The sequence below is a fragment of the Bacillus salitolerans genome, from assembly GCF_042680805.1.
Classification (GTDB): domain Bacteria; phylum Bacillota; class Bacilli; order Bacillales; family SA4; genus Bacillus_CJ; species Bacillus_CJ salitolerans.
Map to the genome: position 1 here is coordinate 90,100 of NZ_JBHUEM010000020.1, position 57,671 is coordinate 147,770.

Below are 57,671 nucleotides of genomic sequence, written 5' to 3' on the forward strand. Positions count from 1 at the left end.
GGATTACGCACGTGCAACACGCGTGTCGAAACAAATCCAAGCTGGTATTGTCATGGTAAACTGCCCATTCTCAGCCTTCCCTGGCACGCCATTTGGTGGTTACAAACAATCAGGATTTGGACGCGAGCTGTGTGTTGAAACACTTGATCTTTACACTGAAACGAAAAGTGTCATATCCTATTTTGGAAGTCGCCCATTAAATCCGTTTGGAGTATAACAGTTATTTGTCAATTGAAGAAGTGAGCACTTAAAACAAAGTGCTCTTCTTTTCATTTCATGAATTGAACTTTACATGTAGAAAGGAAGAGAAACATGATCAAAAATATCGTTGTTATTGGTTCAGGTGTTATGGGCCGTGGTATCGCATATGTTAGTGCCACTGGTGGTTTTGAAACAACACTAGTTGATATAAAAGATGAACAACTTCAAAGCGCAGAGCGTGAAATTCACGCCATTTTTGACAAGGGTCTATCTTATGGAAAGATTTCCTCAGATGAGGTAGAAGCAGCAAAGAGTCGTCTTAAATGGTCAACTAAGCTTGAGGAAGCTGCAAAAACAGCTGACCTTATAATTGAGGCTGTTCCTGAAAAAATCGAGATAAAGAAACATGTATTTGAAACAATTGATCAACATGCACCTGTAAGCTGCTTTTTCGCTACTAATACATCAACAATGAGTCCGACAGAAATTGCTTCATTTACAAAACGACCAGAAAAGGTAATGGCCATGCATTTCTTTAATCCAGTCCATAAAATGAAACTTGTTGAAATGGTTCGTGGATTAGAAACAGCCGATGAGACTGCAGAAGGTATTCGTGCTGTTGCTGAAAAAATGGGGAAAGAAACGGTTGTTGTAAATGAATTCCCTGGATTTGTTACAAGTCGTATATCTGCATTAGTTGGTAATGAAGCTTTCTATATGCTTCAAGAGGGGCTTGGCTCTCCAGAGGAAATTGATAAGGCCATTAAATTAGGTTTGAATTATCCAATGGGTCCATTTGAATTAGGTGATTTAGTTGGATTAGATGCTCGTTTAAACAACTTAAAATACCTCCATGAAAAGCTTGGTGAAAAATATCGTCCAGCACCTCTTTTAGAGCAGTATGTTAAAGCTGGAAGACTAGGACGCAAAACTGGAAAAGGCGTATACGATTATAGTAAGTAAAATTAAGTGTGAGGTGTTAGAGAATGAAAGAAGTAGTAATTGTAGATGCAGTTCGTACACCAATTGGCCGATATAAAGGGGCGTTAAAGGATATTCGTCCTGACGATTTAGGTGCTATTGTCATTAAAGCGCTACTTTCGAGAAATCCACAACTAAATCCAGCTCAAATAGAGGAAGTTGTATTTGGTAATGCCAATCAAGCAGGAGAAGATAATCGAAATGTTGCGAGAATGTCAGCACTTCTTGCAGGTTTACCAGTAGAGGTAGGAGGTACAACTGTTAACCGCTTATGTGGATCGGGATTGGATGCTGTTAACTATGCAGCTAGAGCGATTATTAGTGGTGAGGGTGATGTCTTTATTGCTGGTGGTACGGAAAGTATGACGAGAGCACCGTTTGTAATGGCAAAGCCTTCAAGTGACTATCCGCGTGGAAATATGGAAATGTTTGATACTACGATTGGTTGGAGATTCACGAATCCTAAGTTAAAAGAAATGCATGGTGTTGACACGATGCCTGAAACAGCTGAAAATGTTGCGAAAAGATATGGAATTACACGTGAAGAACAAGATCAATTTGCTTATGAAAGTCAATTACGAGCAAAGAAAGCTATGGAAGAAAATCGCTTTTCTGATGAAATTGTACCAGTTGTCTATTATGACAGAAAAGGAAATGAGTACGTTGTCAATGAGGATGAGCACCCAAGACCCGATACAACACTAGAAAAGCTTGCGAAACTAAAACCATTATTTAAAGATGGGACTGTCACAGCGGGTAATGCATCAGGGGTAAACGACGGGGCTTCTGCTTTATTAATGATGAGCGCTGAGAATGCGAAAGAACTTGGTTTAAAGCCATTAGTAAGGTATAAAGCATCAGCAGTTGCTGGTTTAGAACCGTCGGTAATGGGGCTTGGACCAATTTATGCTTCAAGAAAAGCATTATCCCGTGCAGATTTAGATGTATCAGATATTGGTCTTATTGAATTAAACGAGGCGTTTGCCTCACAATCTATTCAATGTGTGAAAGAATTGGGCTTGGATCAAAATAAGGTTAATGTAAATGGTGGGGCTATTGCCTTTGGTCACCCATTAGGAGCTAGTGGTGCTCGTATATTGACTACTTTAATTTATGAGATGAAAAAGCAAAAAGTTCAGTACGGTCTTGCAACGATGTGTATAGGCGTTGGTCAAGGAATTGCCACGGTTGTTGAGAGAGTAGAAGATTAATAACCTTAAAAGTATGACATAATTACATGTGTTCATTTATTTTTTGTTATATATAGTAAAGGGTGAAGAAGGGGTACAAACTAAGCATTCCTATACGTTGGCCGGTTACATTAATGAACAATGGTTACTAGTTGAATAAATAGTATAATCCCTACTTAACACCTTTTACTTTTTTATTTAGTAAAAATTCAGAATATTATTGACAAACGTGTTATGGAAGCGTTATCATTCCTGTATAAACCTATTTTTATTTAACGTAATATAAACGTCATATTAATTATCATACATAGAGGAGTGAGGGAATGGGAGATTCATTACAATTCCTAATTACAGGTTTAACGATTGGGAGTATATATGCAATTGTAGCCCTTGGCTTTGTCACAATATATAGCGTAACGAAGGTCATTAATCTAGCACAAGGTGAGTTCGTTATGCTTGGTGGAATGACGATGTTTACTCTTTTGAAAACGGGAATGTCCTATTTCATTGCATTCTTATTGACTGTTGTCATTGTAGTTGCTATTGGGTGGTTACTAGAGCTAACAATCATAAGAAAGGCAAAAGGTGCTGATGCCTTAAGTCTTATTATTCTAACAATTGGATGCGCAATTTTTATAAGAGGAATTGCTGGAATGGTTTGGGGTAAAGACTCTGTAAAAGTGGCATCTTTCACTAAAGATGAACCTCTACAGTTTTTAGGAGCATCCATAACTCCTCAAAGTATCTGGGTAATGATCTTCATGCTATTAATCGTGGTCGGCTTATACGTCTTAATGGAAAAAACAATGCTCGGCAAAGCTTTCCGTGCCTGTTCAGTGAATCCATTAGCAGCTAGGCTGATGTCAATTAGTCCTAAAAAGATGTCTTCTTTTTCCTTTGCGTTAAGTGCTGGACTTGGAGCACTTGCAGGTCTTGTTATTGCACCGATTATGTTTCCTTCATACGATATGGGAATTATGCTTGGTATAAAAGGATTTTCAGCCAGTATTCTAGGTGGATTGGGGAGTGCGCCTGGTGCAGTTTTTGGTGGTCTCCTATTAGGTGTTATAGAATCACTAGGTGCCGGCTATATTAGCTCAGGGATGAAGGATGCTATTGCCTTTGGTTTTGTTCTAATGATCTTACTCATTAGACCATATGGATTACTTGGAGAAAAAAATGTAGGGAAAGGGGGACTTTAATTGTTAAAAAAAGGTATCATGCAATTTAGCTGGAAAGGAGTCCTAGCCTTTACCTTATTAATTGCCATTCTTCCATACTTATTTTCAACATCGTTCTTTTTAACGAAGGCCACATTTGCAGGAATTTATACAATAGTGGCTGTAGGATTGGGACTTTTAATGGGATTTGCTGGGCAAATATCTCTTGGTCAATCGGCATTTTATGGAATAGGTGCCTATGCAACAGCAGTCTTAACAACAACCTTTGGTTGGAATCCTTGGTTAACTCTACTAATCTCACTTGCAGCTCCAGCCCTAATAGCATATATATTAGGACATACAATGGCTAGATTACATGGATATTATTTAGCGATGGCAACATTAGCCTTTGGAATTGTCATCCATGTTTTACTAGTAGAGTGGAAAACCGTTACAAAGGGTGCATCAGGTCTCTTTGGGATACCGAAAATAGAGTTATTTGGATTTACCTTTAAACAGGGGTTGTCCTACTATTATCTTGTATGGGCTTTTGCAATTCTAGTGATCATTATTTCACTTAATATTATTCATTCTAGAATCGGTCGGGCACTTAGGTCTATCCACGATAGCGAAGTAGCATCAAGTTCTATGGGAGTTGATACTGGCCATTATAAGATGCAAGTCTTTATTTTAAGTGCAATGTTTGCTGGATTAGCTGGCTGGTTATTTGCTCACATGACATTTAGTATCTCTCCCGGTTCATTTGGATTAGATAACTCCATTTTATTTTTAACGATGGTAGTATTAGGCGGATCAACTAGTGTATGGGGAGCTGTGGTGGGGGCACTTCTAATTACAGGAATCAATATACTTGTTCATACTCTTGGGTCTCATATTTCATTTGTTACTAGTGATTTCGAACATGTTTTATATGGATTAATTATGATGTTAGTTGTCATTTTTCTACCACAGGGGCTTTTCCCCTTTATATCTGGTAGAGTACTGAACGTTTATAAGAAACTATCATCAAAGGGAAAAGCAGAGAAAATGACCGCCGTAAAGGGGGATCACAATGTCTAATTTTTTAGAAGTGAAAAATGTCACCAAACAATTTGGGGGCGTTGTTGCAAACCGTAATGTATCCTTTACCATTGAACCTGGAAAGATTACAGGTTTAATAGGCCCTAATGGTGCCGGGAAAAGTACAATGTTCAATATGGTGTCAGCTGTATTTCCACCTACAGAAGGTGAAATATGGTTTGAGGGTAAACGAATTGATAAATTACCAACCTATAAAATGGCTACTCTTGGTATATCAAGGACGTTTCAAAATTTACAAGTATTTAAGAAAATGACGGTTTTAGAAAATGTAATGGTAGGGCTTCATACTAGAACGACTACTGGGTTATTGGCGGCTGCTCTAAAGCTTCCAAAATCAAAGCAGGAAGAGGCTTTCATCTATGAAAAGGCAATGGAAGAGTTAAGATTCGTAGAAATCGAGGACATTCGGGATGTTGTAGCCGGAAATCTTTCACTTGGTAAATTGCGATTATTAGAGTTAGCAAGAGCGTTAGCAACCGAGCCTAAATTACTATTATTGGATGAAATTGCGGCTGGGTTAAATCATCAAGAAACGTTCGAAATGAGTAAGTTGATTCGAAGAATACAAAATCGTAATATTTCAATCTTTGTAGTAGAACACGATATGGATTTAGTCATGAATATTTGTGACAAAATTATCGTTTTAGATCAAGGGGAAAAAATTGCAGAAGGTACAGCAAAAGAAGTTCAAAGTAACGAACGTGTAATAGAAGCCTACCTCGGTGCTGATGATGAAGAGGAGGTAATAGTGTGAATGAAAGAATACTAGAAGTCAAAAATGTTTCATTTAGCTATGGTCCTATCCAAGCACTAGATCATGTTAACTTCCATGTGGAAAGGGGTGAAATTGTTGCATTGCTTGGTGCAAATGGTGCTGGAAAGACGACCATTTTGAAAAATATATCAGGTTTATTACGTCCCTCTAAGGGAGAGATTTTTTACAAAAATGAAGATATTTCAAAGGTTGACGCAGAGAAAATTGTAGAAAAACAATTGATTCAAGTGCCCGAGCATCGTCAGGTTTTCAGCACGATGACGGTGCAAGATAATTTATATTTAGGTGCGTATCATCATCATAAAAAAACGGGAAAGAAAGAGATAACTCGTGATATTGAAAGAGTATTTGAGTTATTTCCTATATTAGAAGAAAGAAAAGAACAATTAGGAGGAACGTTGTCAGGCGGTCAGCAGCAAATGCTTGCTATAGCACGTGCTGTCATGGCCAAACCAGAGCTATTACTTCTAGATGAACCGTCATTAGGGCTAGCACCGTTAATAGTAAAGGAAGTTCTTCAATACGTAAAAAAATTAAATGAAGACTTTGGTGTAACTGTTCTTCTTATCGAGCAAAACGTTGCAGCTTCATTAAAGATTGCTGATCGAGGCTATGTAATGTCACATGGGTCCATTGTTAAAGAAGGTACATCTATCGATTTATTAAATGATAAAGAAGTAAAGGAAGCCTTCCTTGGACACACCATTACATAGAAATTTGAATTAAACGCAATTGCGTTTAAGGATAGAAATCAAAATTATAGGGGGAACGAAACATGAAAAAGGTTTTTTCTAGTATTTTAATTATGCTCCTTGCCATAGGGATGGTTGCCTGTAGCAGTTCATCAGGTGGAGATGGTCAACCAGAGGTTTATAAGATAGGGGCGGTCTATTCAAAAACTGGACCTGCAAGTCCACTAGGTGAACCTGAGTGGAATGCAGCAGAACTTCTAGAGAAACAAATTAATGATAATGGTGGAATAAACGGTGTGCCAATTGAGATTATCTTAGCAGATGATGAATCAAAGCCTGAAAAAGCAATTGAAGAAACGAACCGACTCATTAATGATGAGAATGTACTCGCGATTATTGGAACAACAACAAGTGGTGCATCATTAGCGATGAAAGGAATTGCAATGGATTTAGAAGTCCCAATGATCTCAGCTGGTGCTGCAGTCGGAATCATTTCTCCTGTTGAGGAATCAAATTGGGTATTCAAAACTCCACACTCTGACGCTCATGCCGCTGAACGTATTTACATGTACTTAAATGGTGAAGGGATATCGAAGGTTGCTATTTTAGCGGATTCAAATGCATTTGGAGCAAGTGGAGTAGAACAATTAGAGCTTTTAAAAGCAGACTACGGAATTGAAATTGTAACAAAAGAATCTTATAACACTGATGATGCTGATATGAAAACACAATTAACAAAAATTAATAGTTCAGCTGCTGAAGCAATCATTGTATGGGGAACAAACCCTGGACCTGCAATCATTGCAAAGAATATGAAGGAGCTTGGGATGAGCATGCCTCATATTGAAAGTCATGGAGTTGCCAATCAAGCGTTTATTGATCTAGCAGGGGAAGCAGCTGAAGGAGTAGTGATTCCAACAGGAAAACTATTATTCCCAACGCAAATACCTGAAAGTGACCCGCAATACGCGGTAATTTCAAGCTTCTACGATAGTTACAAAGAAGCTTATGGAAGTGAACCAACGAACTTCGGTTCTTATGGATATGATAATGTCATGCTAATTGTTGAAGCGTTAAAGTCTGGTGCTACCGATCGCGAGGGAATTCGTAACTACCTTGAAACAGAAGTGAAGGATTATGTAGGAGCAACAGGAATTTTCACATTCAGTCCAGAAGACCATAATGGCTTAAAGGCTGATAGTATGGTTTTAGCTGAAGTAAAAGACGGTAAATGGACTTTCAAAAAATAATAAGAGAGTAAGGCATTTGTCATATTTATTGATAAATGCCTTTTCTCTCAAGTGGGGGAGTAAATGGTGAAAGAGACTGTTTTGGAACACATATCATCAGACCCTTTCGCTAAAATGCTAGGTGTCCAAATTCATGAAGTAGCATTGGGCAGGGCGAAGGTAAGTATGAATATTAAAGAAAGCATGCTAAATTTTCATGGTGCGGCAAATGGTGGGGTTATTTTTTCTCTTGCAGATATTGCATTTGCAATTGCTAGTAATTCTTACGGTCAGACTGCAGTAGGTATAAACGTTAGTATTAATTATATGAAAGCAGGGTTAGGTGGAGATACGATTACTGCGTTAGCTGAGGAAGTTTCCATAAACCCAAAACTAGGTTTATATCGTATGACAATTACGAATCAAGAGGGTGAGCTATTGGCCACTGCCGATGGGATGGTATATCGAAAAAAAGAATTTTTTGCTCAATAAAAAATGTAAGATCCTTAAACGATGATTTAAGGATCTTTTTATAAGGTAAGAAAGTATTAGTTTCTGGTGTTTAGTTTATACAATGTTACGGTTAAATCCAGCTCCAGCGCCCAGCCAAGATGAAATGGCGACATCTTTGCCATTTCATCCTACTCGAGGACAAATAACCTGTCATGAATAAAAGAGAATACCACCCTTTCTTTCATGACAGAACAATTGCTCTGCCTTAGGCAAAACGGGGCGCCCTGAGCCTTTTGTTTTCTTTACTTATCAGTAGTATATTATTCAATCCACTCTAAAGACCATTTTTCTACTTCTTTCATTAATGGTCCAAGTGCCAATCCCTTTTCAGTTAGGGAATACTCGATTCTTACAGGTGTTTCGGGAAAGACCTCCCTCGTTACAATCCCTTCATATTCTAAATCTTTTAGTCTTTCTGAAAGAAGCCTTCCACTTATACCAATCGCAGTTTCAATATGACAAAAGCGATGTGAGCCAGAGAGTAGTTGATAAATAATAAGACTAGTCCAACGTTTGCTTAGAATCTTCATTGCTTTTTCTAATTTAGGACAAAGTAGAGATTCATTCATATTTCTTCACTCCTATTAAGGATATTATAGCTCATTTTAAAAAAAGATAATAATTATTTGCAGATGATTGACTAAAACTAATTACAAATATATAATTACTTACATAAAGTAACTCGTGTATATAATATAAGTGAATTATAGTATATTATTATCTCGAATTCAATATATATGAATGTAGGATATTCGTCCCATAATGGAGGCAAAATAATGAACTTTCATGAAAAGCCAAACACTTTTGTCAATTTAGTTGAACTAAAAGTTTCAAATCTAGCACGTTCACTTGATTTTTATCAAACTATCATTGGCTTAAAAGTACTACAGAAAACAGATAGTTCAGCTGTTTTAACAGTAAATGGGGTAAGCCCTTTGTTAACAATTATCGAGCCTGTCGACATTATAGCAAAACAGCCTCGCACTTCAGGATTATATCATTTTGCATTGTTGCTCCCAAATCGAAAAGAATTAGCAAAGGTATTTAAACACTTAATTGAATTGAATGTATTATTAGGATCAGCTGACCATCTTGTTAGTGAGGCACTTTACTTAACAGATCCAGATGGAAATGGTATTGAAATGTATGCAGACCGCCCAGCAAACACTTGGAGTTGGGAAAATAATTTAGTTAAGATGGCTTCTGTACAATTAGACTCTAGGGGCATTCTAAGTGAGCTTGAGGATAAAGAGTGGGATTATCTTCCAGATTCGACCATATTAGGGCATATTCACCTTCATGTATCTAATTTAGAGGAAGCTGCAGAATTTTATACTAATGGTCTAGGTTTTCATATTGTAAGCCATTATCCACAAGCCCTCTTTATGTCATCTGGAGGGTATCATCATCACATTGCAATAAACACTTGGAATGGAGAGGGCGCCGCGTCACCGAAGGATAATAGTGTTGGTTTACAATCATATAGAATTGTGTATCCAAGTGAGATAGAAAGACTACATGTTTTAGAACAACTTCATAAATTGGGTGCGACTGTAACTCAAAAAAATAATAGTTATTTAACAATTGACCCATCAGGAAATAAAATACAATTAGCAATATATGGAGAGGAAGGATGTTATGATTACACTATACGTTAGTCCAAGCTGCACGTCATGTAGAAAGGCGAAGGCATGGTTAGAGAAGAATGGGTTAAACTTTATAGAGAAGAATATATTAAACGAACCTCTAACAATAAACGAAATTAAATCGATTATTAGGATGACCGAAGAAGGAACACACGAGATTATTTCTACTCGATCCAAGACGTTTCATGAACTAAACATAAATCTAGATGAATTAAAATTAAATGAACTATATGAAGTTATTATTAAACATCCAAGCATTCTAAAAAGACCAATTCTAATGGATGAAAAAAGATTACTTGTTGGTTATAATGATGAAGAAATTCGCAGCTTCTTACCTCGAAAAGTTAGAGAATATCAAGCGAAACAATTATTACAAAAAGCAAACTAAAAAATCTGAACCTAGCCAAATTGACTTTGATTATTCTACTTTTTAACTTTTAGGCGGTGTTAAAGTAAGTATTACTTGTTGAAAGTGGAAGGGGAGAGGCTCTTATTGGAGAACAGGTGTGGACCTATGCAGGGGATTTTTGCTAGGATGATAGAGGTCATCAAATCCTGTTTAAGCTGGGAAATACGCTCATGAAACGGGTATCTTTACCCATATTTACAGAGTGAATTTTTTGTTAAAAACACCTCCTGATTATCGTTAAGTATCAATACGACTCAGGGGGTGTTTTTTCTTGTCCTTCATTATTTGCTTCTGCTACCTTTTTTATTATGAACGATTTGGTTCGTGGTTTAAGTCCTTAAATAGAATATTCAATTCTTGTTCAGATAGATTTCTCCATTTACCAATGGGAAGTTTTCCAAGATGAATGTTCATAATTCGGATTCGTTGTAGCCTTTTAACTTGAAAACCAAGTGCTGTACACATCCTCCGTATTTGCCTATTTAATCCTTGAGTTAGGATTATACGAAACACGTAATTGGATTCCTTGTAAATTTTACAAGGAAGTGTTTTTGTATCAAGGATTTCAACGCCATTAGACATTTTTTCTAAAAAGTGATTTGTAATGGGTTTATCAACCGTCACGATGTATTCCTTATCATGTCTGCCTTCCGCACGCAAAATTTTATTGACGATATCGCCATCATTCGTCATAAGAATAAGGCCGTCCGAATCTTTGTCTAGGCGTCCGATAGGGAAAATCCTCTGTGCGTGGTTCACAAAATCTACGATGTTGCCTCTAATATGTCTTTCTGTTGTCGATGTAATACCGACCGGTTTATTTAAAGCAATATAAACGAGTTTTGGTTTTGATTTTATAGGTTTATGATCTACACGAACATCATCACCATCATTAACCTGACTTCCTGGTTCGGCTAGCTTTCCGTTGATGGTTACCCGTTTATCTGACACCCATTTATCTGCCTCACGTCTTGAACAAATCCCAGTCTCACTTATAAATTTATTGATTCTCAAAAAAAACCCACCTTGTTCGTTCGAATTCTGTATTTATTATACCTTATCTATATCTTGAACACACATGTAGAGAAAAAAGAAGAATATTATAAGAGAAACTTATTGTGAATAATAAATTATTTCTATTTAACAAATATACCAGATTCAGGTAAGCTTTGGTATGTAATTGACCCAAAGGAGGCATGAATATATATGAAATTAGTTATATTAGATGATTGGGAAAATTTTTTTTACAATAATGATAAGATTGAGGAGTTAAGAAACCATTTTGACGTGGAGATATTTCATGACAAACCAACAAGTGAAGTTTTAATTGAACGAATTAAACATGCCGATGTTATTATCCCTATTAGAGAAAGAACGATATTCAGTAAAGAAGTGCTAAGAGAGATGAGGTGTATTAAACTAATTGCTCAAACAGGAACTGGCTTAGCACATATTGATTTGGAAGAAGCAACACGTCTTGGAATCCCTGTCGCGACAACACCTGGTGGATCATCAGCAGTTGTGGAGTTAATTTTTGGATTTATAATTGCACACTCAAGGAATTTAATTCCACTTGATCAGAATATGAAAAATGGATTATGGGATGAACCTATCGGAATCGGCCTAGAAAATAAAACGATTGGAATTATTGGATTGGGTAAAATAGGAACAGGGGTAGCGAAGGTTGCCAAGGCATTTAATATGAACGTAATAGCTTGGGGACCAAGATTAACAAAGGAGAGAGCACTTGAACAAAATGTCGTCTATAGCGATTTTGAACAACTATTGCAGAAATCCCATTTCGTAGTCATTGCAGTAAGACTAGTTCCACAAACGAAACATTTACTCACAGAATCACACTTTAATATGATGAGAAGAGATGCATTCTTAATTAATACATCTAGAGGTGAAGTGGTAGATGAAGAGGCTTTACTTATAGCATTAAAGGAAAATAAAATTGGAGGCGCAGGTTTAGATGTATTTTCAGTAGAACCTCTATTCTCTGATCACCCTATCCTAAAATTAACAAATGTTATTTTGTCGCCTCATATCGGATGGAAAACAGACAAGATGTTTCACAATTTTTTAAGTGTGTCTATTGAAAATATTATTTCGTATATTTTCCACAAGCAACCTATCAGGATTGCTAATCTAGAAGTACTTAATACAAATTCGTAATTCTTGTTTATAACATTGAAAGGGGTAGCTACATACAAACTACCCCTTTCAATATTATGATTGATGATTATTGTTGTTGTTAGGTATGCGATTGTTTTGACTACCATTTCCTCTAAAAAATTCTTTTTGCTCGACATCCTTACCTTTTTCAATCGCTCTTTTTTCGGATCTAGAACGAATTTGTCGTCCATCTGTTTGGTTTCCCACATCACATTCTCCTTTAACAAAGTAATCACTTATATCTTTTGATACTTTTATCGAAAATATTACATTACTGTATGTAGGAAAGTTAATAATCAAGGAGGAGAGTCTTAATTACTGCAATATATTCCCTTGTCCATAGCTTGAACTGAACAATTTGGGGTGTTTTGGCAGGAAGTGTTGATACATTTTGATATTCTAAACGGTTTGCGATAATATTTGCACGAAAGAGATGAAAATCATTACTCACAATCAAAACTTTATCATGTTGATTTATCCATTTTTTTGAAAAAGATAAATTTTCATAAGTTGAAGTTGATTGATCTTCTAAAATAATTTTCTCTTTTGAAACACCTTTGTTAATGAGATAGTTTGCCATCGCTCTTGCTTCCGTAATGGATTCGCCTTTTCCTTGGCCCCCAGAAACAATCACCTTTTCAAACGGATGATTGCTTACATAATTCAGTGCAGCCTCCATCCGATATAACAGTGACAAGGACATCTCTTCTCCATTAAGTTTAGCCCCTAAAATTAAGACTATGTCAGCTTGATCAGTCGGTACTTCATTTGCCTTTTGGAGAATTAAGAAGTGTACCGTGACTGTATATAAAAAAGCAAGGAAGAGAAGTAACAATAAAAATAGAACGATGCGCCTTTTAATACTCTTTTGAATGTTCATACGGATTCCTTTCTATGAAACTTTTTCTATATTGTACTAGAGTTTTAGTTAAAATGGATAATTTTACATTGACAAAATCGAAAGTGGAACCTATTATATCGTTATACGATATATCACCGTTCGTAATACCGACGACCGATATAGTGAATGGAGGATAAGATGAAACATAATGAAGTGTCAAAATACCTTCCCCTTACTCATACCACCTATTATATATTAATATCACTGATCTCGCCGTTACATGGATATGGAATCATGCAAAAGGTTGAAGAAATAAGTGGTGGTGAAATCAAACTAGGGCCAGGTACCTTATATGGAGCATTGAGTAAACTTGAAAAACAAGGAATAATCACAAAAATAGACGAAGTTGACGAAGAAAGACGAAAATCATATGTATTGACAACACTAGGAACTGAATTAGTTAAGCTTGAATTTTTAAGAATAAAAAAACTAATCGAAGTAAGTACATCTATTGTAAATAAATTAGAGGTGGACCAGAATGACAAAATATAAAAAAGTGTTTAAGGTTTTTTGGGCTTGGCAGGATAATAAAGAGGAAAAATGGTTAAATGAGATGGCCAATTCAGGTTGGAAATTGAAAAACTACAATTTGACAGGATATACGTTTGAAAAATGTGAACCTAATAACTATGTATATAAACTAGATTACAAGTCAACAAGTAATTGTGATTTACACGAGTATATCTCTATCTTTCATGATGCTGGTTGGGAGCATGTAACACAGTTCACAGGCTGGCATTACTTCAGAACAGAATCTAATGGTACTGATTTCCCAGACATCTTCTCAGATGTTGAATCAAAGATTCAAAAATATCGTAGTCTAAGCCAAAATTTAGTCATCTCGCTACTTGTATTAATAGTAGTATCTTTTAATGTGTTATTCAGTAAGAATATTTCATTTGCAATATTTATTAAAAGTGTATATGTTGGATTAATTGGGCTGTTGATAATGGCTATTTGGAAGGTCAAGCAGAAGATAAATTCACTACATAATGAATAAAAGCGAAAGCGACCGGAAATCTGTAAAGGATAATCGGTCGCTTTTTGTGTTATTAACGTACATATACCTTGTTAAAATCAACCCATCCTAGTGAAGTTAGGGAAAGACCTGATAGTCTAGATATAATGTTCACGCTTTGTTTGTAATGATATAAGTAAAGAATGATATATTCGTCTCTAAAAAATTCCAAAATCGATTCAATCATGGTCATTTTTTTCCTACTGTCGCGTTCATGTTGGATGGTGTTTAAGTGTTCTTCAACCCAAGTTTTTAGGTCGGGGCTAAGAAACTGATAGATAACAGATTGTTCATCTCGAAGGAGTTGAATAATATTGTATTGGGCATGCTCATCAAAGGTTTCCGGATATAGTATGAGATCTGCAGTTTCTATAATTTCCTTTGAAAAGAGTGTTTCCAGGGATACAACATGTGTTGATATATTGATACCTGCTAATTCACATTTGTCTTTTATAACAAGTAGGTCTTGATTGTTGTAGGGCTTATCATATGTATAAATTGAAATTGTTTCGTTATTGTACGAAGCTTGTCTTAACAAATTCTTCGCTTTCGTGATAGAGTAACTATTTTCATAATCTTCAAGATGATAGGTAGGAAAGAAGCTACTCGATGGAGTATATCGTTTTCCTCCCATATTGCATAACTCATTTCGGTCTATAATATGATGAATTGCTTTCCTAAAGGCGTGATTTTGAAGGATTCCACCCTTGTTCAGATTAAATGTAAGGTGCATCCCACCATATTCAGTTCGTGACAATTCTGCTTGGCTGCTTTTACTAGGGGTATTATATGTAACACTAAATTGATATTGTTCAAATAATCGAACTTGATCATTACTTAATTTATGTAGTTCAACTTGGTCTAAGAAAGGTCGTCCAAAAAAGTAGTCGTGATAGGCAGTTAACGTGACGATTTCAGAAGTAGCATGTTCTATTTTAAAAGGTCCTGTCCCAATAATGTTTGTAGTTGGAAAATGGGAACTGGATTTTTTATGAACGATTGAAAAAAGATGTCTACTTAAAAGATCGAGAAATAAATAGTTAGGTGAACTAAGCAAAACTTGTAATGTATACCTCTTTAGAACTTTTACTTCTAACACATCTCTAAATAAGGATTTAAATGCTGATCCTTCGCTCATGATTCTTTCGAAATTATTCTTAACATCCTCTGCCGTTAATTCATCACCATTATGGAAAAGGACTCCCTTTCGAATATAGAACTTCCAAAGAGTTCCACTTTCATCTATATCCCAACTATGAGCAAGATGAGGTTCAATTGCACCAGTTGATTCATTATACATTACTAATGTTTCAAATACATGTTTTATTATATGCATTTCAGCTCTTGTCCTTGCATGCATCGGATCTAACGTGAGAATTGGGCGGTCATGTGGGAATCTAAATATATCAATATTATTTTCATCCAACTGCTCATGCTGATAGCCTAGATGTTGAGTAAGCCATGATAAAAATTCATCTTTAATAGAGGGACAATTTTCTAACACAAATGTTAATGCTCCAGAAATATCATTGTTTATGGATAATTCCTTTGCCGTTATAAAGCCAACTGCTCCATTAGTCTCGATAAATGTAATGGTTGATAAATTCCCTCTACCTCTTCCAGAGGTCCAACGAATCCATCCTAGCTGGATTAAGTTCTTCACAATCTTTTTTACATAGCGGTCAGAACAATAGAAGATGTTTGCTAGTTCTTGAATTGAAACATGAAAGGATTCTCCTTCCTGTATTTGAGGGAAGTGGTTTCGTAACATGAAGTAGTTTGTGGTATGCATGATCATAAACAACTCACCTTTCTAAAAGGGGAACACTTTTGTATAAAAGTGTATCTCTTTTTTTCGTTCATGACTATATATAATTTCACTAGATTGTCAATTTGAATTGAAAGGGGAGACGCTTTGAATGATTAATGGTCAATTGTTAAAGGTACAGAGAGCAAAGATGGTTGGAGATCCAACCATTTTATATGTGATTTTTATACAACCTTTTATCTTTGCTTTGTTATTTGGATTTTTACATCAAACATCAGGATCGGATGGGGAAAGAATGTTTACGGTCTTTATAGGTGTAGGTCAAATGACGATGTGGCAAGTGCTTTTATATGCAGGGGGGATTATTGTAAGGCATGAATTTAATCGTGAAAGAACAATATTTTATAGTTTGTTATCCAAAACAAATGTGTATTGGATTTGGGCAAAAAGACTATTTTTTTGCCTCTTGTTAGCTTCTCCAGGACTCATTATTTCTATATTAGTTGGGGTTTTACTATTTGGAGCATCCATTCCAATGAGGGAAGTTACATTTATTTTCATTGGCGTGCTGCTTTTTTTATTAACGTTGTATAGTATTGGTTTACCAATTATTCTATTACTCTTTTTAACGACTCAAGGTGGGAAAATAATACAAACAATCACTTATCCTATATTTCTATTGTCTGGGATGATAGTATCTGTTGATTATTTTCCTGCAATTATTCGAGGAATTGCCTACCTTTTTCCCATTACGTGGAGTATTCACTGGTTGCAAAATGTCATTCTTTTTAATGAGGTGAACTGGTTTGCATTTATACAGACCATCGTCATTTCAATATTCTATTTAGTGATGTCCCGTTTCCTGTATGTTTTTATTATGGGGAAAATTAAACTGAGAGGGGAGATAAATTTATGAACACCTTTCAATTTTTTATGTATAACTGTTCTCTTACTTGGAAAATGCAACGTAATGAACTCCCCCTTAAGGTATTTATTAGTACTTTTGCAATTAGAATCATTTTCCAAGCATTGTTCTTCGTTTGGGTTGTAGGTGTGATTGGCGGAGATCGGATGAAGGAGTTTGCTTTATATGGAAATATGTTAATTCCTGCTGTTCATATTCTATTAATTGATATTTATAACATATTAAAGGATGAAATTGATGAACAAAGATTAGACTTACTAACTATTACAAAATCATCTTTACTGTCAATTTTAATAGGAAGATCGATTGTTTATTTTCTTAAAAGTGTTTTGATTATTATATTTACCTATATCGTTATTAGTTCCCTATTAATAGATGGGTTTGGTCATTGGTACTATTTTCTAACGGCCCTGCCGTTAATTATTATCTTTGCATTATCAGCCTATGCTTTAGGTATCTTTATCGCTTCCATCAACGTAAATCAAAAAATTAGTGAAATGCTTCCTAATATTATGCTGTCACTTTTAATATTAATGGGAAACTTTACGATTCCTATTGAAAACCTTCCAACATTTTTGCAAGTTGTTTCACATTTCCTTCCTTTAGGTCATATAGTCAGTGCTTTTAGGTCTTATATGGTAGAAGGTATTCCTTATTGGACAAATCCAACCTTTTATTTAGAGATTCCTATCATGCTAATCTATTTACTATTTGGCTATGGATTATATTTGTATTCGGTAAAAAGGATGAGAAAAGCTCAATAAAATAAAGCTGATAGGAGGGATTAGTATATGTACACTATTCAAGTAAAAAATATCTCAAGAGAGTTTGTTGTGAAAGGTGTTGTAAAAAAAGCAGTTCAAAGTCTTTCGTTTAATGTAAAAGGAGGCACGATATTTGGGTTACTTGGTCCAAATGGTGCTGGGAAATCTACTACCATAAAGATGATGAACACACTCTTACTTCCAACATCTGGTGAATTAACAGTGTTGGATCACGATATTTATACGAAAGAAAAACAAATACGATCAGAAATTGGATTTTTATATGGTGGGGAAACAGGCTTATATTGGCAACTAAGTGGGCGAGATAACTTAAAGTACTTTGGTTCATTGTTTAAAATTGAGCCATCCCTATTAGAAGAACGGATCAATTATTGGCTCCAGCGTTTAGGGCTAGAAAAAGATCAACATGTATTGACGATGAGATACTCTAAAGGAATGAAGCAGCGCCTACATATTGCAAGAACCCTTCTTCATGATCCACAAATATTGTTTATGGATGAGCCTACACTTGGCTTAGATCCAGAAGGAACAAAGGATCTTCGAAACATCATGATGGAATTAAAGGCTAAGGGGAAAACAATCATATTAACTACACATGATATGGAAGAAGCGGAGGAGCTTTGTGACGAAATTGCTTTCATTATGGATGGGAAGATTGTCTCAATTGGAACTGTTCAAGAGCTACAAGAAAAATACGAAGAGGGAAATGAGTATCATATAGAAATTGGAAGAGAATTACCTGTTTGGATTGAGAGTGAATTAAAGAGTCTGAACTATTTAATGAAGGATCCCATATTTCAAATAAATGGAACGATTCTGTTACATGTTCAGTTACCTAATTCAGCAAATGGAGAAAAAGAACTAGGAGAGTTGGTATCCATCCTTGCACCCTATAATATAAAACAGATTGTAAAAAAACAAATGGACCTTCGAGAAATCTATTTGAAAATAGTCAGTGGCTATTCAGATAAAGAACAGGGAGTAGAATTGCTAGTTTAATGTTAACAAGTTCAATTGTAAAAGCATCATACAGCAAAGAAACAACCATATCGGATATGGGTGTTTCTTTGCTTGTTGAAAAACCATCTCAAAAGATTTTTTAGTATGTCCAGCTCTGTTAATGAACATTTCATACGTTAATCCACGTTAAAATGTCGAATAACTCGTGTTAATGAACATTTCCCACGTCAAACCACATTAAAATGTCGAATAACTCCTGTTAATAAACATTTCCCACGTCAAACCACATTAAAATGTCGAATAACTCCTGTTAATGGAGACATTCTGTTCAAGAGTCCTTAGAAAAAAATGAGATAAAAGACTGTGGAGAACTTTCTCCACTGCCTGAGAAACAACCATATCGTATATGGTTGTTTCTCTTCAAAATAGTATTATTTAAGTACTATAGTCCCAATCTAATGCGTATGAAGTGAAAACTGATTTCAATAAAATGAGTAGTGTTTACTATAAAAAATCCGAACCATAATGGCTAAGCTTAATCTTCTAATATGGATCGGATGGATGTCCCATTTTTTCAGCTTGGCTAACGGCTTCGTCCATCATACTACTTTCTTCCCCTTTATTTTTCAGACCTTCAGCAACACGCTTTCCATATTCCTCGTCACATTTTGTGAAAATTTCAACCATACGGTTCTGGATTTCCTTACGACATCCAGATAATGCATTAACAAGGTTAGAAATTAATTCGTCTCTTTCCCAATCATTAAACCTTCGATACGTTTCTCCAGCTTGACCAAAATTATTTTCACGTGAAATTTTTTCCCTTATTACATTTCCTTCAACATATGGTTCATGTTCTTTTCCAGGATTTTTTGCTTCCTTTAATCCACCGATTATTGAAGGCTCATAGTTAACATGGGGATTTTGATCCCTGCCGTAATCAGTTCGATAATCCATTTGTCCACCCGATTGGTTGGTTGCAACATGTTTCTTTGGTTTATTTATAGGTAATTGCAGATAGTTTGAGCCTACACGATAACGTTGTGTATCAGAGTAAGAGAACGTTCTACCTTGAAGTAATTTATCATCAGAAAAATCTAATCCATCAACGAGAACACCAGTCCCAAACGCCGCTTGCTCTACCTCAGCAAAGTAGTTTTCTGGATTTTTATTGAGTACCATTTTTCCAACTTTATGCCAAGGGAACTTATCCTTATACCAAAGTTTCGTTGGGTCGAGTGGATCAAAGTCTAATTCAGGATGTTCACCATCCTCCATGATTTGTACATATAACTCCCACTCAGGGTAATTCCCTTTTTCAATGGCTTGAAATAAATCAAGAGTTGCATGATTAAAATTCATTGCCTGGATTTTGTCAGCTTCCTTTTGTGAAAGATTCTTAATTCCTTGAACAGGTTCCCAGTGATATTTGACAAGAACCGCTTTTCCTTCCTCGTTTACCCACTTGTAAGCATGAACACCGGAACCTTGCATTTCTCGATAATTAGCTGGAATTCCCCAAGGTGAGAATAAGAAGGTAACCATATGTGCAGATTCAGGGGTTTGACATAGGAAGTCAAACATTCTTTCCACATCTTGAACATTTGTTACTGGATCTGGTCTAAAGGAATGGACCATATCAGGAAATTTTAAAGGATCACGAATGAAAAAGATTTTTAAGTTGTTACCGACGAGATCCCAATTCCCATCTTCTGTATAAAATTTAACAGCAAATCCCCTAGGGTCGCGAAGTGTTTCAGGAGAATGACCACCGTGGACAACAGTTGAAAAGCGAACAAACACTGGTGTTTGCTTTTCGGTATTCGTAAAAACTTTTGCGCGAGTATAGTTCGAAATCGGTTCACCATTTAATGTACCGTAAGACTCAAAATATCCATGTGCTCCAGCTCCTCTTGCGTGTACAATGCGTTCTGGTATTTTCTCACGGTCAAAATGACTGATCTTTTCAAGGAAATCATAATTTTCTAGAGTGGTTGGTCCTCTGTTTCCGACGGTTCGGATATTCTGGTTGTCAGTGACAGGATGACCTTGTCTGTTTGTTAACGTATCATCAGAATAATTTTTTTCATTTTGTTCGTTTGACAATGGACTTGACCTCCTTTATGTATACATGGTCATCTTTTCCAATTTCTTTTAAAAAAAAACATCAATTATTGATTCCATATAAACTATGGATATTTATAGACAATTTTGAAAATGGTATGATGATAAAAAGTAGGTGAAAAAATGTTCAGAGGTATCGATTTTGAATAAAACAGTGATCTTTGATCGGTAACTCTATTATCAGATGCATTAGGTTCACTTCTACATAATGGTTATGTTGTTACGACAGTATGAGGACCTTTGGTGAAACACAACAGGATTCGTATGGGGAGGGGTCGGTGCTGTAACAGTTAGCGCACCCTTGATTGGTATCGCACTTGCAATTATTCTATTCTCTTCTTTAGGTCTCAGAATTTCATAGTTAAATAGAAAGGAAGGTTGGTACTTATGGTAGAAAATAAAGTTGTATTTGTTACAGGTGCTGCAAGTGGAATCGGATTAGAAATTGGTAAAACTTTTGCAAAGAACGGAGCAAAGGTTGCTTTATCTGATTTAGATGAGGATGGAGTATTAGACGCTGCAAAATCTCTTCAAGAACATGGTTTTGACTGTATAGGTATCAAATGTAACGTTACAGACGAAAACGAAATAAAATCAGCTCTTGATCAAACTTTTTCACACTTTGGAAGTATAGATTGTTTGATAAACAATGCAGGTCTCCAGCACGTATCAAGAATCGAGGACTTTCCAACTGAAAAGTTCGAGCAGTTAGTCTCAATTATGCTCACAGCTCCATTTAAAGCAATAAAGCATGTCTTTCCAATTATGAAGGAGCAACAATTTGGCCGTATTATTAATATGGCTTCTATTAATGGGGTAGTTGGCTTTGCGGGAAAAGCTGCCTATAATAGTGCCAAGCACGGTGTGATTGGATTGACAAGAGTAGCAGCTCTGGAGGGGGCAGAGCATGGTATTACTGTTAATGCCATATGTCCGGGTTATGTAGATACTCCGCTTGTTCGCAATCAACTAAGCGATTTAGCAAAGACAAGAAATATACCATTGGAAAGTGTCTTGGAAGAAGTGATTTATCCATTAGTACCGCAAAAAAGATTATTATCCGTTGAAGAAATTGCGAATTACGTCTTGTTTTTAGCCAGTGATTTATCAAAAGGTATTACAGGTCAAGCGTGCGTAATCGATGGTGGATATACTGCGCAATAAATAAAGTAACCTGTAAGAAGAATATCTTACAGGTTTTTTTGTTATGTGATACGATATAAAATAATAGTGAGTAAAAATTCAAACAATTAAAGGATACGACCATGATACATACTAATAAAAAATATTTACCATATATTCAATTTAACAAAGAAGAATGGGCGAGTCTTCGCTTTAATACACCCTTAACTCTTACTCAATCTGATTTAGAAGAATTAGTTGGATTGAATGAGAAAATTTCGATAAAAGAAGTTTCTGAGATTTACTTACCTCTAACGCGCCTTATCAATTTGAACGTGATTGCTTCCCAACAATTACATTCTGTCACCGATACATTTTTAGGTGCCAATACAAGAAAAGTACCGTATATTATTGGAATTGCCGGAAGTGTGGCAGTAGGGAAAAGTACGACAGCGAGGATTATTCAAGCACTATTATCGAGATGGCCCAATCACCCTAAAGTTGATTTAGTGACGACAGATGGTTTTCTTTTTCCTAACTTGGTGCTAAAAGAGAAAGGCTTGATGGAAAGAAAGGGGTTTCCAGAGAGCTATAATATTAAAAGACTCATCAATTTTTTAGCCAAAATAAAATCTGGTGAAATGAAGGTTACTGCTCCAATCTACTCACATCTCATTTATGACATCGTTCCTGATGAATTTTTGGAAATAAATCAGCCAGATATCGTCATCGTTGAAGGCATAAATGTTTTACAAACCCCTCAAAATACAAATGTTTTCGTTTCTGATTTCTTTGATTTATCTATATATGTTGATGCAAGCGAAAGCAATATAACGAACTGGTATGTTGAGAGGTTTAAGCTTTTAAGAAATACTGCTTTTAGTAATCCTGAATCTTTCTTTAAAAGGTATGCTAGCTTATCTGATCAGGAAGCGGAAAAAACGGCACTTCATATATGGAGAAAAATAAATAAAGTTAATCTCGATCAAAATATAAAACCAACTATGAATCGGGCAGATATTATCTTACAGAAAGATGTGAACCATTCGATTTCTTCCATTAGATTAAAAAGAAAATAACTGTAGATAGAGGAGACATCATTGCTATTAACAATTATGCCAATTCATGTATAATAATAGAGGAAATAAATTTATCAAAATGTGATTTAAACTTGAAAGAGAGTGGAAATTATGGGGCGTAAATGGAACAACATTAAAGAAAAAAAAGCACAAAAAGATAAAAATACAAGTCGTATATATGCCAAATTTGGACGCGTTATTTATGTTGCTGCAAAACAAGGTGAACCCGATCCTGAATTAAATGTAAACTTAAAAGTTGTCCTTGAAAGAGCAAAAACTTATAACGTACCGAGAACAATTATTGACCGTGCCATTGAAAAAGCAAAAGGTAGCGCAGAAGAAAATTATGACGAGCTTCGATACGAGGGCTTTGGTCCTAACGGATCAATGATTATCGTGGATGCTTTAACAAACAACGTAAACCGTACGGCAGCTGAAGTTCGATCTGCTTTTAATAAAAATGGTGGGAATATGGGTGTTAGTGGATCTGTCGCGTATATGTTTGACGCTACCGCCGTTATTGGTATGGAAGGAAAAACAGCTGACGAAGTACTTGAAATATTAATGGAAGCAGATGTGGATGTACGAGACATTATGGAGGAAGAGGATTCAGTAATCGTATATGCAGAGCCAGATCAGTTCCACGCAGTCCAACATGCACTTAAGGAAGCGGGAATAACTGAATTTACGGTTGCTGAGCTTACGATGCTAGCACAAAGCGACGTTACTCTACCTGAAGAAGGACAAGCACAATTTGAAAAATTAATGGATGCACTTGAAGATTTAGAAGACGTTCAGCAAGTATATCATAATGTTGATGAAGGCGAATAAATAGAAAATAGGATCTTTGTTTGAGACAAAGGTCTTATTTTCTATTTACTTTTACAATTACCGAAAAAAGTGTCATTTCTAAATGACAAATTGATCAGGGGAGCTGGTAGCATGGCTGAAAAAAATTCTTTACTAGAAGTGTATAAGCAAACAAAAGGCCAACTAGTCGGTCATGGACCTCGAAATATTCAAATTTTGCAGGATGCTTTTCTTAACGTTGACTCAGGATTAGAAAGTGATATGTACGGAACTGGAAAGGTAATTGAAAACTTTCAAGCTAAGATGGCTCAGTATTTAGGTAAAGAGGATGCAGTGTTTTTTCCAAGTGGAACAATGGCTCAACAAATTGCTCTTAGAGTATGGTGTGATGATAGGGAGCTCCAAAGTGTTGCTTATCATCCATTAAGTCATCTTGAAATTCATGAAGAAGACGGACTCAAAAAACTTCATCATATTAAAACGATATTACTTGCAGACAAAAATAGGGTCATAGAATTAGATGATGTTAAAAGTTTACAAGAGGATATTGCATGTCTACTACTAGAACTACCACAACGTGAAATAGGTGGTCAATTACCAACATTCGAAACACTAAAAGCGATTTCTGAATATTGTCGTGAGAGAGGAATAAAACTGCATTTAGATGGAGCAAGGCTCTATGAAATTTTACCTTATTATAAGAAAACAGCAATAGAGGTTTGCGAGCTCTTTGATAGTGTTTACGTCTCTTTCTATAAAGGTATAGGTGGGATAGCTGGAGCTATTCTTGCAGGCGAACATTCTTTTGTTAAAAACTCTAAGATTTGGAAAAGGCGATACGGTGGAGATTTAATTAGTCTATATCCTTACATTATTAGTGCGAATTATTATTTTGACGATAGAGTAAACAAAATGGAACGTTATTATGAAGATGCAAAGGAACTTGCAAGTTATTATAATAAATGCTACGGAATCACAACAGTACCGGATATTCCAATGTCAAACATGTTCCATGTTTATCTCAACTTTCCAAAAGAAAAAGTAGAAAAAGTTCTAATTAACATATATGAAGCAACAAATATTGGGTTAACTGGTCGAATAAATGAACTTGATGAGCAGTCATGTTATTTTGAAGTAAGTATTGGGGATCAGTATTCTACAATAAACAAAACTGAAATTGATACGGTATTTAGTCTTCTCAATAAACAATTAAAGGAAATTATTTAATTATTTGTAAGGGGCTGTTTAATACAGTTCCTTCTTTTCATTTCAAATTAAATTAAACCTCTTTGTTTGAAAATCGTCTCATGACCACATTTAGAGCAATAGTGAGCATCTCTTTTATTATTTGCCCCACAGTGATGCTTACTCTTTCCTCTTTTAGTATCAGCACAATAATTCATTAATGGAGCGCCACATTTAATGCAATATTTATCTTTATCATCTGCAACATGTGAGCATCGAACACATTTTATTTTTTCTTTTTCGTCTACCATATTTATCACCTAATTGTTAAATATTCGTTACATCCCATTGATCGTAACTTTACGATTATGAACAGGAGCGTCCACTAGATCATCATCATAAATGATTCCATTATTTTGGGGAGCAATGGATTCACCAACAAATATACTATTGCCGATATTCTCTTTTTCTTTTGATGACCACCCTGGTTGGTTATTTTCGCCAACAGAAATTGTAGCGTTTGTATTCACTGCAGTAGCCTTTATTCCAGCAAAGGCAATATCTGATTCCGTTTGGCTTGAAACAGATTTATTAACTAACACACTGTTATCTTCCATTGGAGAATCAATAATATCATCATCAGAGACGAAAGAAAAAGTATTTTTTACTTCTGCTTGGTCACCTATTCTACCAAGTCCTAGATTATTCTTCAATTGTGAACTCCATCCATTTGCGATATTTAGCTGAGAAATAAAAATACCTGATGACGTATCAATGTTTTTTACATTGATATCACCAAATTGAATATGAGCTTTCATTATACATCCCCCTTACAGCTGTTGATTTTGTGTGGACGGAGTAAAATCGTTATCACTTACAGGCATATCAACCACATCATTGTCATTAATGTTTGCGACATTAAATGGCGATAAGGAATTTCCATAGTATTGACCATTTCCGTTATTGCTTTTAGTTTGTGTGTCCCAGCCGGGCTGTGAATTTTCACCAACAGAAATTGTTGTATTTTGATTTTGAGAATTTACGATAATCGAGACAAAGTTAATCGATATAGCCATATTAAAACCACCCTGAAATTGATAGTACTATATTATGATTAAGACCGTAAAAATGACATGGATAATGGCCAAATTATGTCCATTATTTTGATTGCGTCAGTAATGAATCAGATATTTAGATCAATCTCAGTCAGTTGTAGATCATTCGCTTTTTGTAATTTGATTTGTAATATCCCATCTCTGTATTGCAACTTCGCACCTTTTTGTTTTACAACTGCTGGAAGTAAGACTTGATGCTGATCCCCGACTTCAGGTACATTCTTTAATGTTAATTGATTCGAGTTGTATATAATTTTTCCACCCAGTAAGTCTTCTTTTTCGTCTATATAAAAATGAACATATATTTCTTCATGTGCTTCAAATATTTTGGTTAGAATCTCTTTATTATTTGATGAAGTTGTTTTATTTTCTTTTTGGGGGGGCTGGTGTTTATAATTAGTTGGACGATCAGTTGAAAATGGAAAATGATCAGCCATCACATTATTGACGAATCCCTCTATATCTTGTGGCTTCATGTTTACAAGCTGTTTAATATAGTCCTTATAATTTTCTTGATTACCCCAAGGGAACATAGTTAAGAACTCCCTTCAAATGAATTACAATTACGATTAGGTTTTTGCATAGTAGTATATGTAAATGTTTAGGGATTGTTGATTTCCTCCGAATTGTTATGTCGTTTAAGTAATGCAAAGGTAAATGTTTAGTACAGTACCAAAAGCTAACGTGAAGAAAAAAATGTATACAACTTAAAAGCATTACAAATGAATTAATGTTTAATGGGTGTAATCAGTCGAGATTTGTATTGAGAGTATGTTCGTCCTTTTTATGGAACTACATCACTCAAGTCTGCTTTTGAAGTAAAAACATCCTTTCCAATTGCAAGAAGGAATCTGTTATTGTCAATCTTTCTTTTTAGTATGGTGTCAATTGGGATCAAGTATATCTTGTAGTAGTTAGGATATTGTCTTATTGTTAGAAAATACCGATTCGATGGTGAATTTTTTAAAATGTCATGTTTAACTTTCCATAATAAAAAATATAGTAGCATTGGAATTACGACTTTCTATAAAATGAGAGGAGAGTTTTTTTAAGATAATTAGAGCTAAAAGCGAAGAGCATGTTATTACGTGAAGAAAAACTCTTTATCCGAAAAGCGATTAGTAAGCATAATAGTATAAATGATGTTTGTACATATATGTTTTGAAATAAATTATAAAAGAGTTAGCGGGGATAAGAATTGAGAGAATTTATTAAAGAAATATCTGATCATAGATTTCATGGGTATGAATATGGAACAAATCTACGACCAACAGTCGTGTTGTTACATGGAATGACTAGTGATACAAACTCTTTTCATGGTTTAATAGAGTTTCTTAAGGACGATTTTCACATTCTTACGCTTGACCTACCAGGTCATGGTGAAACTCCACCGCTTCTAACGGAAAAGGATTATCATTTTTCTTCCTTAGCCGAAAAAATATACAGTGTAGTACAAGAATTTACTAGGTTACCTTTTTTTCTATTAGGTCATTCATGGGGAGCCGACCTGTCCTTACACTTAGCTGCATTATACCCGGATAAAATTAAAGGAATGATTCTATTGGATGGAGGATATGTATTCCCTGAACATACCGATTTATCTTTGAAGCAGGCTTTAATAGGCTGGGATGAATATTATCATTCTACTGTCTTTGAATCTTGGGATCTTGTTAAAAAGTCATATCAGGAATATACAACCAAAATCTGGGATGAACGACTCGATCAAACTGTATCCTCCAATTTTATTAAAGCCGATGGTAAGTATCAATTAAGAGCAAACAAAGAAAGCTTGCTATCAACAATTAAAGCATTTTATTTTCAACCATGTTCAAGTACTTTTCACCTAATTCATTGTCCAGTCTTACTTATACATGCTACCCTTCCTAAAAAGGATCCGTCAAGGGAAAGAGGGATTGAGGCAATTAGGAAAGGCATTGGGCACATAAGAGTGGTGGGGATACCAAATACAAAACATAATCCTCATTGGGATGTACCTGAGCTTATAGCATCTGAAGTTATGAAGTGGAAATCAAGTCTATTTATATAGTAAATGAATGATGTGGGTTAAACCATATAATAGTATGTCTAAATAACACCCTTCAATGGAGCATGAATATATTACATTATATGCCTACGAAGAAGGGGGAAGTTGTAGATGATCATTCGACTTGCAACTCCAAATGAAATTCCTATCATTAAAAGCTATGGAAAAAAAGTACAAGAGGAGGCGACAGTAGGATATTTAACACAGAACGATGAAATCCCAACTAAGGAAACATACTTTTGGGGGGAAAGTTATTATTTTGTTCTTGTCAATCATGATCACATTTGTGGTTGGGTTTTAGTGGGGGATACGTATCACCCATTTAAACAAGAGCCAACAGGCATGATCATTGAGTTATATGTCCTTCCAAACTATCGAAATTATGGCTTTGGACAACAATTAATGGCTGCAGCTCTTAAGCATTTTAAATATAAGGGGTATAAAACGGTACAATTAAATGTATTTGCAGGTAATCCTGCTAAGAAAATGTATGAGAAATTAGGGTTTAGAGATGTATCAACAGCAATGGAAATTCACTTTTAAAGGCAGGAATATATATTTCCTGCCTTTTATTAATTCAATCTAATGAACAACCATTACAACTCTAAGACGAAAAGAAAAGACAAAATCTACTAATAGTAGTAAGTATCTAACTTACATAGTTAACAAAATCTACATCGACAAAGTCATCATAAAAGTTGGGAAAATTATAGTGTTTTGGATAATGGAGCGATATTATGTACTGAAATTTTCCCAATACAAAGTACATTTTCTCCGTGCTACGATGAGAATGAAAATTCTGATTATCATATTTATCAGATTTTCAATCTACGTTAAATAGTAGATTACTAAAATTTAAAGAGGAGAGGATAATCTATGAAATGTTTAAAAGGAGTAGGGTGTATTATGATGGCAATGATGCTACTTATACCGATGTACTCAATGGATGTAGGAGCATCCGCTGAAAAATCAGAAAAGTTAAGAGTACTAGTTCAGTCTGTTCATAAAAATGAATTAAAACAAGCAAAAAATAATTATGGCGTTAGATGGGAATTCGAAAAAGAAAGTTTTACGACTGACGTTACGGAAGCACAATTTAATGCATTACAAAAAAATAAAAATCTTACAGTTGAATTAGTTGAAGAAGTTACGTTAGATTCCAAACCAGGTTCTTCTACATCTAGTAGAGCAGTACCTAATGATCAGACACCATGGGGTATGGAAGCAATCTATAGCGATACTACGATTACTTCAACCACAGGTGGTAGTGGCATAAAGGTAGCAGTTCTAGATACTGGAGCGCATACAAGCCATGCAGATTTAGCCAATAATGTCGAGCAATGCCATGATTTTAGTCAAAGAAAATCGAATTTAGTTAAGAATACGTGCAGTGATAAAAATGGACACGGAACACATGTTGCTGGAACAGTTTTAGCAGACGGTGGCTCAGATGGTTTTGGGATTTATGGAGTAGCACCAGAGTCAAAATTATGGGCATACAAAGTATTGAATGACCGAGGTTCAGGATATTCGGATGATATTGCGGCAGCAATTCGCTTTGCTGCAGATGAATCAACTCGTTTAGGGGTGAATGTTGTGATATCCATGTCCCTCGGTTCAAGTGCTAAGTCATCTCTAATTGCAGATGCTGTAAGTTATGCTTATAGTAAAGGAGTACTGGTCGTAGCAGCGGCTGGAAATAGCGGTCCTAATGCAGACACAATCGGCTATCCAGGTGCTCTAACAGATGCTGTTGCAGTTGCTGCATTAGAGAATGTTCAAGAAAATGGTTCATATCGAATTGCTGATTTCTCATCTCGTGGAAATCCAGATACGGATGGAGATTACCTAGTTGTAGAGAGAGATGTTGAAGTTTCAGCTCCTGGTCGAGCTATAGAATCAACTTGGTATGATGGAACGTATAATACGATCAGTGGAACATCAATGGCAACGCCTCATATATCTGGATTAGCTGCAAAGATTTGGGCAGAGAATCCAAGTTTAACAGCAGCACAATTGCGTACTGAACTTCAAAACCGAGCTAAACATAATGATATTTTAGGTGGATCAGGAGCAGGTCTGGGAGACGATTATGCCTCAGGTTTTGGTTTCCCAACAGTGAGATAAATAGATGGAAACAAAAACCTACTGGATTATTCCGGTAGGTTTTTGTTTTCAAGCAACTTATCAGGAAACGAAATGAAGAAACACAGGTCTCTACATCTTTTGCTCTCATACAAAAATGAAGATCTTAGAAGATTAAAACGAGGTTGAACCTACTGGTGGATGAATCGGATCCACTGATTCCACTTGATTAATTCCCTGTTCATCATAAGATAAGTTCGTGATATTCCCAAGTGTGATTAAACAAACAATAACTAATGCGAATTTAATTTTTTTCATACTGCATGATCCCTCACTTTTTTTTATATTTATATAGAGCTAAATTAGCGTACTCCAGATATTTAATTTTTTTTTGTAAATCCTGTTTTTCCTGATAAAAATGAATAAGTTTCGTACAGTACAAAACCATATCTTCAAATAAATGATGGGCTTCTAATGGAGTAAAGCCTCTTTTTTCAATAAAATTTGCAAAATGATTTATGGATAAGCTAAGGTGCTGTTGTTTATATAAATATTTGATTTCGATCCTAAGATTACCTTCCTCTTTAGCTTTTATTATTATTTGCTTTATTAGTTCAACCGAGGTTTCTGTTTCATTTTGAGATTCATAGATTTCGGCTAACTCACATAAGGAAGGTAAGTAAGAAACTCTAGCTTCTTTTGCAGCTTGAATACTTTTTTGTAGAAGAAAGACCGCTTTCGAAAATTGTTTTTGCGCTTTTTTTAAGATGGATAAGTTATGTGAGTTGTACGCTATATTTTTTAAATCGTTTATACGAGTGGAGTTGGTTAGTAGTAGTTCATAGTAATGCTCAGCTTCTAATAAAGCACCTATTCGTTGATAGTTAATAGCAAGGATCATTTGGGTATGAATTTTCCGGGTAAAGTTATTATAAATGTCATACTGTTCAAGTGCTTTATTACTATATAAAATAGCAGCACCAGGATTATGGGTTAGGCTCATACATAAGGCTAAATGGTAATAAAAATCACCAAAATGCTGAAAAGACTTATCTAACAGTTTGGAGAACAATTCCAATGCTTTTTTTAATTGACCTTCTAGAATAAAGTATATAGCATCAAAGTAAGAAAAAAGAACACTCTCGATTTGGGAAAATTTTTCACAATTTCGAAGTAATTTTTTCCTTAATTCGATATATTTTTCACTGTCCTGAATAAATAGATAGTATCGATACGAGATTATTTCATTCAAATGATTAAGGCCAATTAGAATTAGTTTTTCATTATTTCCTTGAATAATTGAGAATTTTTGTTTGGCACTTTCATAATCTTGATACACGATGGTTTTATATAGCTCATCCAACAATTTTTGGAAAAAATTGATTTCATTTTGGATTTTATTAAGATCAATATCTAATCGTTGCAATAGAAGGGTAATTGTTTCCTCATTATATTCTTTACTCCCATTTTCAATTTTGGAGAGATGGGATATTGAGCAAATCCCACTAGCGAGTTCTTCCTGTGTTAATTGTCGTCCCCTACGATACCCTCGAATAATGACACCTATATCCACTAGCTCACCTCCTGAAAACTACCTCATATACATAATTATACGCAATTATCTGAATTGCACAATTATAGTTGAGTGGTTTAGTTGGAATTAGGAAAAATGAAAGATAAATACGGAATTGGAAAGTCTAATCCTTCCATATTTATCTTCCAATAGTCACATACTTCTTTCAGTGAAAGTAGTGATATTGACTGATATTGACTTATACACTATAGGTTACTTACAAATATTAACTTTGAATTGTAAAAATATAATATAATCAAAGTAGTATTATATAGATTAGGAGAAGTCATCATGTACCAAACATTTTCTAATAAGGAGAAAATTATACAAATTTTCATTCTTATTGTTCCAATTTTGATTACCCAGCTAGGTATGTTTTCGATGGTTTTTTTTAACACCATTATGACAGGGAGATACAATGCTTCAGATTTAGCAGCGGTGGCAATAGGTTCAGCGATCTGGAATCCTATTTTTATTGGTATAAGTGGGATTTTACTAGCTGTTTCTCCTATTGCTGCTGAGAAGTTAGGTGAAAGAAGGAAGAGAGAGGTTTCAGCTGTCGTAACACAAGGCATATACTTGTCCATTATTATTTCAATAATTGTTATTGTTATTGGTATAGTTCTGCTAGACCCAATCCTTACATTTATGAACTTAGATCCTTTAGTAAAGGACATTACATTTCAATACTTAGTAGGTTTGAGTTTTGGGATCTTCCCTCTATTTCTATTTAATGTCTTAAGATCTTTTATTTATGCCCTAGGTAAAACTAGAGTCGTAATGATCATCATGATATTTTCTCTACCTTTTAATTTTTTATTAAACTATCTATTCATTTTTGGTAAATGGGGATTTCCTGAACTTGGTGGGGCAGGAGCTGGGTATGCGACATCCATTACATATTGGATTATTGTAGGATTTACGGCGATGATAATCAAAACAAGAGATCCATTCTCAACCATTTTTATCATTTCAGACCTTAAAATCTTTTCATGGGAAAAATGCAAAGAAATTCTAAGGATAGGTATTCCAATGGGTTTATCAAGTTTCTTTGAAACAAGTATGTTTGCGATTGTTACAATCTTAATAAGTAAATTTACAATTGTAACAGTTGCAGCCTACCAAACAGCCTTGAATATTGTGTCATTTTTATACATGATTCCGATTAGTATTTCGATGGCTATCACTGTTTTAGTTAGTTTTGAATTAGGTGCAAAACGATACAAGGATGCGCAAATATATAGTTGGATAGGTATAAATCTTTCTTTATTTATCGCCCTTGTTACAGGATTATTAGTAGTTATTTTTAGGTATCAGGTTGCTGGTTTCTATTCTAGTGACCAAGCAGTGATCCAGTTAGCAGCGCACTTTTTGATTTATGCGTTATTTTTCCAGCTGTCTGATGCCCTACAAGCTACTGCACAGGCTGCACTGCGCGGATATAAGGATGTAAATATTGCATTTGTGATGACACTCATTTCTTACTGGGGCATTTGTTTGCCACTTGGCTATGTATTAGCAGAGTTTACAACACTAGGTGCAGATGGATATTGGATAGGCTTAACTGTCGGTTTATTTGCAGCGGGACTAGGTCTTTCATGGCGTCTTTTGTATATTCAAAAGACAAAGTACCATTATTTAAACGAAAAGATGTGAATGAAAGAAAATAAACAATAAAAACATCGGGATTAAAATCCCGATGTTTTTTACAGTAGTTCTGAAGCATACTGATTTAATTTCTTACTCATTTTCTATAAATGATAGTTTAGTATAGTTAGCTTATCAGAAAGAAAAAATTAAAAATTTTTGATGTGTTAGCTTTTATACTAGTATTGAATAGCCTAATTGTAGGATTAAAAGTACGGTGATGACTCTCAGAATTATCTTTAGATGGGTGTTCTTAAGTTTGTATGCAAATCGAACAGATAATTGAGCTCCTAAAATGGAGCCGGTAGTTAAAAATATGGCAAGTTTCCAATCTATTAGTCCAGATACGAAGTAGGAAGCAGCTGCACCTAAACAACTTAGGAACGTAAGGAATCTAGTTAAAGCCATTGCTTTCATAAATGAAAAACCATGGTTTAAATATGTGTACATTTGAAGGGTCGCTTGTCCAGGTCCAAACATTCCATCGTATACGCCGATTCCGAATATGATTGGATGCATTCGAACTGGGAGTTTTGTATTCATTGTCATTTCTTCTTTCGGTTTTTTTAGAAAGCTTATTATCAGTGCAAAAAATAATAGGAATAGGGCAATGATTGTCATCAAACTTTCTGAGATAGATTTTGTGATGAAACTACCTGTGATGCCCCCAGCTAGACCAATTGGTGAAAGAACTAGTACTGTTTTAAGGTTGATTTGTTTTTGCTTTAATAAGACATAAAAGCTTGAAAATGAACTGAATGTGTTTGAAAATTTATTGGTTGCAATAACTGTATGTATTGGAATTCCTAACATCAATAAGCTTGGCATACTAATGAGTCCACCACCACCGGCAAGAGTACCGATAAATGTTCCTGCAAATCCGATTAAGAAAAATTGTACCTCTGTCATTGTTATCACCAGCATTCTAAAAAATGTATGATCCGATTCATATAACCTAATCGTAACGTAAGACTACTAATAAGGAAATGTTGTAATTATTATCAAATCGCATAAGTTAAACTTATTATTAAGGTGACAGTATATCAATTTATAATTGAGCTCTTTTTCTACTATTATCTGGCAGTTATCAACTGGTGGGAGATAGTTGGATTACGATATAGTAGAATGTAGAATAGGTAAAATTAACTTATATTCCTTTATAACGACTTCTTTATACAAATGAAGAATAAGGGACAATAAACTAGAAAAAAATAAGCCCATGAGATACTTTCTAATGTTACCATTATTTTTTCTATTTTTTGTATTGCCTACAGATATACAGGCTGAGGAAATCATTAAAGTAAGACTTGTGAATTATGTTGGGGATCCTACAAAGATTACACTTGAGATGAAAGGAGACTATGTTTCATTAGATCCAACTTTAACATTAATTGAAGGGGTAAAGTATGCATTGTTTGTAGACAATGACCATCTCACCTTAGTTGGAGGGGGAGATACACAGATAATTGTAGACTCATTGGTACTTGTTCCAAGAACCTATAATGAACAACATCAAATTCTAGTTAATGATCGCCCGTATCTTGGTGCTATTGAATTCAAGATAGAACAAGATCATATCCGTCCGATTAATCAACTTCCTTTAGAAGATTATTTAAAAGGAGTTGTACCTTTTGAAGTTTACCCTTCATGGGGAATAGAGACACTAAAAGCTCAAGCAATAGCAGCGAGGACTTATGCTGTTACCCAATTAAAGCAAAATATAGATGATACGATTCAGTTTCAGGTATACGGAGGTTTCGACTGGAAGCCGAATACGTCTAAAGCTGTGGATGAAACGAAAGGTGAAATTATAACCTATCATAATAAACCAATTGAAGCCTTTTATTCCGCTAGCAATGGAGGTAAAACGGAAAGTAACGCTCATGTTTGGGGGGGGAAATCCATTTCCTACTATCCAATTAAGGATGATCCATATGATCCTACTCATCCTTGGGAGTTTGTTCTCCATAAACACCAACTTGATCTAGAGAGTATAAATTGGGACCATCAACAAATGTGGGAATCACTGCAAGAAAAAGATAAGCAAATCACAACAACAATGAAAAGATGGCTAAACAAAAATGGCTATGTAGGAGAGATTAAAATAATCTCTATCCCAACCTTTACGGTTTCTGATAATAGATTAAATTCAAAAAGAGCCACACATGGGAGTCTAACCATCGAGTTTCTACAACAATTAATAGAGGGAACTGTCTTATATAATCAACTAACACTTCATAATGTTAAACTCAATAAAATAAGGCCGATTATTGGAGGGACGGTATTTAAAAGTTATTTTATTGAGTCATTGAGTGAGACAAATGGAGTTTACACGATGAACGGTAACGGTTATGGTCATGGAGTAGGCATGAGTCAATGGGGAGCCAACACGATGGGACTAAAAGGAAAACCATATAAAGACATTTTGCAATTTTATTTTCCTGGTACAGAGATTAAACATACTAGTGAACTTGGTAAACAAGAAACAAGGGAAGGTAGCTAAAAATAAACGGTTCCGTTTCGATGGAGAAACATACGAAATAGAATTTTATAAGAAGATCAAATCGCATATGATTTGGTCTTCTTTTTCCTGTAAGTTAATAAAGTTTCTGGTGTTTAGTTTATACAATGTTACGTCTGGAACTAGCTCCAGCGCACAGCCACTCGAGGTCAAGTAAGCTGTCATGAATTAATGGGAAAACTACCCTTTTTCATGAAAGAACATTTGCTCTGCCTGAGGCTAAACGGGCGCTTGCGCCTTTTGTACTTATGTTGGATAAACGGTACAGTCTTTTATCACTTCATAGTAGACACATACTGTATAGCAAGGTCTTCGTAAACTATTGATATGTCTATACCTATAACAACAATAATAAAATGCAGTAATTAAGGTAATTATCATGTGGACTATTCATTCTATCCTATACAAAACTTTTAAAGACGCAGTTATAAAGATTAATTGTAAGTGAAACTTCTAACAGAAATGATATTGAATTATGAGATATCCAATTTCCCTAATGCGCCTATGAAGCTCGTAATAAAGTGCTTTTTAACGAAAAGATTTACACTTGACAAGTGCTGCTATTCTGCGTTACTATATACCGGTAATTAGTATTACTTAATACTTGTGGTACAGAGTACTGAAAACTTGAAGAAGCCGCATTAAAGTATTTACTGGCAACGAAGTAGCAGCCCTCTAATTGCCTCGTCATTGATGCAAGATCGTGGGTTGATTAGCCTCAACGATGTGATAAATAAAAACTTTGCTGAACAGCTTCGTATCTTAAAGGAGGAGACTACAATGAATTTTTTAGAAAAAATAACCGGTAGTGATATGACTAAAGAAATGAAAGGTTTTGAAGCACGAGCAACAGTCTTGCCAGCTGACTATCAAACTGCTTGGAAAGAAATTACAAGTAATCTCTGGATTTACGGAGATTTCACCGGTCGTAATCTGATGCCGATTCTTGACAGTGCCCTTGAACTGCTTGAAGTTACGTCAGCAGACGGCCAGAGCGTCGAAGAAGTACTAGGAGATGATATTAAAGGCTTCTGCGCAGCACTTGTTGGTGACGAAGGCGCAAAAACTTATAGAGATAAATGGCGTGACCAACTTAACAAGAACGTAGCAAGAAAATTAGGAGGACTGAAATGAGTATCAAAAAAATGATCGAAGAAAAAAAAGAATGGAGAGCCCATGTTTCGCGTGTCAAAGATCTTCCACAAGATTACCAAATAGTCTATAAAGAGATCCAAAAATATCTCTTTAAAGTCGGTTCTGTTGAGCTAAACGAAGGTATCGGACTGCTTACGGAAATTCTCAGCTTCTTTGAAGAAGGGGCTTCTGCTGGGAAAGGTGTACTTGAAGTCACAGGAACAGACGTTGCTGCTTTCTGCGATGCACTGATTGAAGATTCAAAAACTTACGCTGATCTCTATCAAGAATCGGTCAATCAAAAAGTTGATAAGACTATGAAAAAATAGAAGGAACATAGTACTTGACTGTAAAATTCTATCGAACTTTTCCCTAATTACTGAACTTACCTCCCAAACTCTAAAGTATGTTCGAGTTCGAGAAATGTCGGAAATAAAAGAAAGAATATAAATGGAAATAATAATAAAAGTTAAGGATAATTCAAAGAAAAAGAAGTCCTCAGAGGCTGAAAAGCGTGAGGGTGAAATAACCATCCAAATCAATCATATTAATATTTATCAATTTGGAAAAACCGAAAAACGGTACTTATATTTAAAAAATGAATTTTAATGTTGAACAATTCAATATAAAAACAGTAACGCTTGGATATAAAATCCAAGCGTTTTAAGTTTGTTATTTTGTACTGTTATTTGAGGAGTGAAGATGTCTGTGTGTTAGTATGAACTTTGATCTTTTTTTTAATTATTTGCCACAGTATCGAAACCGTTTTAGCTAAAGAAGCAGCTTTATTTTATTCTTTTGGATTTTGGTAATTATACATTAATCGGTTGACAGGTGTAAAACCTTCTGGGGTATAAAATCTTAATAAATCTCTGTTTACAAGTCGGTCGCTCAGTTCAAGTTGATATTTCACCTTACGTTCCATTTCGCTTAGTAAATCATTTCGTATGATTGGATACCCTGTTGCAGTATCGTAAAATTTATTATTTACTCTTGTGAAATTAGGGCTGACAAAATTACCATTTCGAAAAGGTATCAACTCCCGGTGTTCACTAGAAAAGAGATCTGTACCAAACAGTACAAACTCTTTTGATTCAACTCCTAATAAATGAAGAAGAGTTGGAAGTAAATCGATTTGGCCGCTAAAGTCATGCATGAGTTCACCTTTAACACCAGGGATTCTAATAAATAATGGTACTCTTTGTAGCTGTGAGAAAGTAAAGGATGTAACTTCTTCTCCTAGTACGAGCTCCATCGCTCGTTTATGGTTATCAGAAATTCCATAATGATCACCATATAATATAATGATAGAAGACTCATAAAGTCCATTTTGTTTTAATTGATTAAAAAATTGTGAAAGTGCTTCATCTAGATAACGAGCGGTTTGAAAATAATGATCAACCGAGCGATCTCCAGAATTATATGGCTGAATTGTAGCCTCTTCTTCAGCAATAGGATAAGGATAATGATTAGATAAGGTTATAAGTTTTGCATAGAATGGCTGTGACAATTCTTCTAAGAATGGCATTGATTGCTTGAAAAATGGTTTATCCTTTAAGCCATAGTTTACTACGTTATCGGGTGCCATATCGTAATAGCTTGAATCAAAGAAGTGGTCATAACCAAACGATTTATATATCACATCTCGGTTCCAAAACGATTTATTATTTCCATGGAAAACAGCTGATGTATACCCATGTTGTTTTAATATAGCCGGAGCAGCTTGATACGTATTTAATCCCTTTGTTGTAAAAACAGCCCCTTGAGGAAGTCCATACAGTGAATTATCTATTATAAACTCAGCATCTGATGTTTTTCCTTGCGCTGTCTGATGGAAAAAATTATCAAAATAAAAAGTATCTGATTCCTTTTTTAAAGAATTTAAGAAAGGAGTTACTTCTTCGCCATTAATTTTGTAATCAATAATAAAGCTCTGTAAGGATTCTAAATGAACATAAATAACGTTAAATCCTTTTCCAACTCCAAAGTATGTAGGATTTGGTTCAGCATGAATTGAGTTTGTGTAATGAATGATTTCCGTAATATCATCGCTCTCAGCCATAGCACGTTGTGTAGAGGTCAACGTGCTTTGAACAACATCATAAAAAACATAATTGTACATACCTAAATATTTTACGATATAGTTTCGATCAAACATTCGTTTAAGCAATTGTGGACGGTCCGATTCAGCAAGTCCAATTGTTAGGCTAATCAATAAAATGGCTGTAGCGAATATGGTAATTTTATTAGACCGTTTAAAGGACCTTTTGGGGAAACCTTTTAACTGACTTGTAATAAGAACAACCCATAAGAAAGTATCAATGAAAAATAGCGGATCATATGGATTGGAAAGAGCAAAGATACTTCCGCCTAAATCATGAAAATTCTTTGTCTGAAGCAGTGTAGGTAACGTTATGAAATCACTATAAAAACGATAATATAAAACATTTGCATATAAAATAAATGAGAGTAGAAATTGTAACAATAAAAGCATTTTTACAAAGTATTTATCTTGTATTAAGAATGAAATGCCTAATAGTAGTAAGATAGATCCAAGCGGATTGATGATAACAAGAAAGATTTGTGTTTGATTATTTAAATCCAGATTAAATTCACCAAACTGTGTAAGCACTGTCTTGAACCACAGCAAGAAGGAGACCCCAAAAAAGAGGTAAGATGGCTGGTTCAATTTGTTATGAATTGTTTGATAGAGCTTCATTCCTTCACCAACTTTATAAGTGAACTTATTGAACTATTTCATCACACTACTAATTTTAGGTTGTCCCTTTAAACAGCATTTATGAAATTATATTATGAACACGTACAATATATGAACCAATAGTATTTTTTGTAGAAAAAATTGGATAATTCAATAAAACGTTGTAAACATTAGGATTATCAATTAATTAAGGTGTGGGAAGAGTGAAGGAAAATTTGTTACCGATTAGTGAGAGAAGGCTTATCTTTATGGCATTTATCATTATGAGCTTATATTTATCTCCATTGTATATTTTAGGTGAGAATGCTCATATTAGAGTCCACGACAACTTAGATTCTAATTTAGCATGGTACAAGGTTTTAAAAGAAAGTGGCGAATTATTTGGTTCACCTGAAGCAACGATCCCACAAATCATAAATGGTGTTCCAAGGAACGCTTTTGGAACAGAGTGGAGCGGAATTGTTTGGCTACATGTACTATTTCCAACTATGGTCGCTTATGCATTAAGCCAAACCATTACAAGGGTATTTGCATTCATTGGTATGTATCTTCTATTAAAAACACACTTTCTTAAAGACCAAGAATGGAGTTACGTAAGAGTTGGAGTAGCCCTAGCATTTTCCCTTACACCTTTTTGGCCGTCAGGGATGTTAAGTACTCTTGGAATGCCATTAGCCCTATGGGCCTTTCTCAACATAAGAGCTCATCAAAATACTTGGAAAGACTATGTAACATTAACTCTTCTTCCATTTTACTCAAGTATCGTACTAGGATTTTTCTTTTTTTTATTCGCTATGGGGGCACTTTGGCTGGTTGATTTACTACGTTTGAAACGATGGAACCTTAAATTTCTAATTTCAATCTTTTATATGACCTTTATCTATTTAATGGTTGAATACCGTTTAGTATATTCGTTCTTATTTTCAAGTGAAGCAAATAGTCGTGATGAATATTTCCATGCACGACTTTCATTATGGAGGTCTATACGTCTTACTTTTAAAAATTTTGTGTTAGGTCATACACATGTAATGACCGTTCATGGGTTAATCATTTTACCTGTTACCTTTTTTGCTTTTTACATTATTTATAAAAACAGACTTTGGATAAAGGAAAAACTGTTTATCTATTTAATGATCCTAAACTTCATCCTTTCAACTTGGTATGCGTTTTGGTTTTACAAAGGATGGTTACCTTTAACAGAACGTTTCCATTTCCTTGATACATTTAATTTTGCTCGGTTTCATTTCTTACGACCATTAGTTATTTATGTTGGATTCGCTCTAGGTTTAGCGATTATTTGGAAATATGCCTATCAAAGTAAAAAGCTAGTTGTCTTTTTTTTAATTGCGCAGCTCTTCGTGTTGGGATTATTCAATGATGAGATAATTTATAGAAATAAACCTTCGGTAAAAGAATTTTATGATCCTAAATTATTTGAGCAGATTGAACAATACATCGGACTTCCAAAAGACGAGTACCGAGTGGCTTCCATTGGACTTCATCCAGCTGTATCACAATATAATGGGTTTTACACATTAGACACATATAACAATTTTTATCCACTATCGTATAAATACAAATTTCGAGAAATATTTGAAAAAGAGTTGGAAAAAAATAAAAAAATTAGAGAGTATTTTGATGAATGGGGAGGACGTTGTTATATTTTTACAGATGAATTAGGAAAACATTATATGTTTTCAAAGAGGACGAAGAAAAAGCTTGAGCATCTTGAATTGAATATGATTCCTTTTAAAGAGTTAGGTGGGGCATACATTTTTTCAACAGTTCCGATATTAAATGCTGACGAAAACTTCCTTACTTTAGATTCTACATTTATTTCTGAAACTGGCTATTGGAAAATCTACTTATACAAAACGATGTAGTAATAGGAGGGAATAGAGTGAACACACCGTTACTAACCGTTGTCGTTCCATGCTATAACGAAGAAGAGGTCCTTCAAGAAACAATGAAACAATTACTGATGTTACTCGAAACCTTGGTAAATGAAGATCTTATTCATGAGGATAGTAAGCTGTTATTTGTAGATGATGGAAGTAAAGATAAAACATGGTCAATCATTTTTAAAGCAAGTATTTATCATGAAAAAATAAAAGGGCTAAAATTATCTAGGAATGTTGGCCATCAAAATGCACTACTTGCTGGGCTATCAACGGCAAAGAGATTTGCTGATTGTGTAGTTTCCATTGATGCAGATCTACAAGATGACATATACGTAATAAGAGATTTTATCGAAAAGTTTCATGAAGGCTATGATGTCGTATACGGTGTAAGGGATAATAGGGAAAGTGATACATTATTTAAAAGAAGTACAGCACAAGCATTTTACAAGTTAATGAGGAAGATGGGAGTGGACATTGTTTACAATCATGCTGACTTTCGATTAATGAGTAGACGAGCATTAGATGAGCTTGAGCGGTTTAATGAGGTGAATATCTTTTTAAGAGGTATTATCCCATTAATTGGATTTAAGTCAACATCTGTCCTCTATAAAAGAAAAGAGAGGATGGCTGGAGAATCGAAATACCCACTTAGGAAGATGCTTTCTTTTGCATTTGATGGGATCACTTCTTTTTCCACTAAGCCGATCCGATTTGTACTTTTGCTTGGATCTCTATCCTTTTTTGCAAGTGTGTGTTTTGGACTATATTTTTTATTTTTAAAATATTTCGGTACCACGGTTTCAGGATGGACTTCCCTTATTACCTCAATATGGTTAATTGGAGGACTACAATTAATTGCAATAGGTCTTGTGGGTGAATATATCGGTAAAATTTATAAAGAAACAAAAGGGAGACCAAAATATTCGATTGATATAGACTTATTAAATCTGCCACTTTCGAATCATTTGTTAAGTATAGGGGACGATGAAGGAGATTTTGCTTCCTTAAACCTTGCTAACCATCGGATTAAGTGAAGTAATTTTGAGAATCGCCTAAAAAAAAAGTAAATGATCTTTTACTGTGAGATGGTTCTCATAACTCTTATCAAGGGGTGGGAACCATTTTGATTTTTATCACTATCTTGGCGGTAGACAACTAATATGGGAAGTGTAGGAGTTTTTATTAGGTCCATAGAAGAGGGGAGCGAATGGACAAAGCAAATATGAGAACTGTACTAGTTACAGGGAGTGCGAAGTTGGTCAGAAGGATAAAATCAAATAGTAGAAAAATTTCTTTGCTATTCTCATGGTGGAATGTGGACAAACCGAATAAATGATACCAGCCCAATTTTAATAGGAACATAAAATAGTTTGAAACCTTGCAACACCTTCAATCGTAAAGAAATTGAAATGATCTTTTGCCTAAAGATAGAATAGGAGTGAGAATACTTGGAGAGAAATGAAACAGAGTGTAAAAAATGTAACGGGAAAGAATTTGTTCAAGGAACAGATTTTGTAAACCTTCGTCCATTAAATAAGAAGATGTCATTTGGTTGTGAAAAGATCTACACGGTTTGTATTAAATGTGGAGAAATTGAGTCGATAAAAATTATCAATCCTGAAGAGCTGAAATAGTGATAGATACAGTATGGGATTATGAAAGCAATTTTATAGAGTGTTTTGGAGCTAAAGGTAGGGACAGCGGTTTATTTCCGCTGTCCCTGAATCATTACTTTAATAAATCATGATCAACGTAGCGTTCACCATTCAATTCACTTATGATATTGATAGCGACAGCCGCGCCATTTCCAGCTGTAATAATCGTATGAACACTTACACCAGCTGTAGTACCAGCAGCCCAGATACCATTGACATTAGTTCTGCCATCTTTATCTACTTCAATTATTGATTTTATTCTCGGTTCTGTACCAGGTATGATATTTAAACCAACTTTCTCAGCAAGATCTGTAATAGCACCTGTAGCAATGAGGACATGTTTTGTCTCATATTTATTATTATCGCTTTCGACAATAAAACCTCCGTCCTTTGGGGTAATAGTTAAAACGGATTCTTCCATAATTTCTGCGCCAAACTTTGTTGCCTGTTTTTTACCTATATCAACAAGATCAGGTCCAGATACCTCTAACAGTCCGTAATGGTTTTCAACCCATGCACGTTTTGTCATGCTTTTTTCATTGTCTAAAACTAATGTTTTTTTTCCAGCCTTTGCAGAAAAAATAGCTGCGCTTGCTCCAGCAGGGCCGGCGCCAATAATTACGATATCGTACATTTTTTATACCTCCATTATCTGATATTGTATATAAAAATAGAAGAAGAGTTGTTCTTCTATTAATATAAGTTGTTATAGCAACTAATTGTGCCGTTAGTATATTAGAGACATTGAACGTTTGTATTCATCTTGTTTAGAATTTCTTCTAATTGAGTAAGCTCTTCTTTAGAAATTCCTTTACAAACAACATCATTAAATTTTTCTGCAATGGGAATAACTTTTTCACCAAGGTCCTTACCAGCCTCGGTGAGATAGAGTCTGACAGAACGACGATCATTATTGCAATGAATTCTTTTTATAAAACCTTTACTTTCAAGATTTGATGCCATTCTAGCTATATTGGTCTTATCTTTGTGTAGGCTCTCGACCAATTGATTTTGTGTTAATCCATCTTTTTCCCAAAGGAGCATCATAATTAAGTTTTGCTCGGGTGCAAGATTAAAGGGTTCTAACTTTGATTTAATAAAGCCCGTTAAACAAAGGTCGGTTTTATGTATTTTAATGCTAATATAATCTTGAAAGGATAGCTTCAATAGAATCCCTCACTCGGCTAAAAAATAGTTGCTATACATACTAAATAAGTATAGGTAATTTAAATCCGACTGTCAAATTACACAAATATATGCTGTTCTAAACCAGGTACGTGTCAATCATAAGCAATTTGAGAAAATTCATATGATAATTGAGTAACAATGAATGCCACGTTTTCAACAACCAGTCCAAGGTAACTATGGTATTATGAAAAGAAAAAATACTATTAAACTAGTTAATGATAAATGAAAAGTATGTTTAGTTTTATAAAAAAGGACTTTTCTAAGAGTAGGTGAGAATATGAATAGAATGTCGGAGTTTTTTAAGAGGCCCTTGTTTTTAGGTATTTTAGTTTGTATGTTGGGATTATTCATTATGTGGAATATTCCGATTGAGAAAAGAAAATACGGTTTATCCCAAACGAGTGTAACGACAGACTATACAGGACTTCTTCCATTAAAAGTGGAGCGGGTCATAAAGGTTGCTGATAACCAAGATTTACAGAAGGTGGTTCAACAAGCGAATGAAACTAGACAACAGATTTCGATCGCAGGGCTTCAGCACTCACAGGGAGGGCATACCTACTTTAAGAAGGGTGTGTCATTAGACATGCGTTCCTATAATAAAATATTAGAAATTAACGAAGAATCTAAAACAGTTCGAGTACAAGCAGGAGCCACTTGGGATGATGTCCAAAAAGCGATATCCCCATATGGACTTGCACTAAAGGTGACTCAATCCCAATCCATTTTTTCAATAGGAGGATCGTTATCTGTTAATGCACATGGGAGAGATATTCGGTTCGGTTCTATGGCAAACTCTGTTTTGGAGATGACATTATTAACACCTACTGGGGTTATTAAAACAGTTACTCGTGAAGACTCAGAGGAATGGATGAAATATGTTTTCGGTGGATATGGATTATTTGGAGTGATTTTGGATGTAACATTGGAATTAACTGAAAATGATATTTATACAATCCATACTGAGGAAATCTATACAAGTGAATATGAATCATATTTTACTAATTTAATTGCTCAAAACGAAGTCGCGATGCATTATGCAAGAATTAGTGTAGCTCCGGATAGTTTTTTGGATGAAATGTATGTGATTGATTATGTTTACACTGGAGAAAAAGATAGTAAAACACCTTTAAAGGGAGAAGAGGGGGTTCGTTTTAGTAAACTTGCACTCGATATAGGGAGGAAGGGAGGTTTTTGGGAAAATCTTTTTTGGGATTCCCAAAAATTATATATTAATTCAATAGATGGAAAAAGAATATCTCGAAATAATGCAATGCGTTCGGAGTCTACATTTATGGAATTTACTAGCAATACTCGAGTAGAAGTGTTGCAGGAGTTCTTTGTCCCTATTCATTTATTTGAAGAGTATATTCAAGATTTAAAACAATTACTTTCTTCTAATGATCAAGAGGATGATTTTAAAGTTCACAATATTACGGTTCGTTTTGCAGGTAAAGATAGCCTAACAAGCTTGAACTATGCAAAAGAGGATATGTTTGGACTTGTTATTCTTATCCAACATGGTTTAGAAGAAGAGGAGATTGAAAGTGCCAAAAAAACAATACAGAAATGGACAGATTTGACACTAGATTACAAAGGTACGTATTATTTACCTTATTATCGATATCAAACAAAAGAACAATTTATGAGATCCTACCCAAACTGGAAGGGTTTCAAGATGGAGAAACTTCAAAGAGATCCAAATGAAGTATTTCAAAATCTATTTTATGAATATTATTTAAAATAAGGATAAGGGACTATGAAAAATCAAAAAGTAGGTTTTTTTCCACTATTTGTGACAGTAGGACAGGTTGTCATATTTCCATATTACATTATATGGTTAAAGCAAGTTTCATTAACTTACACACTTTTTGCTTGGTTTTTTGCTGCATTTTCGTTTGCCGCCGCATGGGGATATAAAGTAAAAATGTCAAAAAGAGGAAATAATGATAAGATTCTTCCATTTATTTATGCTGGAATGGGATTCATATATATATTTGTAGGAATGATCGATCATAGCTTCTCTTACTTACCTTATATCGCCTTACTGATTCAAATAAGTCTAGGCTTTTTACAAGGATACTTTCGCGCATGGCATATCAGACAGAAGCTATATAGTCTAAATACAGTACATCATTATGTTATTGTAGGATGTACGATGATTGGATTATCCTTTATTAAGGTTTTGTCTCCGCATTTTTTTCTAATTATATTTGGAGTTATCCTAAGTATTTGTGGAGTGTGGATTTTTCTCATCATTGGAGAAGAAAGAAAAGAGCCATAATACGCAAGAGAGCACAGTTTTTTTGCTTATGTTGCAGGGGTTATTACTTTACTTAGAGAAAATAGTAAAAGAATTATTTAAAAATATTTTACGTTCATATCTTTTTTATACAGGGGGGAATAAACATGAGAAAGTTCATCTTTCCTTTTACTCTATTAATACTAATTATCATTTATCTTATGCTTACGAATCCGACCACTGATGATTACCTTGCTTATTCAGTAAAACAATTTGGTGAGTCACCATCAGTAACGAATCTTGAAATTGAAATAGAAAGAGTTAACTTTATGTTTTTCTCCACGTATACACAGATTGTAGCCTTTGAAACTGGGATAACCTATTTAGGTATCGGAGGGGCCTTTTTTAAAATATCAGATGGCCAATTCGATTATCCTTGGTGGCTAGAGTTTTTTAACTAAACACTCTTTATAAGTCAATCCTAACGTAAAAAGAGTAACGTTTTCATGTAGTGTTACTCTTTTTATTATTGTTTGATCGTAACTGTCTAATTATCTTATTCTGATATAGTAGTTTTATTTCTACCAGTACCTAATGAATGATAAAGAGCCTCATCACTCGTTCGAAAATTGTTTTCAGATGGCCCGTGGACATAAATAAGCTTATCACAATTGAGTTTGTAATAGGTTTACCTGTAGGACTTAGTGACTGCTTCAATCATGTTTCTTAATTAATCTGTAAATTTAACGCATCTTTTAAATCTTTATTTTTAAGTAATATCCCAAACTCTTCTTCCCCTATCTAAAGCATAAATCACCAATACAAACTTAAAAAATAAATAACTACATCTATTTTTTAGGGTATATGGAAAATCCTCCGTTTAAGATGGAGTTTGTGGTCGATATCACTCGAAAAATATGGTAAAATAATAAAAAATTACTATATGAATTTTGGTAAACCAGTACGATAGTCTTGGACGCCAAATCATAGTCTACTGTTCAATTGAAAAATAATAGTTTGGTAACCGAAAAAGTAGCTAAAAAGAACGTATTCGGTAGAGTAAGTCCTTTTTTAACAAAAGAGAACATTCAGCATAGAGAAGGGGACAACAATGAGGATTGAAAAGGTACTAAAACTAATTTGGATATCAGTTGCGATCGGGATATTTTTTAATCTATTTGTAAGCTACATATTTTTGAACGGGCCGAGTAGAGAGTTTCATCTATTAAATATTGTGTTGGGACTTTCATGGATACCTTTTACTATTACATATAGATATATAAAAGAAAGTTGGCGAGAAATACTTTTTATTGCTAACATGATCATCGTTTTGTGTTTATTGTATTATGTGGCACCTTTTTTAGATTATGTATTATTTTACTTTGCCCCTCTGTTTACGATTTTATTTAAAAAGAAATCATTGTTTATTGGTTCTTCCATTTCTTCCGTTATCGGCTATGGTGTTATAATCATAATTCATCCAACACTACATACTACAATTGTTACATTAATGATTGAACTATCATTCTATTTTGTTTATAACTTAGTCTTGTATTATGTGACATTGATATTAACCGAAAATGAAAAAACAAAAGTGTTATATGAAAAGACCATGCAAAGTTTAATCATTGCGATAGAAACAAAAGATGATTATACACAAGGTCATTCAAAAAGGGTATCTGAATACTCATTGCTTTTAGGAGAGAATTTAAAAAAGAAAGGGTTCCCGATCGATATAAATATTCTTAGAGTATGTTCATTGTTACATGACATTGGAAAGGTGCATACTCCGACTAACATATTAACTAAAAAGGGTAAACTTCTACCTGAGGAATTTGAAGAAATAAAGAAACACCCATCCAAAGGGGCATCGATACTAAGGATGCTAGAATATCCTAACGAAATCGTAAATGCGGTTTTACACCATCATGAGCGGTATGATGGAACAGGATATCCACATGGTATAAAGGGACACGATATACCACTTTACGCTAGAATCATTGCGATTGGTGACACGTTTGATGCATTAACATCAAATCGTTCGTATCGAAATGCCTTTCATCCAGATCGAGCAAAGAAGATTATCTTAGAAAACATGGTATCTCAATTTGATCCAGCTCTCGAAGCTGCATTTGTTGAAGTATATCCATCTTTCTTACCAATTGTTCCAAGGAATTCAAATATAGACGAGGATAATCACACAGAAGTATAGTTTTAAAGGGTTGGCTTAATTGTCAACCCTATTTATATTTGATGAGATGACTCTTTCACTTTTTCTACTCAAACGCATTGATAGTGCCCAGCTTGCGAAACATCCAACACATACAGCTATTGCCGAGGCTACAAATGCACTATAATAGCTGTTAGTCTGATCAATTAAGATACCTGTTACAATAGGGGAAAAAAATTGACCCACTCCAAAAAACAACGTAAGAAAGCCTAATGCAATCGGAGCTAGTGCGGGTTCAACATACTCACTAACACTAGTGACTGTAATGGTTGGAACAGCCCATAATGCTATTCCGTATAAGATCACCTCAACAAGTAAGAGGGTAGGATGATAGGTTAAAGACATTAATAATAAGAGTATGCATTGATATCCGTAAACAATGGTCAAGGCTTGTATCCTTCCGATTTTGTCTGAAATTGCCCCCCATATGAATCCACTAAAAATACTGATAAAACCACCGATGGCGAAGTATTGACCAGCAACACCTTTAGTGAATCCGATATCATTCATTAAGTAGTCTACAATAAATGTAGAAAAGACAAGATAACTAAATCCCCATAGAAAGTATGTGAAACCAATATGCCAGACAATTGAATTTTTATAAACAGAACTTGTAGCTAAGAAGGTATGGTCAGATGTTTGATTTCGCTCTTCTCCGTTGGAATGAATACCTACCTCTTGAGGATGCTTCTTTAAGAAAGCTAAGACTAAAATTGCAATTAATAAGATAAGACAAGCTAACACAATCCAACTAAATCTCCATCCGTTAACTGTATCAATCCCTATCATTACGGGAACAAATACTCCACTAAATACAATACCAAGTCCGGAACCGGAGTTCACAATTCCCATGGCTAGACCCCGTTTCTTCGGTGCAAACCATTTTGCCACAACTCCAAGAGCAGGTATGTTGGCTCCTCCTGAACCGATACCCATAATGAGACTTCCAAAGAAGGATATCCAAAAATGACTTGACATTGCCAATAATGACATCCCTAATGATGCTAAACATAAGGAAGCAATGATAACAACCTTTGCTGTAAAACGGAGGACAAAATAACCAGAAAAAAATGCACTAAGTAAGTATCCAAAAAAAATCGAAGAAGCAACGAAACCTGTTTGAGTGTAAGTAAACATTAGATCGTCTTTCATAAAGGGAAGGATAGCCCCAAATGAAAATCGCCCAAAGCCTAAGCTTCCAAGTAAACACAAAGTTAATAATAGTAAGGTAAGGATCATTCTAGCTTTTTGGCTCATACCTCATCATCTACTTTCGAAATAAAATAATCATCTACTAACATATTACCATAGGTAGGAAATTGATAACTGAATAAAAAATTAATGAACAAAATGTAGGATTGTGACTTTAATAGCTGTTGTAAATGGGGGTGAAGAAGGCGGGTATATATGTAAAGGGGTAACTTATACTTAAACTAATAACTAATTAACAAAAATATGTAACATTTTTTATCTGTAAGCATATAGTGATTCTTGTGTGAGATTATTTGTGAAAGGATGACTGAAAGTGAGTAAAGACCAAATTAATTTAAACTCTGCTAGTACTAATCACAATGTATCAGGTTTTAAAGTAATTGAAGTGAACATTACGGATAATTCTTCAAATTTATATGCAGTTGTTACACCAGTGAAAATGAAAGACTAATGATTGACTATTTATGGGTTAAAAATCTAAACCACCCTTTTTGTCATTCTACATAGAAAGGGTGGTTTACTATTTTCATGTTACTTATATTTTCTTATAACCTCAGCTACTATTTCATAAGACCGTAATCTGGCTTGGTGATCATAAACCATAGAGCTTATGATGATTTCATCTGCTTTTGTTTCTAATAAGAATTCATTGAGTTTTCGCTCAACTGTTTGATGAGAGCCCACAATCGAGTACGCAAATTGATTATGCAAGATTGATCTCTCATATTCATTCCAAATGTCCTCCATGCTCTCAACAGGTGGAGGTAATTGACTTGGATTATTCCGAATCAGGTTTAAAAATGCTTGTTGCATAGATGTGGCTAGGATTTGTGCTTCTTTATCAGTATCAGCAGCAATAACATTTATTCCAATCATGGCATAAGGATCTACCAAATCATCAGATGCTAAAAATTCGTTATAGTATAAATTAAGTGCTGCTAAGGTATTATTTGGCGAAAAATGACTAGCAAATGCAAAGGGTAAACCTAAATGTGCAGCAAGGCGTGCACTAAAGCCACTAGAACCAAGGAGCCAGATAGGAATATTTAGTCCTTCACCTGGAATAGCTCTAACCCCTGTTCTAGTTTTTTTGCTATTACTAAAATAAGAGCGGAGTTCATCTAATTGTTCAGGAAAATCTTGTCCATTGCTTCTACTATCTCTTCTTAGAGCCATAACAGTTAATTGATCTGTGCCAGGGGCACGACCTAGTCCAAGATCGATTCGGCCCGGAAATAAAGACTCAAGTGTCCCAAATTGCTCAGCAATTATTAACGGTGCATGATTTGGTAACATAATCCCCCCAGATCCTACCCTAATAGAAGAAGTGGAGGCTGCTACATGACCTATTACAATTGAAGTGGCAGAGCTGGCTATACCAGGCATATTATGATGCTCGGCAAGCCAATAACGATGATAACCCCATCTTTCCACATGCTTTGCGAGATCTACTGTATGTTTTAAAGATTCACTGACTGATCCTCCTTGAACGATTGGAGCAAGATCAAGAACTGAAACCCGAACCTCATTAAGATTTTTTACTAATTTTTTATTCATTCCTTTATTCATCTTCTTTCTACAAATATTGGATCGGTTATTATGGTATCAGAAAATATCGGTAGATAAAAATAATTGAACTCAAGAACTGAGCTTTCGATAGATATGTAAGAAAAATTAAAAAGGAGGTTATTATTCACCTCCCAAGTCTTGTAGCTTAAGCATCATCACGTTTCCACGTTGCCCCCTTACCACTTATAGGGCAAACAGGAAATTCTTCATTTGAATGTAGCTTCAATTTATGACCTGAATGGCACGTATATTCTCCATTCATTGGAACGCCTTGACCCGTTCTGTAAACTTCAACCTCGTTATGCTTCATCTTTTACCTCCTAAAAAACAAACTACTCTATATGATTTCCTAAAATCCCGTAAGTAATAGAAAAAACTGGTTTTAATTTGTACCATGAGCATATTTTATAATTTAGAATATTTAGAATAGTTGTTGAATATTTTTGGTATAGGAGTATAATAAACATATACATACTGACTGGTTAGTTAACTTACAAGTGTTTCATTCCGTAGGAAAGGAGGGAGTTATATGAGGATTTCAGGCAAAACAGCCATCATCACAGGAGGTGGGAATGGCATCGGGAGAGCTACTGCCATTCTTTTTGGAAAAGAAGGTGCGAATGTTGTAATAGGAGATACTGATATAGATTCGGGATACAAAACGGAAAGATATTTGAGGGAGCTAGGATATAATGCACTATTTGTAAAAACAGATGTTAGTCGTGCCGATCAGATTATTAACCTTGTTCAATCGGCAGTTCGTACATATGGTGCTCTTCACATACTGGTTAATAATGCGGGAATAAGTAATTCTAATGTGAAAAGTATTGATCTAAGCGAAGAAGAGTGGGATCAAGTGATTGATATCAATCTTAAGGGAGTTTTCCTTGGGATCAAGTATGCTGTCCCAGAAATGATAAAAAATGGCGGTGGTTCTATCATCAACACATCTAGCCTATTAGGTTTAAAAGGTCAAAAATATTTGGCAGCATACAATGCATCAAAGGCAGGGGTGGTCCTTTTAACAAAAAATGCTGCTCTAGAATACGGGAAAAACAATATCCGCGTTAACTCTATTGCACCAGGTGTGGTTGACACAAAAATAATAGACGGATGGAAAAATGATGAAAGGAAATGGTCCATTATTTCAACAGCCAATGCTCTAGGTAGGATTGGTACTCCTGAGGAAATAGCCAATGTAGTATTATTTTTAGCTTCTGATGAATCGTCTTTCATAACGGGAACAACCATATCTGTTGATGGTGGAGGGCTTACCTATTAGGATATAATCTTACTATAGGCAATTCTTAATATGATATAATTATCATAACTATCTTTAGATTGAGAGGACATAATGTCGTGAAAGAGAAAATAACAGAACATAGTATCCGTTTATTTGAAAAGAATGGTTATAGTGAGACATCTATCCAGGATATCGTTGACTCATTAGGTGTGACAAAAGGAACGTTTTACTACTATTTTTCTAGTAAGGAAGAACTATTAAACGACATTCACCTAGGGTATATTGATGAAATGTTAATTCAACAGGAAATAATAATAAATGATGTCAACAAAGATTGTAAACAAAAGCTATTTGATATTGCGTATATGTTAATTAGTAACATTAAAACCAAAAGATCAAGTGCGAAAATATTCTTTAGAGAAATGCGCAATTTAAGTGAAGAAAACCTTTCAAATATTGTGAAAAAACGTGATAAGTTTCGTTTAAATGTAGAGAGTTTATTAAACGAAGGAATTGAAAAAGGTGAGTTCCGCTCAAATTTAAATGTTAAGATAGCAACGTTTGGGGTTTTAGGTATTATTAATTGGAGTTATCATTGGTTTAATCCTGGTGGTAATGCTACAGACAAAGAAGTTGCGGGAATTTTTGTAGATATGATTATTAAAGGAATTCAAATTGAATAAGAGGAGTTTTACCTCTTTACTACAGTTTACATACTAACCGGTAGGTTTGTCGATTTGAAAGTCTCCCAATATCTATATCTAACTCATAAAGAGAGAACTAGGAAATATATTTATTACATACGAAATAGTTTGAATATTCCGTTATAAAATGGGTGCTCATTATGTAAGAGAAAGGGTGGGAGGCAATGACAGAGCGTCATTTAGTAATTGAGCAAAAGGGACCTATCTTACATCTACTATTAAATCGTCCTGAAAGTTTAAATGCCTTTAGTGCTGATATGATACTCGGCTTAACAAAGGCATTTCGAGAGGCTCAGGACAATCATGAAGTAAAGGTTATTGTTTTATCAGGGGCCGGTAGATCCTTCAGTGCTGGGGGAGATGTTAAGTCAATGGGGAAAGCAACTGCAACCCAAGTTTATGAACATATTGGAAGGTTAAATCAATGTATTTTAGCAATGAAGGAATTAGACAAGCCCATTATTGCAGTTGTACAAGGATTTGCAGCTGGAGCAGGTTTTAATCTTGTACTTGCTTGTGACTTGATTGTAGCAGCAGAAGATAGTCAATATGCATTAAGCTTTTCTAAAGTTGGTTTGATTTCAGATGGTGGGGGTTCCTATTTTATTCCACGATTGATAGGACCACACCTAGCGAAACAATTCCTTTTTACAGCTGAACCGATTCCTGCAAAAAGGCTCTATGATTTAGGAGTGATTAATTATCTTACTCCAGTCGTGTATTTACAAGAGGAAGCTGTAAAACTTGCGAGCAAATTAGCATCTGGTCCGATAAAAGCGTATGGCATGATGAAGAAGATTGTAGATCATTCCTTTAATTCAACGCTAGAAGAGATTTTAGAACAAGAACGAATTACACAAACATTGATGATTCAAACAGAAGATCATCAAGAAGGAGTTATTGCCTTTACAGAAAAGAGAAAACCAAACTTTATAGGTAAATAAAAAGGAGAGTTATGGATGAAAGCTATTCAATTAAAAGAATTTGGTGGTCCAGAAGTTTTAAGATTAGTAGATTTAGATGTTCCAGTTCCTAGAGATCATGAAGTTCTTATTGAAGTGAAAGCAATTGGGGTCAATTATGCAGACACCGCAAGAAGAGAGGGACAGTATGTTGTGAATACACCTTTGCCATTTATTCCAGGGGCAGAGGTTTCAGGAGTAGTTACACAAGTTGGAAGGCATGTCAAAACGGTTTCGCCAGGAACAAGAGTTGTAACGTTAATAGAATCTAACGGTTATGCTGAATACGCAATAGCCTCGGAGCAATCCATTATCCCATTACCTGAAAACCTAGATTTTATCAATGCTGTCGCTCTTCCGTTACAAGGATTAAGTGCTTATCACATTATAAAGACGATGGGAAGGCTCGAAAAGGGAGAAACGATATTAGTTCATGCAGCAGCAGGTGGAGTGGGTACTATTGCCATCCAGCTAGCAAAATTATTTGGCGCTGGTAAAGTCATTGCAACTGCCAGTACGGAAGAAAAATTAGTTTTGGCACGTGAAATGGGAGCTGATGTTCTCATTAACTATACAAACGAAGATTGGTTTGAACAAGTTCTAAAGGCGACAGAAGGAAAGGGTGTTGATGTTGCGCTAGAGATGGCTGGAGGAGAGGTATTTCATAACACATTAAAGTGCTTGGCTTCATTTGGAAGGCTCGTAATTTATGGGGTAGCGAGTGGAGTACAAAGTAAGTTCTACCCATCTTCACTCATGGCTAGAAACCAGTCAGTCATTGGTTTTTTCCTTCCACAAATTATGAGAAAACCAGCATTATTACAATCGAGTTTATCTGATTTGTTGCAATTTGTTGCTACAGATGAATTAAAGCTAACCATCGGAGGAGTGTATCCACTTGAAGAAGCGACTAAGGTCCATGAATTATTACAGGGCAGAAGGACAACAGGAAAATTAGTTTTAACTCCTTAATGACTTTATACACTAAAAAGAGGTGATAGAGTGCAAGCCAATCAAGTTTCGCATTTGTTTCTACGTTCGGCAATTTATAGTGGCTCTAATTCTAGGTCATTAATTCCCAATCTTTTCCACGGATTAGGGTCAAAAAAGGTTGTTCTATATAGTGATCGTGTATTAAAGAAAATAGGGTTAGTAGATATGGTAGTTGAACTTTTTAATTCATCTAGAAAGGAAGATTGGCCCGAATTAGTCGGAATCTATTTGGATATAGCCCCAGATGCTGAAAGTAAAAGTGTAAATAAAGCAGCGGAATTTGCAAGAACAGTTGGAGCCGATTCGTTACTTGCTCTTGGTGGAGGAAGTGTGATGGATACAGTAAAAGGGGTGAAATACTTATTACATAATGGGCTCTCAGATATTAAGAAGGTAATGCCTCGGGGGATAGTATACGAGCGATTGCCAAATGCAAGGAGGATTGATATCCCCCATATTGCAGTTCCTACTACCGCTGGGACGGGATCAGAAGTTTCCCCCATAGCTGTCATTTATAATGAAGACCTTCACGTAAAAGGTAATATCATTAATCCTTTTATTAGTGCCGATATTGCCATTTTAGACCCAGAACTAACCACTTTACTACCACCTAAGATTACAGCATTTACTGGATTTGACGCATTAACTCATGCTATTGAAGCACTAGTATCACCGAAGGCTACATCAATAACCGATGCATTTGCCCTTCAAGCAATACGAGCTATAGAAAAGAATTTACCTATCGTGGTTTCTAACGGAGAAGATGTCGATGCAAGAATGGAAATGCTTCAGGCAAGTTTAATGAGTATAACAGCTTTTAGCTTTGCCCTTCATGCAATTCCGATTCATAACTTTGCGCATGCCTATGGAGCACTCTTTCGTATCCCACATGGTCTTGCAAATGCCGTATTCCTTCCAATTGTAATGGAGAAAATTCCGAATCTATATTTGCCAAAGGTAAAACAACTAGCTGAAGCATTACGAGTTAATCTTGAGCATCAGGATGAAGATTACACACTGTCTCTTGTACTGGAAAAGATTCGATCACTACAATATCAAACGGGTATCCCAAAGGACTTTAAGGAGTTTAACCTTACCGAAAAAGATCTTGAAAGGGTTAGGGCATTAGTTACTAGTGATCCAGCTGCTGTTGCCTACCCTTTGTCAAATGATGTAATTGATAACGTAGGTCAAGCGGTTGTTCCGCTTTCTGTGAAGTAAATTTTGAGGATGAAGATTTAATATATACTGAGATATTGTTTTTCATCTTTGAAATGGAGGAAACGATATGATGAACTTTGCCTTTTCAGAAGAGCAAGACATGCTTAGAAAAATGGTTCGTAATTTTGTCGATAAAGAAATCATGCCAAACATAAAAGAATGGGATGAAAAGCAATATTTCGAACGTAATATGATGAAACGACTGAGTGAACTAAATTTAATGGGAGTATGTATCCCTGAACGATATGGTGGAAGTGGAATGGACTATAATTCGTTAGCCATCGTATGCGAAGAGCTAGAAAGAGGAGATACGGCTTTTCGAACAGCCGTATCTGTCCATACTGGGTTAAACTGCATGACCTTACTACAATGGGGTAGTGAAGAGCAAAAACAGAAATATTTAGTACCTCAAGCAAAAGGTACGAAGATTGGAGCGTTTGGCTTAACAGAAGCAAATGCAGGATCAGACGTTGCAGCCATGCAAACAACCGCTGTTGACATGGGTGATTATTATGTATTAAATGGCTCAAAAACATGGATTTCCCTTTGTGATGTTGCAGATCACTTTTTAGTTTTTGCATATACAAATAAATCGAAACAACATCATGGAATTTCAGCATTCATCGTTGAAAGAGTATTCGATGGCTTTTCATCAAAAGCCATCAAAGGGAAACTGGGGATACGGGCAGGCAATACGGGAGAGGTCTTTTTTGATCAAGTAAAGGTACCAAAAGAAAATTTACTTGGATCAGAAGGAGAAGGATTTAAAATTGCGATGTCTGCCTTAGATAGTGGGAGATTTACAGTTGCCGCAGGAGCATGCGGAACGATTATGGCTTGTCTTGAAGCAAGCTTACAATATTGTCATGATAGAACGACATTTGGTAAGGAAATAGGTAGACACCAATTAGTTCAACAAATGATTGCTAAAATGCATGCAGGACTTGAACAATCGAGATTA

61 protein-coding genes (1 of these 61 running past the window's edge) are annotated in these 57,671 nt (G+C 35.1%); 42 read left to right on the forward strand and 19 right to left on the reverse strand.

The features are described from left to right. The 9 genes from ACFSCX_RS12065 to paaI all read left to right on the forward strand — a co-directional run. A partial coding sequence (locus ACFSCX_RS12065; protein ID WP_377928492.1) for an aldehyde dehydrogenase family protein occupies positions 1-217 on the forward strand: 217 nt, incomplete at its 5' end. A gap of 95 nt (positions 218-312) precedes the next feature. After that, the gene (locus ACFSCX_RS12070; RefSeq protein ID WP_377928493.1) at positions 313-1,164 is read left to right on the forward strand and encodes a 3-hydroxyacyl-CoA dehydrogenase; all 852 of its coding nucleotides are present in this window, start codon (positions 313-315) and stop codon (positions 1,162-1,164) included. 23 nt (positions 1,165-1,187) lie between these two features. Continuing rightward, positions 1,188-2,393: a thiolase family protein gene (locus ACFSCX_RS12075; RefSeq protein ID WP_377928494.1), complete on the forward strand. Its 1,206-nt coding sequence runs from the start codon at positions 1,188-1,190 to the stop codon at positions 2,391-2,393. 302 nt (positions 2,394-2,695) lie between these two features. Further along, positions 2,696-3,574: a branched-chain amino acid ABC transporter permease gene (locus ACFSCX_RS12080; RefSeq protein WP_377928495.1), complete on the forward strand. Its 879-nt coding sequence runs from the start codon at positions 2,696-2,698 to the stop codon at positions 3,572-3,574. Next, a complete protein-coding gene (locus tag ACFSCX_RS12085; RefSeq protein ID WP_377928496.1) occupies positions 3,575-4,612 on the forward strand; it encodes a branched-chain amino acid ABC transporter permease in 1,038 nt (345 codons plus the stop codon). Continuing rightward, the gene (locus tag ACFSCX_RS12090; RefSeq protein ID WP_377928497.1) at positions 4,605-5,387 is read left to right on the forward strand and encodes an ABC transporter ATP-binding protein; all 783 of its coding nucleotides are present in this window, start codon (positions 4,605-4,607) and stop codon (positions 5,385-5,387) included. The genes ACFSCX_RS12085 and ACFSCX_RS12090 overlap by 8 nt, the downstream gene beginning before the upstream one ends. After that, entirely contained in the window at positions 5,384-6,121 is a 738-nt protein-coding gene (locus ACFSCX_RS12095; protein WP_377928498.1) for an ABC transporter ATP-binding protein, read from the forward strand. The genes ACFSCX_RS12090 and ACFSCX_RS12095 overlap by 4 nt, the downstream gene beginning before the upstream one ends. A 62-nt stretch (positions 6,122-6,183) precedes the next feature. After that, entirely contained in the window at positions 6,184-7,350 is a 1,167-nt protein-coding gene (locus ACFSCX_RS12100; RefSeq protein WP_377928499.1) for an ABC transporter substrate-binding protein, read from the forward strand. Between the two features lie 66 nt (positions 7,351-7,416). Continuing rightward, positions 7,417-7,821: a hydroxyphenylacetyl-CoA thioesterase PaaI gene (gene paaI, locus ACFSCX_RS12105; protein WP_377928500.1), complete on the forward strand. Its 405-nt coding sequence runs from the start codon at positions 7,417-7,419 to the stop codon at positions 7,819-7,821. Positions 7,822-8,102: 281 nt separating this feature from the next. On the opposite strand, the gene ACFSCX_RS12110 is transcribed toward paaI, so the two are convergent. Beyond that, complete coding sequence (locus tag ACFSCX_RS12110; RefSeq protein WP_377928501.1) at positions 8,103-8,411, reverse strand: winged helix-turn-helix transcriptional regulator; 309 nt, start codon at positions 8,409-8,411, stop codon at positions 8,103-8,105. Between the two features lie 207 nt (positions 8,412-8,618). On the opposite strand from ACFSCX_RS12110, the gene ACFSCX_RS12115 reads away from it, so the two are divergent. Together ACFSCX_RS12115 and spxA are read left to right on the forward strand one after the other, a co-directional pair. Next, positions 8,619-9,500 carry a VOC family protein gene (locus ACFSCX_RS12115; protein WP_377928502.1) on the forward strand — a complete coding sequence of 294 codons (882 nt, stop codon included), beginning with the start codon at positions 8,619-8,621 and terminating at the stop codon, positions 9,498-9,500. Continuing rightward, the gene (gene spxA / locus ACFSCX_RS12120; protein WP_377928503.1) at positions 9,481-9,876 is read left to right on the forward strand and encodes a transcriptional regulator SpxA; all 396 of its coding nucleotides are present in this window, start codon (positions 9,481-9,483) and stop codon (positions 9,874-9,876) included. The genes ACFSCX_RS12115 and spxA overlap by 20 nt, the downstream gene beginning before the upstream one ends. A 327-nt stretch (positions 9,877-10,203) precedes the next feature. Here spxA and rluF read toward each other — a convergent pair whose 3' ends face one another. Further along, positions 10,204-10,911 carry a 23S rRNA pseudouridine(2604) synthase RluF gene (rluF, locus tag ACFSCX_RS12125; RefSeq protein ID WP_377928504.1) on the reverse strand — a complete coding sequence of 236 codons (708 nt, stop codon included), beginning with the start codon at positions 10,909-10,911 and terminating at the stop codon, positions 10,204-10,206. 192 nt (positions 10,912-11,103) lie between these two features. On the opposite strand from rluF, the gene ACFSCX_RS12130 reads away from it, so the two are divergent. Continuing rightward, positions 11,104-12,075, forward strand: coding sequence for a D-2-hydroxyacid dehydrogenase family protein (locus ACFSCX_RS12130; RefSeq protein WP_377928505.1), 972 nt, complete (start codon positions 11,104-11,106; stop codon positions 12,073-12,075). 54 nt (positions 12,076-12,129) lie between these two features. On the opposite strand, the gene ACFSCX_RS12135 is transcribed toward ACFSCX_RS12130, so the two are convergent. Together ACFSCX_RS12135 and ACFSCX_RS12140 are read right to left on the reverse strand one after the other, a co-directional pair. Next, positions 12,130-12,282, reverse strand: a complete 153-nt coding sequence (locus tag ACFSCX_RS12135; RefSeq protein WP_377928506.1) for a hypothetical protein — start codon at positions 12,280-12,282, stop codon at positions 12,130-12,132. Between the two features lie 82 nt (positions 12,283-12,364). After that, positions 12,365-12,955, reverse strand: a complete 591-nt coding sequence (locus tag ACFSCX_RS12140; protein ID WP_377928507.1) for a YdcF family protein — start codon at positions 12,953-12,955, stop codon at positions 12,365-12,367. A 159-nt stretch (positions 12,956-13,114) separates the two neighbouring features. On the opposite strand from ACFSCX_RS12140, the gene ACFSCX_RS12145 reads away from it, so the two are divergent. Together ACFSCX_RS12145 and ACFSCX_RS12150 are read left to right on the forward strand one after the other, a co-directional pair. After that, positions 13,115-13,468, forward strand: a complete 354-nt coding sequence (locus tag ACFSCX_RS12145) for a PadR family transcriptional regulator (protein ID WP_377928508.1) — start codon at positions 13,115-13,117, stop codon at positions 13,466-13,468. Next, complete coding sequence (locus ACFSCX_RS12150; protein ID WP_377928509.1) at positions 13,455-13,976, forward strand: DUF2812 domain-containing protein; 522 nt, start codon at positions 13,455-13,457, stop codon at positions 13,974-13,976. Before ACFSCX_RS12145 ends, ACFSCX_RS12150 begins: the two co-directional genes overlap by 14 nt. A gap of 52 nt (positions 13,977-14,028) precedes the next feature. On the opposite strand, the gene ACFSCX_RS12155 is transcribed toward ACFSCX_RS12150, so the two are convergent. Next, positions 14,029-15,792 carry an ABC transporter substrate-binding protein gene (locus ACFSCX_RS12155; protein WP_377928510.1) on the reverse strand — a complete coding sequence of 588 codons (1,764 nt, stop codon included), beginning with the start codon at positions 15,790-15,792 and terminating at the stop codon, positions 14,029-14,031. Between the two features lie 121 nt (positions 15,793-15,913). Here ACFSCX_RS12155 and ACFSCX_RS12160 point away from each other — a divergent pair, with 121 nt between their 5' ends. Genes ACFSCX_RS12160 through ACFSCX_RS12170 form a run of 3 tightly spaced genes read left to right on the forward strand, consistent with a single transcriptional unit; the run spans position 15,914 to position 18,471 of the window. Then, the gene (locus ACFSCX_RS12160; RefSeq protein WP_377928511.1) at positions 15,914-16,678 is read left to right on the forward strand and encodes an ABC transporter permease; all 765 of its coding nucleotides are present in this window, start codon (positions 15,914-15,916) and stop codon (positions 16,676-16,678) included. Next, positions 16,675-17,451: an ABC transporter permease gene (locus ACFSCX_RS12165; RefSeq protein WP_377928512.1), complete on the forward strand. Its 777-nt coding sequence runs from the start codon at positions 16,675-16,677 to the stop codon at positions 17,449-17,451. Before ACFSCX_RS12160 ends, ACFSCX_RS12165 begins: the two co-directional genes overlap by 4 nt. A gap of 27 nt (positions 17,452-17,478) precedes the next feature. Beyond that, entirely contained in the window at positions 17,479-18,471 is a 993-nt protein-coding gene (locus tag ACFSCX_RS12170; protein WP_377928513.1) for an ABC transporter ATP-binding protein, read from the forward strand. Between the two features lie 504 nt (positions 18,472-18,975). Here ACFSCX_RS12170 and ACFSCX_RS12175 read toward each other — a convergent pair. Further along, positions 18,976-20,538, reverse strand: a complete 1,563-nt coding sequence (locus tag ACFSCX_RS12175) for a catalase (RefSeq protein WP_377928514.1) — start codon at positions 20,536-20,538, stop codon at positions 18,976-18,978. Positions 20,539-20,943: 405 nt separating this feature from the next. Between ACFSCX_RS12175 and ACFSCX_RS12180 the strand changes: the two genes are divergently transcribed. From ACFSCX_RS12180 to ACFSCX_RS12195, 4 genes are all read left to right on the forward strand, one after another. Then, positions 20,944-21,720, forward strand: a complete 777-nt coding sequence (locus tag ACFSCX_RS12180; RefSeq protein WP_377928516.1) for a 3-hydroxybutyrate dehydrogenase — start codon at positions 20,944-20,946, stop codon at positions 21,718-21,720. 101 nt (positions 21,721-21,821) lie between these two features. Next, positions 21,822-22,757: a type I pantothenate kinase gene (gene coaA, locus ACFSCX_RS12185; RefSeq protein ID WP_377928517.1), complete on the forward strand. Its 936-nt coding sequence runs from the start codon at positions 21,822-21,824 to the stop codon at positions 22,755-22,757. A 111-nt stretch (positions 22,758-22,868) separates the two neighbouring features. Next, positions 22,869-23,588: a YebC/PmpR family DNA-binding transcriptional regulator gene (locus ACFSCX_RS12190; RefSeq protein WP_377928518.1), complete on the forward strand. Its 720-nt coding sequence runs from the start codon at positions 22,869-22,871 to the stop codon at positions 23,586-23,588. Between the two features lie 111 nt (positions 23,589-23,699). Next, positions 23,700-24,794 carry a threonine aldolase family protein gene (locus ACFSCX_RS12195; RefSeq protein ID WP_377928519.1) on the forward strand — a complete coding sequence of 365 codons (1,095 nt, stop codon included), beginning with the start codon at positions 23,700-23,702 and terminating at the stop codon, positions 24,792-24,794. 47 nt (positions 24,795-24,841) lie between these two features. Here the strand turns inward: ACFSCX_RS12195 and ACFSCX_RS12200 are convergent, their stop codons facing one another. From ACFSCX_RS12200 to ACFSCX_RS12215, 4 genes are all read right to left on the reverse strand, one after another. Next, a complete protein-coding gene (locus tag ACFSCX_RS12200) occupies positions 24,842-25,063 on the reverse strand; it encodes a hypothetical protein (protein ID WP_377928520.1) in 222 nt (73 codons plus the stop codon). Positions 25,064-25,090: 27 nt separating this feature from the next. Further along, positions 25,091-25,570: a hypothetical protein gene (locus ACFSCX_RS12205; RefSeq protein ID WP_377928521.1), complete on the reverse strand. Its 480-nt coding sequence runs from the start codon at positions 25,568-25,570 to the stop codon at positions 25,091-25,093. A gap of 12 nt (positions 25,571-25,582) precedes the next feature. Continuing rightward, entirely contained in the window at positions 25,583-25,828 is a 246-nt protein-coding gene (locus ACFSCX_RS12210; protein WP_377928522.1) for a hypothetical protein, read from the reverse strand. A 107-nt stretch (positions 25,829-25,935) separates the two neighbouring features. Further along, on the reverse strand, positions 25,936-26,400 hold the full coding sequence (locus ACFSCX_RS12215; RefSeq protein ID WP_377928524.1) for a hypothetical protein: 465 nt from the start codon (positions 26,398-26,400) through the stop codon (positions 25,936-25,938). 665 nt (positions 26,401-27,065) lie between these two features. Here ACFSCX_RS12215 and ACFSCX_RS12220 point away from each other — a divergent pair. The 3 genes from ACFSCX_RS12220 to ACFSCX_RS12230 all read left to right on the forward strand — a co-directional run bounded on the left by ACFSCX_RS12220 (position 27,066) and on the right by ACFSCX_RS12230 (position 30,038). Beyond that, a complete protein-coding gene (locus ACFSCX_RS12220) occupies positions 27,066-27,914 on the forward strand; it encodes an alpha/beta fold hydrolase (RefSeq protein ID WP_377928525.1) in 849 nt (282 codons plus the stop codon). A 108-nt stretch (positions 27,915-28,022) separates the two neighbouring features. Continuing rightward, positions 28,023-28,454 (forward strand): GNAT family N-acetyltransferase, encoded by a 432-nt coding sequence (locus ACFSCX_RS12225; protein WP_377928526.1) that lies wholly within the window; start codon positions 28,023-28,025, stop codon positions 28,452-28,454. 333 nt (positions 28,455-28,787) lie between these two features. Continuing rightward, positions 28,788-30,038 (forward strand): S8 family peptidase, encoded by a 1,251-nt coding sequence (locus ACFSCX_RS12230; protein WP_377928527.1) that lies wholly within the window; start codon positions 28,788-28,790, stop codon positions 30,036-30,038. Positions 30,039-30,170: 132 nt separating this feature from the next. Here ACFSCX_RS12230 and ACFSCX_RS12235 read toward each other — a convergent pair whose 3' ends face one another. Beyond that, the gene (locus ACFSCX_RS12235; RefSeq protein ID WP_377928528.1) at positions 30,171-30,314 is read right to left on the reverse strand and encodes a hypothetical protein; all 144 of its coding nucleotides are present in this window, start codon (positions 30,312-30,314) and stop codon (positions 30,171-30,173) included. Positions 30,315-30,327: 13 nt separating this feature from the next. Then, positions 30,328-31,569 (reverse strand): helix-turn-helix domain-containing protein, encoded by a 1,242-nt coding sequence (locus tag ACFSCX_RS12240; protein WP_377928529.1) that lies wholly within the window; start codon positions 31,567-31,569, stop codon positions 30,328-30,330. Positions 31,570-31,860: 291 nt separating this feature from the next. Between ACFSCX_RS12240 and ACFSCX_RS12245 the strand changes: the two genes are divergently transcribed. Further along, positions 31,861-33,225: an MATE family efflux transporter gene (locus ACFSCX_RS12245; protein WP_377928530.1), complete on the forward strand. Its 1,365-nt coding sequence runs from the start codon at positions 31,861-31,863 to the stop codon at positions 33,223-33,225. Between the two features lie 165 nt (positions 33,226-33,390). Here ACFSCX_RS12245 and ACFSCX_RS12250 read toward each other — a convergent pair whose 3' ends face one another. Beyond that, positions 33,391-34,125 (reverse strand): sulfite exporter TauE/SafE family protein, encoded by a 735-nt coding sequence (locus ACFSCX_RS12250; protein ID WP_377928531.1) that lies wholly within the window; start codon positions 34,123-34,125, stop codon positions 33,391-33,393. Between the two features lie 325 nt (positions 34,126-34,450). Between ACFSCX_RS12250 and ACFSCX_RS12255 the strand changes: the two genes are divergently transcribed. The 3 genes from ACFSCX_RS12255 (at position 34,451) to ACFSCX_RS12265 (ending at position 37,200) form a co-directional block, all read left to right on the forward strand. Next, positions 34,451-35,719, forward strand: a complete 1,269-nt coding sequence (locus tag ACFSCX_RS12255) for a SpoIID/LytB domain-containing protein (RefSeq protein ID WP_377928532.1) — start codon at positions 34,451-34,453, stop codon at positions 35,717-35,719. 798 nt (positions 35,720-36,517) lie between these two features. Beyond that, positions 36,518-36,871, forward strand: coding sequence for a DUF1048 domain-containing protein (locus tag ACFSCX_RS12260; protein WP_377928533.1), 354 nt, complete (start codon positions 36,518-36,520; stop codon positions 36,869-36,871). Next, positions 36,868-37,200 carry a DUF1048 domain-containing protein gene (locus tag ACFSCX_RS12265; RefSeq protein WP_377928534.1) on the forward strand — a complete coding sequence of 111 codons (333 nt, stop codon included), beginning with the start codon at positions 36,868-36,870 and terminating at the stop codon, positions 37,198-37,200. The genes ACFSCX_RS12260 and ACFSCX_RS12265 overlap by 4 nt, the downstream gene beginning before the upstream one ends. Positions 37,201-37,661: 461 nt before the next feature. Here the strand turns inward: ACFSCX_RS12265 and ACFSCX_RS12270 are convergent, their stop codons facing one another. Next, the gene (locus ACFSCX_RS12270) at positions 37,662-39,590 is read right to left on the reverse strand and encodes an LTA synthase family protein (RefSeq protein ID WP_377928535.1); all 1,929 of its coding nucleotides are present in this window, start codon (positions 39,588-39,590) and stop codon (positions 37,662-37,664) included. A 248-nt stretch (positions 39,591-39,838) separates the two neighbouring features. On the opposite strand from ACFSCX_RS12270, the gene ACFSCX_RS12275 reads away from it, so the two are divergent. The 3 genes from ACFSCX_RS12275 to ACFSCX_RS12285 all read left to right on the forward strand — a co-directional run bounded on the left by ACFSCX_RS12275 (position 39,839) and on the right by ACFSCX_RS12285 (position 43,125). Continuing rightward, positions 39,839-41,473, forward strand: coding sequence for a DUF6044 family protein (locus tag ACFSCX_RS12275; RefSeq protein ID WP_377928790.1), 1,635 nt, complete (start codon positions 39,839-39,841; stop codon positions 41,471-41,473). Positions 41,474-41,490: 17 nt separating this feature from the next. Beyond that, on the forward strand, positions 41,491-42,525 hold the full coding sequence (locus ACFSCX_RS12280) for a glycosyltransferase family 2 protein (protein ID WP_377928537.1): 1,035 nt from the start codon (positions 41,491-41,493) through the stop codon (positions 42,523-42,525). Positions 42,526-42,939: 414 nt separating this feature from the next. Then, on the forward strand, positions 42,940-43,125 hold the full coding sequence (locus ACFSCX_RS12285; RefSeq protein WP_377928538.1) for a hypothetical protein: 186 nt from the start codon (positions 42,940-42,942) through the stop codon (positions 43,123-43,125). A 94-nt stretch (positions 43,126-43,219) separates the two neighbouring features. Here ACFSCX_RS12285 and ACFSCX_RS12290 read toward each other — a convergent pair whose 3' ends face one another. Continuing rightward, positions 43,220-43,780 (reverse strand): FAD-dependent oxidoreductase, encoded by a 561-nt coding sequence (locus tag ACFSCX_RS12290; protein ID WP_377928539.1) that lies wholly within the window; start codon positions 43,778-43,780, stop codon positions 43,220-43,222. A gap of 101 nt (positions 43,781-43,881) precedes the next feature. After that, positions 43,882-44,313: a MarR family winged helix-turn-helix transcriptional regulator gene (locus ACFSCX_RS12295; RefSeq protein ID WP_377928540.1), complete on the reverse strand. Its 432-nt coding sequence runs from the start codon at positions 44,311-44,313 to the stop codon at positions 43,882-43,884. A 298-nt stretch (positions 44,314-44,611) separates the two neighbouring features. Here ACFSCX_RS12295 and ACFSCX_RS12300 point away from each other — a divergent pair, with 298 nt between their 5' ends. The 4 genes from ACFSCX_RS12300 (at position 44,612) to ACFSCX_RS12315 (ending at position 48,788) form a co-directional block, all read left to right on the forward strand. Continuing rightward, entirely contained in the window at positions 44,612-46,081 is a 1,470-nt protein-coding gene (locus tag ACFSCX_RS12300; protein ID WP_377928541.1) for an FAD-binding oxidoreductase, read from the forward strand. A gap of 12 nt (positions 46,082-46,093) precedes the next feature. Then, positions 46,094-46,618 (forward strand): hypothetical protein, encoded by a 525-nt coding sequence (locus tag ACFSCX_RS12305; RefSeq protein ID WP_377928542.1) that lies wholly within the window; start codon positions 46,094-46,096, stop codon positions 46,616-46,618. Between the two features lie 125 nt (positions 46,619-46,743). Next, complete coding sequence (locus tag ACFSCX_RS12310; protein WP_377928543.1) at positions 46,744-47,037, forward strand: hypothetical protein; 294 nt, start codon at positions 46,744-46,746, stop codon at positions 47,035-47,037. Between the two features lie 650 nt (positions 47,038-47,687). Continuing rightward, positions 47,688-48,788 carry an HD-GYP domain-containing protein gene (locus ACFSCX_RS12315; protein WP_377928544.1) on the forward strand — a complete coding sequence of 367 codons (1,101 nt, stop codon included), beginning with the start codon at positions 47,688-47,690 and terminating at the stop codon, positions 48,786-48,788. A gap of 15 nt (positions 48,789-48,803) precedes the next feature. On the opposite strand, the gene ACFSCX_RS12320 is transcribed toward ACFSCX_RS12315, so the two are convergent. After that, a complete protein-coding gene (locus ACFSCX_RS12320; RefSeq protein WP_377928545.1) occupies positions 48,804-50,063 on the reverse strand; it encodes an MFS transporter in 1,260 nt (419 codons plus the stop codon). Between the two features lie 268 nt (positions 50,064-50,331). Here ACFSCX_RS12320 and ACFSCX_RS12325 point away from each other — a divergent pair, with 268 nt between their 5' ends. Next, positions 50,332-50,469: a hypothetical protein gene (locus ACFSCX_RS12325; RefSeq protein ID WP_377928546.1), complete on the forward strand. Its 138-nt coding sequence runs from the start codon at positions 50,332-50,334 to the stop codon at positions 50,467-50,469. A gap of 80 nt (positions 50,470-50,549) precedes the next feature. Here the strand turns inward: ACFSCX_RS12325 and ACFSCX_RS12330 are convergent, their stop codons facing one another. Further along, positions 50,550-51,575: an LLM class flavin-dependent oxidoreductase gene (locus ACFSCX_RS12330; RefSeq protein ID WP_377928547.1), complete on the reverse strand. Its 1,026-nt coding sequence runs from the start codon at positions 51,573-51,575 to the stop codon at positions 50,550-50,552. Positions 51,576-51,732: 157 nt separating this feature from the next. Further along, positions 51,733-51,897 (reverse strand): hypothetical protein, encoded by a 165-nt coding sequence (locus ACFSCX_RS12335; protein WP_377928548.1) that lies wholly within the window; start codon positions 51,895-51,897, stop codon positions 51,733-51,735. A 219-nt stretch (positions 51,898-52,116) separates the two neighbouring features. On the opposite strand from ACFSCX_RS12335, the gene ACFSCX_RS12340 reads away from it, so the two are divergent. The 6 genes from ACFSCX_RS12340 to ACFSCX_RS12365 form a co-directional block, all read left to right on the forward strand. Continuing rightward, positions 52,117-52,869 (forward strand): SDR family NAD(P)-dependent oxidoreductase, encoded by a 753-nt coding sequence (locus ACFSCX_RS12340; protein WP_377928549.1) that lies wholly within the window; start codon positions 52,117-52,119, stop codon positions 52,867-52,869. A gap of 77 nt (positions 52,870-52,946) precedes the next feature. Then, positions 52,947-53,513 (forward strand): TetR/AcrR family transcriptional regulator, encoded by a 567-nt coding sequence (locus tag ACFSCX_RS12345; RefSeq protein WP_377928551.1) that lies wholly within the window; start codon positions 52,947-52,949, stop codon positions 53,511-53,513. Between the two features lie 185 nt (positions 53,514-53,698). Next, positions 53,699-54,478, forward strand: coding sequence for an enoyl-CoA hydratase/isomerase family protein (locus tag ACFSCX_RS12350; RefSeq protein WP_377928553.1), 780 nt, complete (start codon positions 53,699-53,701; stop codon positions 54,476-54,478). Positions 54,479-54,493: 15 nt separating this feature from the next. Beyond that, entirely contained in the window at positions 54,494-55,468 is a 975-nt protein-coding gene (locus ACFSCX_RS12355; RefSeq protein ID WP_377928554.1) for a quinone oxidoreductase family protein, read from the forward strand. Positions 55,469-55,498: 30 nt separating this feature from the next. Beyond that, entirely contained in the window at positions 55,499-56,710 is a 1,212-nt protein-coding gene (locus ACFSCX_RS12360) for an iron-containing alcohol dehydrogenase (protein WP_377928555.1), read from the forward strand. Between the two features lie 67 nt (positions 56,711-56,777). Beyond that, on the forward strand, positions 56,778-57,671 hold the 5' portion of the coding sequence (locus ACFSCX_RS12365; protein ID WP_377928557.1) for an acyl-CoA dehydrogenase family protein. Its footprint extends 309 nt past the window's final position; only the first 894 of its 1,203 coding nucleotides appear in the window; the start codon lies at positions 56,778-56,780; its stop codon lies off the right edge, out of view.

What these genes read in the sequence shown, in the direction of transcription:
- ACFSCX_RS12070 (WP_377928493.1), top strand. Translation starts at nt 313, where the DNA reads ATGATCAAAAATATCGTTGTTATTGGTTCAGGTGTTATGGGCCGTGGT.
- ACFSCX_RS12075 (WP_377928494.1), top strand. Translation starts at nt 1,188, where the DNA reads ATGAAAGAAGTAGTAATTGTAGATGCAGTTCGTACACCAATTGGCCGA.
- ACFSCX_RS12080 (WP_377928495.1), top strand. Translation starts at nt 2,696, where the DNA reads ATGGGAGATTCATTACAATTCCTAATTACAGGTTTAACGATTGGGAGT.
- ACFSCX_RS12090 (WP_377928497.1), top strand. Translation starts at nt 4,605, where the DNA reads ATGTCTAATTTTTTAGAAGTGAAAAATGTCACCAAACAATTTGGGGGC.
- ACFSCX_RS12100 (WP_377928499.1), top strand. Translation starts at nt 6,184, where the DNA reads ATGAAAAAGGTTTTTTCTAGTATTTTAATTATGCTCCTTGCCATAGGG.
- ACFSCX_RS12110 (WP_377928501.1), bottom strand. Translation starts at nt 8,411, where the DNA reads ATGAATGAATCTCTACTTTGTCCTAAATTAGAAAAAGCAATGAAGATT.
- ACFSCX_RS12115 (WP_377928502.1), top strand. Translation starts at nt 8,619, where the DNA reads ATGAACTTTCATGAAAAGCCAAACACTTTTGTCAATTTAGTTGAACTA.
- spxA (WP_377928503.1), top strand. Translation starts at nt 9,481, where the DNA reads ATGATTACACTATACGTTAGTCCAAGCTGCACGTCATGTAGAAAGGCG.
- ACFSCX_RS12130 (WP_377928505.1), top strand. Translation starts at nt 11,104, where the DNA reads ATGAAATTAGTTATATTAGATGATTGGGAAAATTTTTTTTACAATAAT.
- ACFSCX_RS12140 (WP_377928507.1), bottom strand. Translation starts at nt 12,955, where the DNA reads ATGAACATTCAAAAGAGTATTAAAAGGCGCATCGTTCTATTTTTATTG.
- ACFSCX_RS12145 (WP_377928508.1), top strand. Translation starts at nt 13,115, where the DNA reads ATGAAACATAATGAAGTGTCAAAATACCTTCCCCTTACTCATACCACC.
- ACFSCX_RS12150 (WP_377928509.1), top strand. Translation starts at nt 13,455, where the DNA reads ATGACAAAATATAAAAAAGTGTTTAAGGTTTTTTGGGCTTGGCAGGAT.
- ACFSCX_RS12155 (WP_377928510.1), bottom strand. Translation starts at nt 15,792, where the DNA reads ATGATCATGCATACCACAAACTACTTCATGTTACGAAACCACTTCCCT.
- ACFSCX_RS12160 (WP_377928511.1), top strand. Translation starts at nt 15,914, where the DNA reads ATGATTAATGGTCAATTGTTAAAGGTACAGAGAGCAAAGATGGTTGGA.
- ACFSCX_RS12165 (WP_377928512.1), top strand. Translation starts at nt 16,675, where the DNA reads ATGAACACCTTTCAATTTTTTATGTATAACTGTTCTCTTACTTGGAAA.
- ACFSCX_RS12170 (WP_377928513.1), top strand. Translation starts at nt 17,479, where the DNA reads ATGTACACTATTCAAGTAAAAAATATCTCAAGAGAGTTTGTTGTGAAA.
- ACFSCX_RS12180 (WP_377928516.1), top strand. Translation starts at nt 20,944, where the DNA reads ATGGTAGAAAATAAAGTTGTATTTGTTACAGGTGCTGCAAGTGGAATC.
- coaA (WP_377928517.1), top strand. Translation starts at nt 21,822, where the DNA reads ATGATACATACTAATAAAAAATATTTACCATATATTCAATTTAACAAA.
- ACFSCX_RS12190 (WP_377928518.1), top strand. Translation starts at nt 22,869, where the DNA reads ATGGGGCGTAAATGGAACAACATTAAAGAAAAAAAAGCACAAAAAGAT.
- ACFSCX_RS12195 (WP_377928519.1), top strand. Translation starts at nt 23,700, where the DNA reads ATGGCTGAAAAAAATTCTTTACTAGAAGTGTATAAGCAAACAAAAGGC.
- ACFSCX_RS12200 (WP_377928520.1), bottom strand. Translation starts at nt 25,063, where the DNA reads ATGGTAGACGAAAAAGAAAAAATAAAATGTGTTCGATGCTCACATGTT.
- ACFSCX_RS12205 (WP_377928521.1), bottom strand. Translation starts at nt 25,570, where the DNA reads ATGAAAGCTCATATTCAATTTGGTGATATCAATGTAAAAAACATTGAT.
- ACFSCX_RS12210 (WP_377928522.1), bottom strand. Translation starts at nt 25,828, where the DNA reads ATGGCTATATCGATTAACTTTGTCTCGATTATCGTAAATTCTCAAAAT.
- ACFSCX_RS12215 (WP_377928524.1), bottom strand. Translation starts at nt 26,400, where the DNA reads ATGTTCCCTTGGGGTAATCAAGAAAATTATAAGGACTATATTAAACAG.
- ACFSCX_RS12225 (WP_377928526.1), top strand. Translation starts at nt 28,023, where the DNA reads ATGATCATTCGACTTGCAACTCCAAATGAAATTCCTATCATTAAAAGC.
- ACFSCX_RS12230 (WP_377928527.1), top strand. Translation starts at nt 28,788, where the DNA reads ATGAAATGTTTAAAAGGAGTAGGGTGTATTATGATGGCAATGATGCTA.
- ACFSCX_RS12235 (WP_377928528.1), bottom strand. Translation starts at nt 30,314, where the DNA reads ATGAAAAAAATTAAATTCGCATTAGTTATTGTTTGTTTAATCACACTT.
- ACFSCX_RS12245 (WP_377928530.1), top strand. Translation starts at nt 31,861, where the DNA reads ATGTACCAAACATTTTCTAATAAGGAGAAAATTATACAAATTTTCATT.
- ACFSCX_RS12250 (WP_377928531.1), bottom strand. Translation starts at nt 34,125, where the DNA reads ATGACAGAGGTACAATTTTTCTTAATCGGATTTGCAGGAACATTTATC.
- ACFSCX_RS12255 (WP_377928532.1), top strand. Translation starts at nt 34,451, where the DNA reads ATGTTACCATTATTTTTTCTATTTTTTGTATTGCCTACAGATATACAG.
- ACFSCX_RS12260 (WP_377928533.1), top strand. Translation starts at nt 36,518, where the DNA reads ATGAATTTTTTAGAAAAAATAACCGGTAGTGATATGACTAAAGAAATG.
- ACFSCX_RS12265 (WP_377928534.1), top strand. Translation starts at nt 36,868, where the DNA reads ATGAGTATCAAAAAAATGATCGAAGAAAAAAAAGAATGGAGAGCCCAT.
- ACFSCX_RS12270 (WP_377928535.1), bottom strand. Translation starts at nt 39,590, where the DNA reads ATGAAGCTCTATCAAACAATTCATAACAAATTGAACCAGCCATCTTAC.
- ACFSCX_RS12275 (WP_377928790.1), top strand. Translation starts at nt 39,839, where the DNA reads ATGGCATTTATCATTATGAGCTTATATTTATCTCCATTGTATATTTTA.
- ACFSCX_RS12290 (WP_377928539.1), bottom strand. Translation starts at nt 43,780, where the DNA reads ATGTACGATATCGTAATTATTGGCGCCGGCCCTGCTGGAGCAAGCGCA.
- ACFSCX_RS12300 (WP_377928541.1), top strand. Translation starts at nt 44,612, where the DNA reads ATGAATAGAATGTCGGAGTTTTTTAAGAGGCCCTTGTTTTTAGGTATT.
- ACFSCX_RS12305 (WP_377928542.1), top strand. Translation starts at nt 46,094, where the DNA reads ATGAAAAATCAAAAAGTAGGTTTTTTTCCACTATTTGTGACAGTAGGA.
- ACFSCX_RS12310 (WP_377928543.1), top strand. Translation starts at nt 46,744, where the DNA reads ATGAGAAAGTTCATCTTTCCTTTTACTCTATTAATACTAATTATCATT.
- ACFSCX_RS12315 (WP_377928544.1), top strand. Translation starts at nt 47,688, where the DNA reads ATGAGGATTGAAAAGGTACTAAAACTAATTTGGATATCAGTTGCGATC.
- ACFSCX_RS12320 (WP_377928545.1), bottom strand. Translation starts at nt 50,063, where the DNA reads ATGAGCCAAAAAGCTAGAATGATCCTTACCTTACTATTATTAACTTTG.
- ACFSCX_RS12330 (WP_377928547.1), bottom strand. Translation starts at nt 51,575, where the DNA reads ATGAATAAAAAATTAGTAAAAAATCTTAATGAGGTTCGGGTTTCAGTT.
- ACFSCX_RS12335 (WP_377928548.1), bottom strand. Translation starts at nt 51,897, where the DNA reads ATGAAGCATAACGAGGTTGAAGTTTACAGAACGGGTCAAGGCGTTCCA.
- ACFSCX_RS12340 (WP_377928549.1), top strand. Translation starts at nt 52,117, where the DNA reads ATGAGGATTTCAGGCAAAACAGCCATCATCACAGGAGGTGGGAATGGC.
- ACFSCX_RS12350 (WP_377928553.1), top strand. Translation starts at nt 53,699, where the DNA reads ATGACAGAGCGTCATTTAGTAATTGAGCAAAAGGGACCTATCTTACAT.
- ACFSCX_RS12355 (WP_377928554.1), top strand. Translation starts at nt 54,494, where the DNA reads ATGAAAGCTATTCAATTAAAAGAATTTGGTGGTCCAGAAGTTTTAAGA.